The organism is Sphingobium sp. B2D3A (assembly GCF_025961795.1).
Classification (GTDB): Bacteria; Pseudomonadota; Alphaproteobacteria; order Sphingomonadales; family Sphingomonadaceae; genus Sphingobium.
Window position 1 is genome coordinate 1,308,491 of sequence record NZ_JAOQOI010000001.1, and the last position, 57,340, is coordinate 1,365,830.

At 61.1% G+C, this 57,340-nt stretch carries 48 protein-coding genes (2 of these 48 cut by a window edge); 19 read left to right on the forward strand and 29 right to left on the reverse strand.

Annotated features, from left to right (window positions below):
- The 6 genes from M2337_RS06085 to M2337_RS06110 form a co-directional block, all read right to left on the reverse strand.
- A protein-coding gene (locus tag M2337_RS06085) for an FRG domain-containing protein (protein ID WP_264572086.1) crosses the window boundary here: on the reverse strand, positions 1 to 129 show its beginning. The gene continues 600 nt to the left of window position 1, outside the view; 129 of the gene's 729 nt are visible here — the first part of the coding sequence; its start codon is at positions 127 to 129; the stop codon falls past the left edge of the window.
- A gap of 475 nt (positions 130 to 604) precedes the next feature.
- On the reverse strand, positions 605 to 1,165 hold the full coding sequence (locus M2337_RS06090; protein ID WP_181558481.1) for a fasciclin domain-containing protein: 561 nt from the start codon (positions 1,163 to 1,165) through the stop codon (positions 605 to 607).
- A gap of 86 nt (positions 1,166 to 1,251) precedes the next feature.
- The gene (locus M2337_RS06095; RefSeq protein WP_264572087.1) at positions 1,252 to 1,947 is read right to left on the reverse strand and encodes an anti-sigma factor domain-containing protein; all 696 of its coding nucleotides are present in this window, start codon (positions 1,945 to 1,947) and stop codon (positions 1,252 to 1,254) included.
- A gap of 28 nt (positions 1,948 to 1,975) precedes the next feature.
- Positions 1,976 to 2,536: a sigma-70 family RNA polymerase sigma factor gene (locus M2337_RS06100; protein ID WP_181558479.1), complete on the reverse strand. Its 561-nt coding sequence runs from the start codon at positions 2,534 to 2,536 to the stop codon at positions 1,976 to 1,978.
- 122 nt (positions 2,537 to 2,658) lie between these two features.
- Entirely contained in the window at positions 2,659 to 3,192 is a 534-nt protein-coding gene (locus M2337_RS06105; protein ID WP_264572088.1) for a PEPxxWA-CTERM sorting domain-containing protein, read from the reverse strand.
- Positions 3,193 to 3,443: 251 nt separating this feature from the next.
- On the reverse strand, positions 3,444 to 4,076 hold the full coding sequence (locus M2337_RS06110; RefSeq protein ID WP_181558477.1) for a tyrosine-type recombinase/integrase: 633 nt from the start codon (positions 4,074 to 4,076) through the stop codon (positions 3,444 to 3,446).
- Positions 4,077 to 4,203: 127 nt separating this feature from the next.
- On the opposite strand from M2337_RS06110, the gene M2337_RS06115 reads away from it, so the two are divergent.
- Together M2337_RS06115 and M2337_RS06120 are read left to right on the forward strand one after the other, a co-directional pair.
- Entirely contained in the window at positions 4,204 to 4,434 is a 231-nt protein-coding gene (locus M2337_RS06115) for a type II toxin-antitoxin system ParD family antitoxin (protein WP_413715102.1), read from the forward strand.
- Positions 4,431 to 4,757 (forward strand): type II toxin-antitoxin system RelE/ParE family toxin, encoded by a 327-nt coding sequence (locus M2337_RS06120; RefSeq protein ID WP_264572089.1) that lies wholly within the window; start codon positions 4,431 to 4,433, stop codon positions 4,755 to 4,757. The genes M2337_RS06115 and M2337_RS06120 overlap by 4 nt, the downstream gene beginning before the upstream one ends.
- Before the next feature lie 187 nt (positions 4,758 to 4,944).
- Here M2337_RS06120 and M2337_RS06125 read toward each other — a convergent pair whose 3' ends face one another.
- The 10 genes from M2337_RS06125 to M2337_RS06170 all read right to left on the reverse strand — a co-directional run bounded on the left by M2337_RS06125 (position 4,945) and on the right by M2337_RS06170 (position 18,427).
- Positions 4,945 to 6,702, reverse strand: a complete 1,758-nt coding sequence (locus tag M2337_RS06125) for an EAL domain-containing protein (RefSeq protein WP_264572090.1) — start codon at positions 6,700 to 6,702, stop codon at positions 4,945 to 4,947.
- A gap of 223 nt (positions 6,703 to 6,925) precedes the next feature.
- The gene (locus M2337_RS17300) at positions 6,926 to 7,246 is read right to left on the reverse strand and encodes a histidine kinase dimerization/phospho-acceptor domain-containing protein (RefSeq protein WP_181558473.1); all 321 of its coding nucleotides are present in this window, start codon (positions 7,244 to 7,246) and stop codon (positions 6,926 to 6,928) included.
- 147 nt (positions 7,247 to 7,393) lie between these two features.
- Positions 7,394 to 8,392 carry a GlxA family transcriptional regulator gene (locus M2337_RS06135; protein WP_264572092.1) on the reverse strand — a complete coding sequence of 333 codons (999 nt, stop codon included), beginning with the start codon at positions 8,390 to 8,392 and terminating at the stop codon, positions 7,394 to 7,396.
- 473 nt (positions 8,393 to 8,865) lie between these two features.
- On the reverse strand, positions 8,866 to 9,816 hold the full coding sequence (locus tag M2337_RS06140) for a TauD/TfdA dioxygenase family protein (protein WP_264572093.1): 951 nt from the start codon (positions 9,814 to 9,816) through the stop codon (positions 8,866 to 8,868).
- Between the two features lie 39 nt (positions 9,817 to 9,855).
- On the reverse strand, positions 9,856 to 10,734 hold the full coding sequence (locus M2337_RS06145) for a TauD/TfdA dioxygenase family protein (RefSeq protein WP_264572094.1): 879 nt from the start codon (positions 10,732 to 10,734) through the stop codon (positions 9,856 to 9,858).
- A 38-nt stretch (positions 10,735 to 10,772) separates the two neighbouring features.
- On the reverse strand, positions 10,773 to 12,173 hold the full coding sequence (locus tag M2337_RS06150) for an MFS transporter (protein WP_264572095.1): 1,401 nt from the start codon (positions 12,171 to 12,173) through the stop codon (positions 10,773 to 10,775).
- 8 nt (positions 12,174 to 12,181) lie between these two features.
- Entirely contained in the window at positions 12,182 to 14,632 is a 2,451-nt protein-coding gene (locus M2337_RS06155) for a TonB-dependent receptor (protein ID WP_264572096.1), read from the reverse strand.
- Entirely contained in the window at positions 14,632 to 14,817 is a 186-nt protein-coding gene (locus tag M2337_RS06160; protein ID WP_264588589.1) for a hypothetical protein, read from the reverse strand. Before M2337_RS06160 ends, M2337_RS06155 begins: the two co-directional genes overlap by 1 nt.
- 841 nt (positions 14,818 to 15,658) lie before the next feature.
- Positions 15,659 to 16,126, reverse strand: coding sequence for a hypothetical protein (locus tag M2337_RS06165; protein ID WP_264572097.1), 468 nt, complete (start codon positions 16,124 to 16,126; stop codon positions 15,659 to 15,661).
- A gap of 246 nt (positions 16,127 to 16,372) precedes the next feature.
- Complete coding sequence (locus M2337_RS06170; protein WP_264572098.1) at positions 16,373 to 18,427, reverse strand: DEAD/DEAH box helicase; 2,055 nt, start codon at positions 18,425 to 18,427, stop codon at positions 16,373 to 16,375.
- Positions 18,428 to 18,611: 184 nt separating this feature from the next.
- Here M2337_RS06170 and M2337_RS06175 point away from each other — a divergent pair, with 184 nt between their 5' ends.
- Positions 18,612 to 19,202: a ComF family protein gene (locus M2337_RS06175; RefSeq protein WP_264572099.1), complete on the forward strand. Its 591-nt coding sequence runs from the start codon at positions 18,612 to 18,614 to the stop codon at positions 19,200 to 19,202.
- 4 nt (positions 19,203 to 19,206) lie between these two features.
- Positions 19,207 to 20,076 (forward strand): helix-turn-helix domain-containing protein, encoded by an 870-nt coding sequence (locus M2337_RS06180; protein WP_264572100.1) that lies wholly within the window; start codon positions 19,207 to 19,209, stop codon positions 20,074 to 20,076.
- Between the two features lie 122 nt (positions 20,077 to 20,198).
- On the opposite strand, the gene M2337_RS06185 is transcribed toward M2337_RS06180, so the two are convergent.
- Both M2337_RS06185 and M2337_RS06190 read right to left on the reverse strand, forming a co-directional pair.
- Positions 20,199 to 22,745 carry a DEAD/DEAH box helicase gene (locus M2337_RS06185; protein WP_264572101.1) on the reverse strand — a complete coding sequence of 849 codons (2,547 nt, stop codon included), beginning with the start codon at positions 22,743 to 22,745 and terminating at the stop codon, positions 20,199 to 20,201.
- Complete coding sequence (locus tag M2337_RS06190; protein WP_264572102.1) at positions 22,742 to 23,734, reverse strand: DUF1837 domain-containing protein; 993 nt, start codon at positions 23,732 to 23,734, stop codon at positions 22,742 to 22,744. Before M2337_RS06190 ends, M2337_RS06185 begins: the two co-directional genes overlap by 4 nt.
- Before the next feature lie 394 nt (positions 23,735 to 24,128).
- On the opposite strand from M2337_RS06190, the gene M2337_RS06195 reads away from it, so the two are divergent.
- The 7 genes from M2337_RS06195 to M2337_RS06225 all read left to right on the forward strand — a co-directional run bounded on the left by M2337_RS06195 (position 24,129) and on the right by M2337_RS06225 (position 34,223).
- Positions 24,129 to 25,340, forward strand: coding sequence for an HNH endonuclease (locus tag M2337_RS06195; protein ID WP_264572103.1), 1,212 nt, complete (start codon positions 24,129 to 24,131; stop codon positions 25,338 to 25,340).
- A 731-nt stretch (positions 25,341 to 26,071) separates the two neighbouring features.
- Positions 26,072 to 28,060, forward strand: a complete 1,989-nt coding sequence (locus M2337_RS06200; protein ID WP_413716245.1) for a BCCT family transporter — start codon at positions 26,072 to 26,074, stop codon at positions 28,058 to 28,060.
- A 477-nt stretch (positions 28,061 to 28,537) separates the two neighbouring features.
- Positions 28,538 to 30,679 (forward strand): putative bifunctional diguanylate cyclase/phosphodiesterase, encoded by a 2,142-nt coding sequence (locus M2337_RS06205; protein ID WP_264572105.1) that lies wholly within the window; start codon positions 28,538 to 28,540, stop codon positions 30,677 to 30,679.
- Positions 30,680 to 30,970: 291 nt separating this feature from the next.
- On the forward strand, positions 30,971 to 31,729 hold the full coding sequence (locus tag M2337_RS06210) for a histidine phosphatase family protein (protein WP_264572106.1): 759 nt from the start codon (positions 30,971 to 30,973) through the stop codon (positions 31,727 to 31,729).
- The gene (locus M2337_RS06215) at positions 31,726 to 32,619 is read left to right on the forward strand and encodes an NAD(P)H-hydrate dehydratase (RefSeq protein WP_264572107.1); all 894 of its coding nucleotides are present in this window, start codon (positions 31,726 to 31,728) and stop codon (positions 32,617 to 32,619) included. The genes M2337_RS06210 and M2337_RS06215 overlap by 4 nt, the downstream gene beginning before the upstream one ends.
- Before the next feature lie 117 nt (positions 32,620 to 32,736).
- Positions 32,737 to 33,279: a hemerythrin domain-containing protein gene (locus M2337_RS06220; protein ID WP_264572108.1), complete on the forward strand. Its 543-nt coding sequence runs from the start codon at positions 32,737 to 32,739 to the stop codon at positions 33,277 to 33,279.
- A 2-nt stretch (positions 33,280 to 33,281) separates the two neighbouring features.
- The gene (locus tag M2337_RS06225) at positions 33,282 to 34,223 is read left to right on the forward strand and encodes an NAD(P)/FAD-dependent oxidoreductase (protein ID WP_264572109.1); all 942 of its coding nucleotides are present in this window, start codon (positions 33,282 to 33,284) and stop codon (positions 34,221 to 34,223) included.
- A gap of 23 nt (positions 34,224 to 34,246) precedes the next feature.
- Here M2337_RS06225 and M2337_RS06230 read toward each other — a convergent pair whose 3' ends face one another.
- Genes M2337_RS06230 through M2337_RS06250 form a run of 5 tightly spaced genes read right to left on the reverse strand, consistent with a single transcriptional unit; the run spans position 34,247 to position 40,458 of the window.
- Positions 34,247 to 34,561, reverse strand: a complete 315-nt coding sequence (locus M2337_RS06230) for a cytochrome o ubiquinol/quinol oxidase subunit IV (protein WP_264572110.1) — start codon at positions 34,559 to 34,561, stop codon at positions 34,247 to 34,249.
- Positions 34,558 to 35,184 (reverse strand): cytochrome c oxidase subunit 3, encoded by a 627-nt coding sequence (locus M2337_RS06235; protein ID WP_264572111.1) that lies wholly within the window; start codon positions 35,182 to 35,184, stop codon positions 34,558 to 34,560. Before M2337_RS06235 ends, M2337_RS06230 begins: the two co-directional genes overlap by 4 nt.
- Positions 35,181 to 37,250, reverse strand: coding sequence for a cbb3-type cytochrome c oxidase subunit I (locus tag M2337_RS06240; protein ID WP_413716246.1), 2,070 nt, complete (start codon positions 37,248 to 37,250; stop codon positions 35,181 to 35,183). Before M2337_RS06240 ends, M2337_RS06235 begins: the two co-directional genes overlap by 4 nt.
- A gap of 11 nt (positions 37,251 to 37,261) precedes the next feature.
- Positions 37,262 to 38,134, reverse strand: a complete 873-nt coding sequence (locus M2337_RS06245; RefSeq protein WP_264572113.1) for a cytochrome ubiquinol oxidase subunit II — start codon at positions 38,132 to 38,134, stop codon at positions 37,262 to 37,264.
- Positions 38,131 to 40,458, reverse strand: coding sequence for an FdhF/YdeP family oxidoreductase (locus tag M2337_RS06250; RefSeq protein ID WP_264572114.1), 2,328 nt, complete (start codon positions 40,456 to 40,458; stop codon positions 38,131 to 38,133). The genes M2337_RS06245 and M2337_RS06250 overlap by 4 nt, the downstream gene beginning before the upstream one ends.
- Here M2337_RS06250 and M2337_RS06255 point away from each other — a divergent pair.
- The 3 genes from M2337_RS06255 (at position 40,411) to M2337_RS06265 (ending at position 44,207) form a co-directional block, all read left to right on the forward strand.
- A complete protein-coding gene (locus tag M2337_RS06255; RefSeq protein WP_264572115.1) occupies positions 40,411 to 41,778 on the forward strand; it encodes an alpha/beta hydrolase in 1,368 nt (455 codons plus the stop codon). The two genes, M2337_RS06250 and M2337_RS06255, sit on opposite strands and share 48 nt — an antisense overlap.
- A 90-nt stretch (positions 41,779 to 41,868) precedes the next feature.
- The gene (locus tag M2337_RS06260; protein WP_264572116.1) at positions 41,869 to 43,218 is read left to right on the forward strand and encodes an MFS transporter; all 1,350 of its coding nucleotides are present in this window, start codon (positions 41,869 to 41,871) and stop codon (positions 43,216 to 43,218) included.
- Positions 43,215 to 44,207 carry an amidohydrolase family protein gene (locus M2337_RS06265; RefSeq protein WP_264572117.1) on the forward strand — a complete coding sequence of 331 codons (993 nt, stop codon included), beginning with the start codon at positions 43,215 to 43,217 and terminating at the stop codon, positions 44,205 to 44,207. The genes M2337_RS06260 and M2337_RS06265 overlap by 4 nt, the downstream gene beginning before the upstream one ends.
- A 94-nt stretch (positions 44,208 to 44,301) precedes the next feature.
- Here M2337_RS06265 and M2337_RS06270 read toward each other — a convergent pair whose 3' ends face one another.
- The 3 genes from M2337_RS06270 to M2337_RS06280 form a co-directional block, all read right to left on the reverse strand.
- A complete protein-coding gene (locus tag M2337_RS06270) occupies positions 44,302 to 45,030 on the reverse strand; it encodes an SDR family oxidoreductase (protein ID WP_264572118.1) in 729 nt (242 codons plus the stop codon).
- Between the two features lie 27 nt (positions 45,031 to 45,057).
- The gene (locus tag M2337_RS06275; RefSeq protein ID WP_264572119.1) at positions 45,058 to 46,062 is read right to left on the reverse strand and encodes a Rieske 2Fe-2S domain-containing protein; all 1,005 of its coding nucleotides are present in this window, start codon (positions 46,060 to 46,062) and stop codon (positions 45,058 to 45,060) included.
- 184 nt (positions 46,063 to 46,246) lie between these two features.
- Positions 46,247 to 47,095, reverse strand: coding sequence for a TetR/AcrR family transcriptional regulator (locus M2337_RS06280; RefSeq protein ID WP_264572120.1), 849 nt, complete (start codon positions 47,093 to 47,095; stop codon positions 46,247 to 46,249).
- Positions 47,096 to 47,151: 56 nt separating this feature from the next.
- Between M2337_RS06280 and M2337_RS06285 the strand changes: the two genes are divergently transcribed.
- From M2337_RS06285 to M2337_RS06295, 3 genes are read left to right on the forward strand one after another with little or no spacing between them, the layout of a single operon-like run.
- On the forward strand, positions 47,152 to 48,918 hold the full coding sequence (locus M2337_RS06285; protein WP_264572121.1) for a CocE/NonD family hydrolase: 1,767 nt from the start codon (positions 47,152 to 47,154) through the stop codon (positions 48,916 to 48,918).
- On the forward strand, positions 48,911 to 49,579 hold the full coding sequence (gene ribB / locus M2337_RS06290; RefSeq protein ID WP_181558782.1) for a 3,4-dihydroxy-2-butanone-4-phosphate synthase: 669 nt from the start codon (positions 48,911 to 48,913) through the stop codon (positions 49,577 to 49,579). Before M2337_RS06285 ends, ribB begins: the two co-directional genes overlap by 8 nt.
- 13 nt (positions 49,580 to 49,592) lie before the next feature.
- Positions 49,593 to 50,099, forward strand: coding sequence for a flavin reductase family protein (locus M2337_RS06295; RefSeq protein WP_264572122.1), 507 nt, complete (start codon positions 49,593 to 49,595; stop codon positions 50,097 to 50,099).
- A 177-nt stretch (positions 50,100 to 50,276) separates the two neighbouring features.
- Here M2337_RS06295 and M2337_RS06300 read toward each other — a convergent pair whose 3' ends face one another.
- Positions 50,277 to 53,129, reverse strand: a complete 2,853-nt coding sequence (locus M2337_RS06300) for a TonB-dependent receptor domain-containing protein (RefSeq protein WP_264572123.1) — start codon at positions 53,127 to 53,129, stop codon at positions 50,277 to 50,279.
- A 412-nt stretch (positions 53,130 to 53,541) separates the two neighbouring features.
- Here M2337_RS06300 and M2337_RS06305 point away from each other — a divergent pair, with 412 nt between their 5' ends.
- A complete protein-coding gene (locus M2337_RS06305; RefSeq protein WP_181558785.1) occupies positions 53,542 to 54,678 on the forward strand; it encodes an LLM class flavin-dependent oxidoreductase in 1,137 nt (378 codons plus the stop codon).
- Between the two features lie 164 nt (positions 54,679 to 54,842).
- Here M2337_RS06305 and M2337_RS06310 read toward each other — a convergent pair whose 3' ends face one another.
- Positions 54,843 to 55,553, reverse strand: a complete 711-nt coding sequence (locus M2337_RS06310; protein ID WP_264572124.1) for an anti-sigma factor family protein — start codon at positions 55,551 to 55,553, stop codon at positions 54,843 to 54,845.
- Positions 55,554 to 55,581: 28 nt separating this feature from the next.
- Positions 55,582 to 56,040, reverse strand: a complete 459-nt coding sequence (locus tag M2337_RS06315; RefSeq protein ID WP_264572366.1) for an RNA polymerase sigma factor — start codon at positions 56,038 to 56,040, stop codon at positions 55,582 to 55,584.
- 115 nt (positions 56,041 to 56,155) lie between these two features.
- Between M2337_RS06315 and M2337_RS06320 the strand changes: the two genes are divergently transcribed.
- On the forward strand, positions 56,156 to 57,340 hold the 5' portion of the coding sequence (locus tag M2337_RS06320; RefSeq protein WP_264572125.1) for a S8 family serine peptidase. It continues 144 nt past the right edge of the window; only the first 1,185 of its 1,329 coding nucleotides appear in the window; the start codon lies at positions 56,156 to 56,158; its stop codon lies off the right edge, out of view.

Consider the following 57,340-nt stretch of genomic DNA (forward strand, 5'->3'; position numbering starts at 1 on the left):
TTGCGCATTCGCATGTCCCCGGAATGCACGCGTTAGCACCTGTGCCTCGGCCAGCGCTGCCATATAGTCCGAGATGATGTGGAGACCTATCTTCTCAGGCTCTTTGAATTGATTCAGCGCCACCATCATTCGCCCCCTCAGTTACTGTGCTCAGGTTATCGGGTGTGAGCTGATAGCAGTTATTGCCTGATCCAGGCTTCTGCTGAAGACGATAATTTAGCTGCAATAGTTCATTTCCGCCAACAAAGCGGTCATTCAGCGCGACTTCTATTCTGTCTGAAAACCGACATTCGTTCATGTGCTGGAGTCTGGACCATATCGATGCGGGCTCGGTCCATTTGCCGAGCCCGCACTGAGACCTGGGTATGTTAGCCCAATTAGATGCTTTCGGAACCGGTGTAGCGCCAGTCGCGCCGCATTTTACGCGGTAAGGCACGTGTGAGTTGGCATTTTGACCAATCCAGCAGTTGCTTTTTGCGCGCCCTGAAATCCGGCTCGGATACTAGATGCGCATCACGATCACGGAACAGCTGACGAAGTTCTTCACCCACGGTGATGGGCCGAAAGACACGTAGTAAGAAAGGCAAATCCGTGCGGAGCGGCCTCACGGCATTAGAACCTTATCGACGACGTGGATGACGCCATTGGACTGGTTGACGTCTGCAATGGTGATGCGGGCCTTGCCGCTTTTCGTATCGGTCACCCACCAGGCACCCTTAGGATCCTGCGAGAGGGTGATGTCCTGGCCTTCGACAGTTTTGAACATCGCTTTGCCGCCGTGCATCTTCGCCATGGAAGCAATTTCCTTAGCGTTATGCTTGCCGGGCACGACATGATAGGTCAGCACCTTGACCAGCATGGCTTTGTTCTCGGGCTTCAGTAGATTGTCGACAGTGCCGGCAGGCAGCATGGCGAACGCCGAATTGGTTGGCGCAAAGACCGTAAAGGGCCCTTTGCCGTTAAGCGTGTCGACGAGGCCTGCGGCCTTCACGGCAGCGACGAGTGTCGTGTGATCCTTCGAGTTGACGGCATTTTCGACGATGGTCTTGGTCGGATACATGGCTGCGCCGCCGACCATCGGATTGGCTGCTGCGACGGCAAGCGTACCGATCGACGTCAAGGCAAGGATGCTTGCGATCCGCAGGGCTGTGCTAGATTTAGGCATGAAGACATGTCCTCTCTCAAACTCTCGCCCCCGGTGATGGAGACGAAACAGTTACGAGAGGGTAGCGGCCACGGATGCAGTCGGGCTCAGATTATGTTGATCGAGCCGGCGGCCACAGGCGCAGAGCTTGGCGCCTTGTGCGGGGCGCCCTCGCTCTTTTCGAGCGTGATGGCGAGTGTGGCGCCGTCTTTCAACAGGGGACGCAACTGCGGTGCGACTATGATGCGCTTTGAACCCGTCGCTGAGACAAGGCCGAGCGACCGTGGTACATTGTCCGCCGGGATAATCCAGAGTTCGGGCGAAAGCGGGCTTGACGGCATCTTAAGCGCTCGAATGCTGAGCTCGCCGCTGCTCATGTCGTAATTGACGGCGAATTGGTGCGCGCCCTCCCCCGTGCCCAGTTGCGCGACGGCGGGCTGGCCGGCGCGAGTAACCTGGATTGGCGTCTGGGCCGGTGGCGGCGCAGGACGGAACATCACGAAGAGCGCGAGGCAAGCCGCAATGGTGCCCATTGCCAATGTGCCTAGTCGCCAAGCGGCCAATTTGCGCCGGATTGCGTCGGGCTGGCTCAAACTTGGCGCGCCGCTGGTCTGTAGCCGCTGCTCGATCGCGTGCCAGAGATTTGGCGCGTCGGTGTCGTCATAGCCATCGAGAAGCGGCTCGAAGCGGGCCTCCCAAGCGAGCACCTCGGACCGGAACGCTGGATCGGACACTTGCAGTCGAAGCGCGATGGCGTGATCCGCCCCGTCCAGGATGCCGAGTGCCAGTTCTGCTGCGAGCATGTCGCGCTCTTCCCGAGTGAGTGCTGCGTCAGCCATCGCCGATGCACTCCTTGAGCTGCGCGAGACCGCGACGGATCCAGCTCTTCATTGTGCCGAGCGGGACATTCATACGATGAGAGAGCTGCACATAGGTGAGGCCGCCAAAGAAGGCCGCGCGGATAGCGTCGGCAGGGTTACCGCCGAGTTCCTCCAGGCAATGGACGATGCGCGCCTGGCTCTGCGCCTCTTCGATCTGTTGCGGGGCGCTGGCGCGCGTGTCGGCAATCGAGCCAGCATCATCGATGACGATGATCGTCTGACGATTGGCACGACACCAGTCGATCGCTCCGTTGCGCGCAATGGCGCACAGCCATGTGATCGGACTTGCCTTGGCCGGATCGAAACGTCCGGCGCGCTGCCATATTTTGAGATAGGTTTCCTGCACGATATCCGCCGCCACGTCCCGATCCTGACAGATACGCAGGCAGACGCCGAATAGCTTCGCGCTGGTCATATCATAGACCTGCCGCAGCGCGGCTGGATCGGCTCGCGCGACCTGGGCCAGTGCTGCCACCAGCTTTTCGCGGTCACGATCGGCAGCCTCGGTCATATCGTTCAGCGGCTCTCCCAGAGCGCGAGAGCATAGCGACGTGTCACGTAATGCATAGGGAATTCAGATCGCAGCTGGCCGGACGCACCAGGAAGGGAGTGGCCGGCCAACCGCAGTAATAATCAGGCCGCGAGCGGCGCGAGGTGTGGGCGGCGCGTACGTAGTGCTGTGCCCACAAGGGCAAAGCCGATGATGAACAGCGCCCAGCTGACCGGTTCAGGGACGGCTGCCACTGCGCTGGAACTAGCTGTCACGAAGGACGAGCTGCCAGGCGAGAAGGTGTTCACGCGGTAGATGCCGTTGCTGCTCTGGTTGAAGAATGTAACCGTGTTATGATTGCTGCTGCCCGTGGTCTTAAATGTGACGCCCGTGCCATCAAGAAAACTTGGGCCAGTGGTGAAGTAATTGCCGTAACTGCCAGTTGGAGCGACGATGTCGAAGCCGTTCACCTGGCCGGTAATGCTGGTAATGACGTAGGCGGTCTGACCACCCACCATCATTGGGGTGTCAGACGTTGTGAAAACCCCGCTGCCGTTCACCGAGCCACCGAACAGGGGAGTGCTTGTCGCGAAGTTGAACATATACTGCGCGGCGTGAGCCGGCAGGCTACATGACAGGGCCGCAATCGCGACGAGCCCGCTTGCCTTTTTTAACATCAGTCGTCTCCCACATCTGTCGTCATGCAGGCGACAGAAATGTGCCCGCGTGATAGATACGGGCGTGGAGTTCGGGCGGACGCAGACGTGGTAAAATAAATGCTAATGGCGCTCGTTGCTTCTGGCATCCACCTCGAAGCGTCGCAAATCGCCAACTAGCCGTCGTTCGCGCGGCTGCGGGCAATCGCTGACATCTGCTGTCATTCATATGAATGAACCGGCTTCCCAAGGAGGTCAGGAAGCCGGAATTTTCAGATTTCGGTCCGTTCGGACAGCGTCAGAGCATCATCGATATCTACGCCGAGATATCTGACGGTATTCTCGATGTTGGTGTGGCCGAGTAGGATTTGCACTGCCCGAAGGTTGCCTGTGGCTTTGTAGATCAGTGCCGCCTTCGTCCGCCGCATCGAGTGCGTGCCATACTCTCGTTTGTCGAGGCCAATCGTTGACACCCATTCGTCGACGAGGCGCGCATATTGCCGTGTGCTCAAATGACCGAGGTAATCGATCCTGCTTGGGAATACGAAGTCGCGGATCGTCCCGCCGCGCCGATCAAGCCATGCCTTCAGGCTCTTGCGTGCCTCGGACATGATCTCGAATTGTACCGGACGACCAGTCTTTTGCTGGATGACAGTCGCGCGATCACGAAATGATCCTGCACTCATCAGGTCGCCGATCCTGATCTTGACCAGATCACAGCCACGCAGCTTGCTATCGATTGCCAGGTCGAAGAGCGCCCGGTCGCGTAGACGCTTATTTTCGTCGAGATAGAAACGGATGGCCCAGATATCGCGCGGCTTCAATGGGCGCTTTGGCCCAACATTCTGCCCTGCATTCCAAGGGCGCCGGTCATGTATGGCGGGATCAAGGTCTGAATGTCCCATGATAGTTCTCCGATGGCCAAAATTGGCCGGCCGGAAGATATCGGAACGTCACTATGTGCGGCGATTTGAGCCTCGCGACATCTTGCCAAATTTTGCCAAACCCGCTATATCATAGGCCATGTCAACGATGAACATCTCGCTTCCGGACGCGCTCAAAGCGTTTGTGGACCAGCAGGTAAACGTGCGTGGTTACGGCACGAGCAGCGAGTATGTGCGGGAGTTGATCCGCAAGGATCAGGACATTCAGCGCCTTCGCGAAATGCTTTTGGACGGCGCCAGTTCTGCAGCCACCGCGCCAGTCGACGCCGGATATTTCCAAGGCCTTCGTAACCGTGTGACGCAACGCGCGGGGGCGTGACTGCCAAACTTGTCATACCGCGCGCCAAAGCGCGGGAGGATGTGGACCTTGCGGTCGAGCATTACACGCACGAAGCTGGCGCGGAGGTGGTCTTCGGCTTCATTGATGCTCTTGAACAGGCCTATACATTCATCGGGGAAATGCCAGCGGCAGGATCCCCGAGGTGGTCTCATGAGCTGAACTTACCGGGGTTGAGGACCATAGGGCTGAAAGGATTCCCGTGGATCGTTTTCTATCTCGAATTCGAGACCTATGTAGATGTCTGGCGCGTGCTTCACGCCAAACGGGACATGCCGGTTTGGTTGGCCGATGTAGATGATTAACGCCAACAAAGCGGTCGTTGGAAGCAAGGTTTCGGTGACCCAATAGCTGCCGCTCATTCAGGTGAGCATTACTCACCAAATGTGAAACGGTCAGGTGGCAAAGAAGCCATCGTCATATTTGTTCACAAATGGGCTGCGTCTTGTTCGCCTGCGAGGTGCACGATGGCATTGGGGGCGCACATTCGCTTTAACTCTTAGACAGACGGTCCTCGCGCATTACAATTCCTTGATTGAGTAGGATTTCGAAGCGCTGTTCGTCGAGCGGCGGCGCGAAGAGGTAGCCTTGTCCCACCGAACAGCCCAGTGTCCGCATCATCACTCGATCGGCCTCAGTCTCAATGCCTTCCGCGACGACGCGCGCGTCGAGCGCCACTCCGAGCTTCACGATGCTTTCAACGATGACGTGCTTGACATGGTTGTGCGCCACTTCCCGCACGAAACTACGATCAATCTTTATCTCGCTGAGTGGAAACCGTTCGAGATAGCGTAGGTTGGAATAGCCCGTGCCGAAATCGTCGATCGAAATGCCGACCCCCAGGCGCCGCATATGTTCGAAGGATCGGCGTATATCGTCCGACTCAGGGGCCATCAGCTCTTCGGTAAGCTCCAGCGTCAGCCATTCGGCCTTGCACCCGGTTTCGTTGAGCACCTGTTCGACAAAGGCGACGACGTCCCTTCGCGTGAACTCCATCACCGACATGTTGAAAGCGAACCGGAGCGGTATCCGACGGTTTTGATTGACCCGCGCTGCATACGTCGCGAGCGTACGCAGGCCCCACGCTCCGATCTCCATCATGGCGCCGGTCTCTTCAGCAACGGCGATGAACCGGCCGGGTAGCTGGAGGCCGAATGCGCCGTGGTCCCAACGGAGCAGAGCTTCAGCGCCGATCAGGTCACCGGATTGCAGATCGACCTGGGGCTGATAATGAAACAGCAGCTCGTCATTGGAAACGGCGGATTGCAGTTCGTTCGCGAGCCGAATGCGATTACGCGCGTCTCGGTCATCTGCTTCCTCAAACGGATGGGGGCCGTGGTCGGGCGTCGCTTTGGATCGTTGCATCGCCGCACCTGCATGCCGGACCAGTAGAAGAGGATCGGTTCCGGCGAGCCCGACAGCGAAGCCAGCGGCAAACTGCACTGTAAGCGATGCGCCAGGCAGGACAAATCGGGGTCTCAGCAAGTCGAGGACCTCATTGACGATCTTGCCCGCACGGCTGGCATCATCGAGCGCGAAGGCCAGGATGAAGTTATTGCTGCCGACGCGAGCGATAGCCAGGGCTGGCACAACAGCCAGACGCGCTGTCGCCGAACGAAGCAGCGCATCACCGACATCGTAACCGAAACCGTTGTTGACGTCACGGAACCGCAGGACGTCGAGCTTGATGACCAGCAAGGCGGAGTTCGCCGACATTTCGATCTGTGCCAGCCGGTCGAGCAACCCATAACGATCCAGCAGTCCGGTAAGCCGATCGACACCCGGTGCGTGCGTGACATCCCGGATCAGGCCCACGAAATGCGTGAGGCGCCCTAGGTAGTCCCGAAACGGCTCCAGACGCAAAGCATTGCGAAACATCGTTCCGTCCCGCTTGTAGTTGCGCAGTGTCACCGAGCAGGCGCGCGCCTCCGCAAGCGCAGCCCGTATTTCCGTAAGTTCCGGCTGCAACCGATCGCTTCCCTGGAGATAGCGGCAGTTCTTGCCGATGACTTCGTCAACAGAATAGCCAGTAATTTTTTCGAATGCTGGGTTTACCAGGACTATGGGCTGCCCCCGGAGGCGCATGTCCGCGACGAGCAGGCCATCGCTGACATGATCGAGCGCAAGTTTGGAAAAGAGCTCTGTTACACACTGGCCTCTGCGCCCACCGAGGAGGCGAGGCCATCGCAGCAACGGGGAACCAGTTCTACCGGGCTCCACGATCGTGCCGTCGGCCGCATCGGGAGTCATCTCGCAAACAGGCTTTCGAGTTTCATCGCGATGAGCGCGTAAAGATCAGATCTCATCCCATGCCTCCGTGCTAGAGGATGATGCCGTGGTGCCGACGTTTCAATTTCAGCGGCGCGGCGTTTCGAGACAAATCGACGCCAGTTTCGTCGGGGTACGGCAAACGTCTCGTGGCCTGGTCGAGCGGGTCACCAAGCTGCGATATCCGGTAAAGATATTTTTGGATTTACGTGTCGCTCTGAGGTGCGGGCGAAGACGCGTCGTCAGCAAGCGGAGGCATCTGACATGCAGCCTGAAGGCTACTTTCTATGAGGCGAAGATGCGCCAGGACCGTATTTTGCAGCTCGCTGCATGCCGACACGATTGCAGAGGCATATTCCTGCTGGGTTGCCCCAAGGTTTCCATCGAGCTTGAGAAGCTCAGCAAATCCCGTGATGTGGGTGAGCGGTGTCCTGAGATCATGCGACAAAGTGTGGAAGTAGGTATCGAAAAGAGAGTCCTTGCGGAGCGGAACATTTTGCCATTGCTCAACAGCGTTTTGTATCATTTGCTGAAATCTCCACGCTGGGGTGGCGAGACTGCCGCGCTTTATGTCTTTTCACTTATCGTGAGCCTGCGGGAACGAGTTGCCATCGCCTCTTGGCACCACGATGTCGTCCCGCAGCGCTGTTTTCAACTTCGCTGATGCGACCATTCAGGACAGAATAGCGGCTCTTTCGACGTTGATCGGCTCTCCGCCTCCGCTGCTGTGAAAGCGCATGCGATACTCCAGGGGCGTGACGCCCATCCTGCGCAGGAATGCCCGTCTGAGCGTAGTCGTCGAGCCGAACCCGGCAGTGTAGGCAATCGCTTTTATCGGAGCGGAACTTTCTTCCAGCAGTCGTCGCGCAATATCGATCCGGGTCAATTCGACATATGCGATTGGGTTCATGCCGAGTTCGGCGCGGAACAGCCTGGAGAGATGGCGCGAGCTTACGCCAGCAATCTTTGCAAGGGTTTCAAGGGTCAGCTTCGCGCGGGGATGTTCGAGGATGTGAAGTCTTATCTTGTCGATCGGGCTGTTGGAAACAGTTTGTGCGGTCAACAGTGCGCTGAATTGCGACTGACCGCCGGGTCGCTTCAAGAAGACGACCAGCCGCCGTGCCACCCAAAGCGCCAGTGCCCGCCCGTGATCCTCCTCGATCAACGAAAATGCGAGGTCTATCGCTGCGCTTACCCCTGCGGAGCTGAACACTGGTCCGTCGCGCACGAAGATGAGGTCGGGTTCCACCAGAATGTCCGGAAAGTCGGCGGCAAGGCGTGCAGCATACTCCCAGTGGGTTGTCGCACGACGACCCGCCAGCAATCCGGCATGAGCCAGCAGGAAGGCCCCGGTGCACGTCGATCCGTGACGCCGGGACTGCCGTGACTGCTCCCGCAACCAATCATTGACTGCTTCGCTTTGGGGCGACGGGACGCCATATGGCCCTGTTACAATCAAGGTGTCGCACGGCTCTGTCTCGTCGTGGATGCTGGCGTCAGGCAGATAAACGATGCCGGAGGCGCTTTCCTCCGGCATGCCCCGTTCTGTCACCAGCTTGACGCGATAGCGATTACTGGACCCCATTTTGCAGTTCGCTTCAAACAGCGCGTCTCGTACACCGGCTATTTCCAGCAGATGTACGTTGCTTGGGGCAAAGATTGTGACGAGCATGGCCTGAAGCGCTCCGCGGCGACGCAAGATCACCGATCAGAAACACGATACGCCTCGGGTGCTCAATTACCTACAACAATGGGGTCTGTCAGAGCAAATGCAGCTGCGGATGTCCGAGCGGCGCAGCTCGACATAGCATGTCAGCTTCTGCTGCCGTTACCCATGGCAGAGCATAGCTCTTTTAATCCCTTGAACTCAGCCAGCGCGCACAGATACGACCGACTTCGCCAACAAACCCGACGTGCAATCTTTCGAACCGGTTCCCGAAACCTGCCTTTCATTCATCTAATGACAGGACATTCGTTGACGGTAATCATCCATCTCAACCAGAGCTTGAGATGCGAAATGCCCCGCAATTCCTCTTCGTCAAAGCGGCCGATTGGCACTGCTGATCGAGGACATGTACAATCGATTATCCAACGTCACCCGCGCCACAGTTTCTCCCTGAGCGGTAGCGCGGGCAACGGTTCTGCTCAGGCTGCTTCGTATTCCACCGCCTTTTCCTGCCGGACGATGCGACTGGTGCGGCCATCGATGCTCACTGGCGCTTCGCCATGAATGGTGGCGCGGCGCAGGGTGCGGCGCTGCAGGCCGAAGTCGGCGACGGCGCGATGCTGCGTTGCCTGATTGTCCCAGAAGGCGACATCGCCGGGCTGCCAGCGCCACCGCACCAGATTCTCCGGCCGGGTGATATGGTCTTGGAGAATGCTGAACAACCGCTGGGAATCCGCCTGATTTAGACCGACGAAGCTCTTGACGAAATGTCCGAGCAGCAGGCTGCGCTGGCCCGAAACGGGGTGAACGCGAACCACCGGATGCTCGGTCTCGTACACCGTGGAGGCGAACACATTGCGATGCCGCTTGATCTGCTCCTGCGCGGTGGTGTTGTCCTTGGGTGCATTGCCCAGGATCGCAGCATAATCGTAGAGATTGGTGTGCACGGCCCAGAGATTGTTGACGAGCTGGCGCAGGGATTCCGGCAACGCCTCATAGGCGGTCTCGCCATTGGCCCATAGCGTATCGCCGCCCGCCTCCGGGATGGTGATGCCACGCAGGATCGAGCCCTTCGGATAGGCATCGACGAAGGTGACGTCAGTATGCCAGCTCGAGGCGGCGTATCCCTCGCGGCTGTCCAACTCCAGCAGGTAGCGCGATCCTTCTGCGACCGGCACGGTGGGATGCGCCACGGGATCGCCGAAGAGTGCCGTAAAATTCTCATGCTCTGCGTCATCGAGATGATGCTGGCCACGGAAGAAGATGACCTTGTGGCGAACCAGCGCGTCTTGGATCGCCTGGACGGTCACGGCGTCAAGATCGCCGGAGAGCACGACGCCCCGGATTTCGGCACCGATCGTGCCGGTCACTGGCTTGATGTCGAGCGGGCTATTGGGGTCTGCGGCATTGGCATAGGTGGTGATGGACATGATGAGGCTCCTTCTTGCCTTGGGCGTGCTGGGGGAATTTCAGTTGGGTGATTGGGGGCCGCGCGGGCGCTCGCCGACGATGGTCACGCGCTCCATCTCGCGATTGCCGCGATAGTCGGGCACCGCGTAGTGCTGGGTCGCGCGATTATCCCAGAAAGCGATCGAGCCGGGCTGCCAGCTCCAACGCACCTGGAATTCCGGCCGCTTCACCTGGTCGAAGAGGCGAGCGAGCAGCGCTTCACTCTCGCCTGGTGCAAGTCCGACGATCTCGCGGGTGAAAACGGAATTGACGTAGAGGACTTTCTCGCCAGTTTCGGGATGGATGCGCACCACCGGATGCTCGACCGGCGGATATTGCGCCTGCAAGGCGGCCCGCTTTTCGGGCGTCTCGACGAACTGCAGGAAGACGCGCGTGTCGTGGATGGCGCTCAGCCCGTCGATCCGGGCTTTGGTCTCCTCGTCGAGCGTTTCATAGGCTGCGACTGCGTTGGCAAAGACTGTATCGCCGCCCAGACCCGGCGAGACGCGCTGGATGAGGATGGACGCCGCAGACGGTTCAGCGCGGAAGGTCGTGTCCGCGTGCCAGTTGCTGTCCGTGGTGCTGCGATACTTGCCGGCGAACTCCTTGGAGCGCAGCGGCAGAATTTCCGGATGATCGGGGTGCGCGAAGACCGGGTGGGTCTCCAGATCACCAAACGCTGCGCCCAGGGCGATATGCTGGTCATGCGTCAGATGCTGATCGCGGAAGAACAGCACCTTGTACCGCAACAGGGCGGCGTGAAGCGCGGCGTGTAACGGCCGGGTCAACGGTTGGGAGAGATCGATCCCGCTGATCTGCGCTCCCAAACTGGGCTGAAGCGGCTTGATTTCGAACAGGTCGGTATCGGAAGCAGTGAGGGTCTTTTCGAGGACGGTCATGACGTGCATCTCCTTTCAGGGATTTCATTCAGTGCGGGTCACTCGGCCGGGGCGAGAGCGAGGGGCTGGTCGTCCAGTTGGCGGCGGATTTCGGAATGGGCGGCTTCGTCGAGCGGGAAGCGGGCGAGGAGCAGTGCGGAAAAGGCGTGGCCCAGCGCAGGACCAAGCGCGAAGACATAGGCAAGGCCAAGCAGCGCTTGCGGGCTGTTGCTGCCCCGGGGATCGAAGCCCAGCCAGGCGACGAGCGGCAGGGCCACACCGATAGCGATGGCCGAGGCGCCTTTGCCCGCGAGGCTGAACACGGAATAATAAAGCCCGGTGCGCTCCTCACCGGTTTCGAGGCGGTGCTTGTCGGCGATATCGGCGACGATGGCGCGCAGCATGAGGTTGCCGGAGCCTTGCGCGAGCCCCTGCACCAATGTCAGCGCCAGCAGCAGACCGAAGGTGTCCGGCGTGACCAGCAGCAGGCTGAGATTGACCGCGACCTGCACCAGCTCGCCCAAGACCGCCGTTCGGTGCTTGCCGAGCTTGAGGCCGATGCGCAGCCAGATGGGGCCCGCGAAGATACCGAAGATGAACTGGAAGAGGAACAGCGCCGCTGCCCAGTCCGGCCGGCCCATATAGAAGCTGACGTAGAAGACGATGAGCGCAGCGCGAATGCTCTGGGCAAGCGTCACGGCGAAGTCCGAGGCGAGCACGCGCAGAAGCAGGGTATTGGCGAACACCGCGCGCAGAGTCTGCTTGATCGACAGCGTCTCCGCTGGCCCGGCCGGAGCCGGAACTTCCGGAAATGCCGTGAGCGACAGAAAGACGCCGGGGATGACCGTGGCAAGAACCAGCGCGCCCATCAGTGACATTTGCAGGTGCCCGTCGCCCGGCCGCAGTTGATCGGCGAGCGCGGGAAGCAGCAGCGTGACGAATAGCGCCGCCGAACCCACGACCGTCTGGTAGGTCGCGATGCGGGTCCGCTCGTGATAATGCCCGGAGATCTCGCCGGACCAGGCCAGGAAGGGGATCTGGATCGCCGTCCAGCCTAGGTAAAAAACGAAAAGGACGCCGCCGAGGTAGTGCGGCGTTACCGTCGCGACCGGAAAAAACAGGAAGATGGAGGACAGGGTGAACAGCACGGCCCCCGCCGCCATCCATGGCTTGCGGCGTCCGAAGCGGCTGCGGGTACGGTCGCTGAAGGAGCCGATCAGCGGATCGGAAATGGCATCCCACAGGCGGCCGATCAGAAAGATGAAGCCGATCATGCCAAGCGACAGGCCGAAGTCCCGTGCAAAAATGGCGGGGAGGTAGACGCCGATGGGCATGGTCGCGGCGGCGATCGGCACGGCAACCGCCGAGAAGCGGATGAGCCGCAGGGCGCCGGAACGCTCGTCGCTCTTGCTCTGCAGCGGCGACAATGAGGACGAGGGGATTGCAGTGAGTGCGGTCATGGCGTGCCTCACAATTTTGCGCGGAGTGTGATGCCGTAGGTGCGCGGGTCGCCGATCAGCCCCGTCACCAGTCCGGTGTTTCCGGCCGACAGCGTCTGGAAATAATTCTCGTCGAGCAGGTTCTTGCCCCAGATCGAGAGGTCGTAGCGGCCGTCGTCGAACCGTACGCCGATCCGCCCGTTCAGCAGTCCATAGCCGTCCACGATGGCGAGCCGCGAGTTAGAGGCGGAGGTGTTGAAGCTCGATCGATGCGACCAGTCGGCATGGCCGTACATCTCGGTCGTACTGCCCAATGCGGGAACCGGTGTCGAGACATCTGCGCCCAAAGTGTAGGTGAACTTCGGCACGCCCGGGAGCTGCTGGCCGGTGAGGTCTTGTACGGCAGAAATGTTCAGGCGCTCGACGGCCTGCGGCGCGTTCCTGTAATCGCGATAGCTGGTGTCGGCATAAGCCAGCGACGCATTGAGGCTGAAGTGCCGCAAGGGAGCGTAAACCGCGTCCAGCTCGAAGCCGCGCGAGCGGACTTTCGGAATGTTCGCGATATATTGCCGGTAGGTGACCGTGTTCGCGACCTGCTCGGTAATCGCCGTCTGATAATTGGCGGTGTCGATCCAGTAGAGTGCGCCGTTGAAGGTCAACGCCCGATCGAACAGCTGCGACTTGAAGCCGACCTCATAGGCATCGACTCGCTCCGGCGCGACCTCTGGCGCAATACCCGCCGGCAAAGCAGTCAGATTGAGCCCGCCTGACTTGTTGCCGCGCGAATAGGTGCCATAAATGATCGCGTCGCGCGTCGGTTGCCAGCGAAGGGTAACGAGGCCGGAGAGGCTGTCATCCGAGAAAGCGGTCGCGAAGGTCTGCACCGGGTTGAACTGGGCGCGGATGGCGTTCGCTGTCGCCTGCTGTGCGGGCGTGAGGCCGGAGAGATCATTGCCCGCCACCCAATATTGGCGGAACGCGCCTTCCTTCTTCTCGTGGGTGTAGCGCAGGCCGGCGGTAAGCGTCAGCGCATCGCTGATCGACCAGTCCGCCTGCCCGAACAGGGCGAGGCTATGCGTCTGCGGCGTGGAGGTGGAGTTCGCCTCGAACCCGTCAAGCGCTGCGTTGCCGACGACGGGATCGACCGCCGGCAAGTTCCAGGCCGCCGCCGCCGAGCCGTAGCGGCTCGCGCCATAACCGCGAATGATCTGCCAGAAATAATAGCCGCCGATCACATAATCGATTGGGCCATCATCCTTGGACGCAAGGCGGATTTCCTGACTGAACTGGCGTTGGCGGTTGGCCTGCTGCGCCTTGGTGACGACAGGCAGCGCGGTGGAATCGCCATCATTGGCCGGGTTCCAGTCCCACCAGCGATAGGCGGTGATGGAGGTGAGCTCTGCGCCGCCCAGATCCCAGTCGACCTGACCGGACACCCCATAGCCATCCATGTTGGACTGGTAATGGCTGTCGGACTCGCCCCGACGCGCGAACGGATGGATGGCCGGCAGTGAAAGGCCGAACCGCGCCAGACGCGCCGCAAAATTGTTCGGGATTGTCGCGCCGTTTTCGTAGGTGCCGACATAGTTCGCAAACACGTTAAGGGCGTAATTCTGCTTCTGGCTGGCATAGTCGCCGATCAGCCGGATCGAGACATCGTCCGTCGGTGTGAAGAGCAATTGGCCCCGCACGCTCGCATTCTCATAGTCTTGCGCGTCCTTTCCGGTGGTGGTGTTGAAGAGCAGGCCATCGCGCTTGGTGTAGGCACCGCTCAGGCGTACAGCGAGACGATCGGTGACGATCGGGCCGGATACCGAGCCGCGAACTTGCCGATAGCCATAATTGCCGATGCTCACCTCGCCGGAAGCGTCCGGCTCGAAACTTGGCTTGCGGGTGCTGATGTTGATGACGCCCGAGGTCGTGTTCTTGCCGAACAACGTGCCCTGCGGGCCGCGCAGCACCTCGATCTGCTCGAGATCGACCAGATCGAACTGCGAAAGGCCGACGCGGCCATAGTAGACATTGTCGATATAGAAGCCGACGCCGTTCTCCAGCCCATCATTGGTCAATGCGACATTGCTGCCGAGGCCGCGAATGTTGATGTTGGTATTGCGCGGGTTGAAACTGAACACCTGCAGCGCCGGCACTTGTTGCTGGATCTGGCCGAGGGTGAAGTCGCCGCGACGATCAAGCGTCGCCGCGTCGATCACACTGATGGCGATCGGCACGTCCTGCACGGCTTCCTCGCGGCGGCGGGAGGCTGTGACGATGATCGGCGAGCCTGCGTCCTCCTCCGCTGCGGTCGGCTCGGTCTGCCATGGCTCTTCGGCCGCATGGGCGCTGATCGGCACTGCGAGCGACAGGGCTGCAGCTGTTGCCCGCAGCATCGTCCGGCGCGCGCCGATAGGCGAGAAACGCACGCCGGTAGGCGGGAAGCGCTCGCCTGTATAGAGCCCGATAATATACTGATTAAGTGTCATTATTTTGGTTGCCCCTGAACGTGACTGTATTTGGTCGACCGTCGGTTTTCGCCGTCACGGTCTTCGGGGCGGACAGAGCGCAGGCTTCCCCCCGGCAGCTGAGACCAGATGGCCAGCGCCGATTGCTGAAGAAACAGGGGGTAGCGCGCCAGGTCCGCCAAATCGGAACTGGTGAGCCTGATCATGATGATCCTCGCAGAGCGAAAGGCGCGGCCACCGGATGGTGGGCGCGACATCATCACGCGCCGGTCCCGAGTGCGTCCGGAGGGCATAAGCCGTTTCGGGCGCTGGCTCGCGATAACCGGCACGCGACTGCGTGCGGACTAGGTCAACAGAGCTGGTGGGTCATGCGCATCGGATCACCTCATCGTTAGAGAGGGGAACACGACGCCTGGCGCGGTCGCCTGAGCATCGTGCGCTTTAGCGGTTGGTCACGCGGAGCAAGCTGCATCCCTATCAAAAGCCGCGGGTCAGACACTCGTGATGATGCGGGAGGGGCCTGACCAGCCATCCCGCTCGAGGTATTTCAACCTAATCGATAGAATATGATTTCGTCAAGGCAAGTTTTGCTTTTGCTACGGCAAAGTTTGGGTGCGGGCGAAGGGCCGGCTCCAATCCCTAAGATAAGTGCGGGGGGCTCAGCCATTAGGAAGATTGCCGTCTACGCCCTCAAAAACGACATTCGCTGGGCCAAAGCTGCTCGTCGAAACCCGTCCTGCTTTCATCCACCTGTCGGGGTCCGCGACCGACAATACCTGGGTCCGATGCCAACCAAACTCCGTCGTTCAGAGCGAGCGAAGCTAGCGTCTGATCCGAACAATAGCAGCCACTCCATCCTCTTCAGCCCATCCGGCGGAACGCGCCTTAATAGCGGTCGTTCCGAGGGTCGGATCGTGCCATCGAAACTTGCCGTTCGTTCATAGGTAACTCGGTGCGGCGATCGCCCTTCGTTGGGACATTGCGCTCAGTCTGCTTTGGAGCGCCGGAGTAGCGAAAGCGGACGAAAGCACAGAGCAACCTTACCGTTTATGAAAGGCCGCGACGTCTTACTGCCGCGATTACCTTCCGATTTATGGAGTGCCTGGTCGCCAACTGCCGCTCAGACAGATTGCGCTTCCGCAATGTGCTCTGCTGGAACTGGTATTCCCAATCGGTGATCACTCGGCGTTCGTGGAAGAACGCGGTAGCATCCGGACCAATCGCCCTGTCCAGATCGGCTCGAACCCGCTTCAGCGACTGAAAAATCAAATCGGAGCGGAAACCGAGGAACCGCTTCACACAGACGTTGCCGACGTCCACCGATTTCCCGGTCGTAGCATTGGAGATGGAGCACAACTCGATGATCGGAAAATGGCCACACAGACAGGTCTCAGGCTCATCGGCCTCGGAAATCTCGATGAGGCGCCACTCCTTCTTGGCCACTTCCCAATCGGTGGCCCGGCTCAGCGCTAAGATCGCCGCCTTGAGCTGCTGAAAGTTGTAACCGTCGCCCATACTTCGGTCCTTTAGCTTCCCGGTGGTGACATCCCGAGCCCTTGGTAGATGGTCTGCAGCTTTGCCCAAGCCGCATCGAGCATGGGTTGCGCGGCCTCTCGGCTATAGCTGTAGTCGTCGTTGGTCGCGTTCGTCCGAACTACGAGACACCACTCCCCCTTTGCGATGACATGGGAGCTATTCCTCCGGCATTTACGCTGGCGCTGAGCCTGCTCGATCTTCACGTCGATCAGAATGTCCCTAACTTTAGCCATTGCTTCCCCCCTTCAGGGCATCGCGCACGTTGTCTCCCAGCATGTCGAGTGCAGCCAGTGCGTCCTCATTGTCGCCAGCGTCTGGCGCCTTGCGGCTCCCGGACTTGATCCCGAGATGTTCGTTGATCGCCTTGTTCAGCAGCGACGTGACGGCCGTCCGGTTGTCACGCCCAGCGACCGTTTTGTCCCGCTGGCCAACCTCGCGGCCGGCGGGCGAGAATTTCAGATCCTTTAGAATACGGGCGACAACGGAGCCTGTGCGTTCGGACAGCCGCTTGCGCGCGTTAACCCGCCGCGCCTGCGGCTGCACCGGAAGGTCACCAGCACTGCTGACCTGGGAAAGCTCCGCCTGCTTTCGGCGCAGCGTCTCCCTGAGCTTGTCCTTCGCGATGACGTCGCGCAGGCGCAGGCCCGCTCCGATCTCGTGGTCTAGCATCTCTTCCAGGACGCGATCGTCTTCCGGATCAAGGAACGACCGATTGATGAACGAGCCGACGATCTCGTTATCGACCAGCATCCCGATGTCGAAGCGACGAGGCTCTCCTGAGCCGTCGCCATCGCCAATCTCGTCACCGGCCTCCAGCCACTTCTTCACCATCGCCTGATCATCGAAATCGAGTTCGCGGAAGTCGTCCCAATGGGCGTCGGTGTTCAAGCCCACATGGGAAACCACAAAGGCGTGGTTGTCCGGGTGGTCTGGCTTCGCCTCATGGACGACGCGCATCACGCGCCCGACGAACTGGATGTAAGGCGACAAGCTTGCGAACGGCCGGAAGATGGCCGCGACGCTGAGGGGCGGATGATCGAAGCCTTCGCCGAGCATCTGCACCTGCACGATGCAGTCGAGCTTGCCGCTGCGGAGATCGGCAAGAACGGCGCCCTGTTTGTCTCGATCCATTTCACCGTATATTTCGGCCGCCTTCAGGCCGCGTTCCTCATACAGACCGCGCACCTGTCGGGCATGGTCGACGGAACACGCGACGGCGATGATTTGGTGGCGGAAACCACTGCGCTCTCGCAGCTCCTGCAGGTACTTGATGCTGGCATCGACGATGTGCCGATTGCACTCGGGCGCCAACGCGACACCCCGCCGGAACCATGCATGTTCCCGCAGCGCCATTACCTCTTCCAGGGTGTGCCGTTTCGTGTCGTCGCGGTAGGTGAATGACAGCTCTGACGGCGCGACGTTCCGGGAGTGGATTTGCTTGATGTATCCCTTCACCATCGCCCGGGTGAACGGGTAGCGATAGATCACCTTGCCGACCGGCCGGGTTCCGTCACCCCGGAACGGCGTCGCCGTCAGGCTGACGACCTTAGCATTCGGAAAGCGATCGAAGACCTTCGCCCAGCTCGGGGCCACGTTGTGGTGACCCTCGTCGATCATGATCATGTCGAAATAGTTCGGCGGAAACTGCGGGAGCCAGCGATCGGCCGAGCTGGCCAATTGGTGGATGTTGGTCACTACAAACTGGCTCGCGTTGCAGTCGTGAAGGTTGGCGTCGACGCCGTCCAAAACGGCGCGAAACGGCCCTGCGGAAAAATCGTGGAGCGCGCCCGTACGCCGCCAAAAATTCTTCGGGTTGCTGATGTCGAGCGATTCCGCGACGCCCGATCGGATCGTCAAATTCGGTGTGATGACGAGCGCGCGCCCTTTCGCGACGCCAAAGGGCAATGTCGCAATGACGCCGGTCTTTCCGCAGCCGACAGGAATCTGCAAGATCACCGGCTCGTTTGAGGCTTCGAAGTGGGTCCGCACCGCCCGGTGGGCGCCCTGCTGCGGCTCGCGGATCTTGGGGTTCACCTCAATGTCCGCGGTCAGGGTTTGAAACATATGGTCGGGCTCGTCGGCCGCCTGTTCGGCGCGCCGATACTCGAGGCGAAAGGGCTCAAGGTCTGGCCGGCGATAAAAGCGATAGCCGCTTCCCGGCCGGCGCACCGGTTTGAGCTTGTCGGAAGAATCCCACCGTCGAAGCGTATCCTTCGAGACGCCGACATACTCGGCGGCCTCGGCAAGGGTTAGGAAATCAGGGGCATCATTCTGTGACATACTGCAACCTTATGCAACTCTATGCATTGAGTCAATTCCGGGGTGGCAACCCCGATGCAGAAGGCGTCCCAGATGCTATTGATGACGCCTCTAGAGACCCTTGCGGATCATACAAAATTTTGTATATATCTCGGGTGGCCCCTTTGGACGGCGTTCCGAGGGCCTGCAAGGAACACTCTTCGTCATGCAGGTTCAAATCCGAAAGCTCGAAGGCAGTTGGGATCTCGGTTACGCGCTCCACAAGCATACGCTGTCGAGCGTCTATCTGGGCGACGACGAATACGGCCACCCTCGATTTGACACGACGCGCTCGGAGCCTGGCGAGGCTCTATACCAGCTTAAATATCGAGCCGACTGGAATCAGGTTCAGCCGCTCGCGGGCCAAGTGCAGCAAACCTTGCTGCCGCTGTTCGGCAAGATCGGCCTGATTATCCCAATGCCAGCCTCCACGGTGCGGGCGCGCCAGCCGGTCAACGAGATCGCCAACGAACTCGGCAAACTGACGAACACGCCGGTGTTCGACGACATCATCGTCAAGGCGCCCGCGCCCGAAGGCAGCCCGCAGCTCAAGAACCTGCATGGCCGCGAGGCGAAGGACGCCGCATTGGAGGGACGGTTCAGCATCAACCCGTCCATCACCAACGAAGGGTGTTGGAACGCGCTTGTCCTTGACGATCTTTTCGACACGGGCGCCACGATGGACGCCGTCTGCAAATCGCTGCGCACGTACAAGAAAATCAAGCACATCTACGCCGTTTCTATCACATGGAAGTAATGCCATGACCACTGTCTTCATTGCCGGATCAATCTCAATAAGCCGTCTGCATGAGAAGGTGGCGGATAGGATCAACAAGATCGTATCTTCAGATTTCAACGTCGTGGTCGGAGATGCCGATGGCGCCGATACCTCAATTCAAGAATGCCTTCAACGATACCAAGCCGGAAAGGTGACCGTGTATTGCACCGGCGATACGCCCCGAAACAATGTCGCAGAATGGCCGGTGCACAGGGTCGTTTCAAAGGCGAAGACTGGCACGCGCGCCTATTTTACCGCCAAAGACCTTGAGATGGCGCGTAACAGCGATTTTGGCCTCATGGTCTGGGATTGCAAAAGCACAGGCACGCTAAGCAATGTCATCGAGCTTCTTCGAGAAAAAAAGAAGTCCGTGGTCTTTGTGAATAAGAACAAAGATTTTGTAACCGTGTCGGACAATGGGGGCTTGGAGCGCCTTCTCGATTTTATGTCGGATCATGCTCGCGCAAAGGCGGAAGAGAAGATCGGCCTTACCGCGAAGATCGCTAGTATCGCCCACGAACAGTTCTCGCTGGACATGAGTGCGAATACCGAATCCTCGGCAGAGCCGGTGAGGAACGCAGATAGTGCAGGCTCGACCGAAGCGAGTTCGGCGATAAGCGAGAGTGCAAAGCTACGCTCTGAGCTAATTTCGGCGCTCAAGGATCATATTTCTCGCGCTCATCTGAGCCAGACTCAGGCGGCTAAAGTCTTTGGCGTGACCCAACCTCGGATTTCCGATCTCACCCGCGGCAAAGTCGATCTGTTCGGACTCGATGCGTTGGTCAACATGGCTGCAGCCGCTGGCTTGCGCGTCGAGATGCAGGTCCGTGGGACTGACATCGCTGCGGGCTAGGCGGTTCACTACACGTGCGATCGTGGAGATATGGCGGCGGTATGTGCCCCCAGGAATTGGCAGGCATCCCAGCTGCAGACAGAGATTGGCCGACATTACAGCGCCTCGATAGAGCTGACCGCTCAGTTCGGTGACGAGGTAGTCATAATCGCCCGTAATTCGGCGAGCAAGAGAGGGGAAAGCCCCAGTGTTTCCAAAGGTCGCGTACGCAGCCATTGAAGCGCGCTAGCGTTGTCTAGATCCTTACGCGCCGACATTTCGTTCAGCTTCATGGCGGTGACGCGCGACAAGCCCAGCGAGATAAAGCTGATCATCGTTTTGTCGGATGCGCCGATCTCTAGGTAAAGGGGCAAAGACGGAATGCTCGAGACCATGTCCACCAACCCCGCGCCGTCGAGGGCGTAGACAAGAAGGGCGCTATAGCAACCAAACAGCCGAACTGCTTGGAAACGGATGTCGCCCTCTATCAAATCCAGAGTGTTTCTGATCGTCGTCCGAACAGGCTTCGACGTATTTCGCGAAATTTGCTCGTCGATGATCTGCGGAAGCGGCAGGCCGAGCATCCAGCGTCGCGCGATCAGAGCGTGGAACCGATGCAGATTTTTAGAGGTATCGATGCCGAGAATGATCTCGTGGCAAAGCTCTAGGACATCCGCATAGGACTGGAAAGCTTCACTCTCGCGGGGGTGCAGGGGGATGAGGGTCCGAGCGACGTCGGGGCCTTGAGCCACTTTCGCGCTTATCCGGTCGTAGAGCCGCTGTTGTTTGTGTGCGGATATGTTTGGAGTACGACGGATGACCGCTGCTGGGAGGGTGAGTTTTTCACTGGCAGCGGCGAGCGCGGCTTCTAGCAGGCCCGACTGAGCATCGCCTGCGGCGACGCCTGCTCGTTCGAATGTCTGGCTGAGGTCTCCGCCTTTAAAATCGGTATAAAGGCGGACGAAGGTGGTTTCGAGATCGGTTTCATCGCTGCGGCCGGCGCTCGGCGTGCCGGCGACGACGGCCATGAGCTGATCGTGATGGTCGTTCAGGCTGGTTTCGATCGCCGGAGTGATGACCGAGTCTTTTGGCCCTTCTAGTGGCTTCTTCTTCCATTTGTCGTAGTCGATGAGGAAGATATTGCCTTGAAATTCTCGTTTTAGTCTGCCGGCGCGACCGGCGAGGTTCCAGAAGTCGGTCGACTCCAGGGCCTTAGTACGACCTTTTTCCGGAGCGAACATGAAGATGTTTTTGGCAGGCAGATTGACGCCCTGCAGTAGCGTGCTCGTGCATACGAGGAAGTCGACCTCACCGGACGATACCGCCGCTTCAATTGCACGTCGAAGCTGGGTGGGAATGTTGGAATAGTGAAACGCGACGCCGTATTTGATGCACTCAACCAACGCGTAGTTGGCGTGGACTGCTTCCTTAGCCAGGTCCGACAGAGCCAGGCGCGCGACGGTCGGCTCGCGATCAGACTTCAACTCGGCCAGTTGGAGCGCAACGCTCTCGGCCTCCGCCGCGCCGTTTGCATAGATGATATTCGAATGTCCGCGCCCGAGTTCCGCCGGGATATGGACGAGTTTCTCTACCCGGCTCGCGACCGTTCGATCCAGCTGCAGCGTTGCGACTGACCGTAGCGCCTTTGATCCGTCCCCGGCGGTCTTGATCGAAAGCTTGCCCTTGGTCGCTGACTCGATGGTGGTAACCAAGAAGTTCTGGGCAACAGTCGGCTCTACAGACGAGAACTCGATCACGTCGTCTAAACCGAACAGCCGGCCGAAGATATCCAGATTCCGGATTGCCGGACTGGCGAAGAGGATCTGGGATGTCGGATTGCGGACGAGCAGATCGTCGACGACCCATTGAAGGAGAACACCTCGCGATCCGTCGGCGATCGAATGCGCTTCATCGACGATGATGACGCTAGCGCTGAAGGCGGGATGGGCACCGAGAGCGAGTTGCACCCTCTCTTGCGTCATCACATAGATGGCGCGCTCGGCAAGCGTGGTGTCCGCGTCGACCGGCACCGTGACAACGTCGGGAACATCGCGTGTCATTCCCTCGAACTGAACCTTCAGATCCTCTGCCACTTGGGCGATCAAGGCACGGGTCGGGACGATGTAGACAACCGATTTTGCCCGATCGTTGTCGAAAAGTGCCGAAAGATACCCCTGCAGTACAAAGGATTTCCCCGCCGATGTGGGCGCGGCCAATGCGATACGGCGGCTCTGAGTAAGACTAAGCCACAGCTTCTGCTGGAAGTCTGTCAGCAGCACCGTGTGCCCGTTTATCGTCACCTCATGCGTATCGGCCGACGCGATTTCTTCAGCGACAAGCGCGAAGGGAAGGCTGGGCTGGGCGGACTCTACGTCTGCTCGCGTGCCGATGGATGGGAAGTTGCCCAGGCGCATGAGTACGACGCGCAGGGCCTGATCCAAGGGCACCTGCTCTGTGCCAAACAGATCGTACGCACAAGTCGCCACCCTAAAGGCAGCGCGTCGATGATCTGCTGTCTCCGAGCAGGCCAGAATGGCCGCTGAACGCATCAACCGCGTGGCATCTGTAATGTCCGCAGGGCCGTCATCGACGCCGCCGATCTCTTTAGTGAGCCATGCGAGCTCGATGCGGTGCGCCGCGTCGTGAAATCCGGGATTCCCCCAAACTTTGTCAGCCAATTCCTGCATCATGGCAACCAGCCAATCCGAGCCTGAAAGAGATCGCGAAACTCCTGCACGGCTGGGAGCGGGAAGAAGAAAAATTCCGCATCCTGAGAATCCAGCCCAGCTGCCTTGAGCGCAGCGGCGACCTTGGGAGCGACTGCTTCAAGATGCTCCTTTGCCAGAGCTCTGAAGGCTTCCTCAGCGCCTTGGTCGCCAGCGGCGCTGGCCTTTTGGAAGCCGTCAAAATCGAAGCCAATCAGGCATGTGATGACGTCTTTGCGCTCGTTATATTCTTCCTCATGAGGGTCCAGATATCGCAGAAGGGCTTCCTTGCCGTCGGGGTCCAACCCCGTGAAATCGATATTTCGCTGAACAAGCTGCAGTTCGTGACCTAGCTCGTCCGGCTTCAAGGATTTTGCGATCGATTTCGCGGCGGCCGTGATGGCTGCGCCGACGTCGCCATACATTTTCGACTCTCCCCAGTAGAGAAAGAGCCGCGCGGTCTCAGGGCAGTAGCGAACATGGACCCCGTCCGCGCCGTGAACGGGCATCTGCGGATTGGTTTTCAAGGTCATCTTCGCAATGACCTGGGGCGCGCCTAGAATCCATTCTGTCAGCAGGTACAGCAGTAGCTCGCCGGCCTCGCCATTCCGGTTCGTCGCCTTGTGCGCCTTTATGAAAAGCTTGGCGGCTGCATCATTGAGCTGAGTGGTTTTGACCAGGAAATCGTCGAACGGCAGGGTGGACTGCAGCGCTCTCACCGCATCGATTTCCTTTCGCGTCAGCGCGAAAGGCGTCAAGTGAAGCCATGCCAGCTCCACCAGTTCGTGAACCGTGGTTTTGCCCTGTCGGAATGCCGGGAAATGCAGCCGAAGGGTGACGCCCGAGCACTCGCACAGCACTTCGTGCTGTAGCTCCCGTATCCTCGGGCCCAATTTTGAATAGTCTCGGCAAAGAGCTGAAAGAACCGCATCCAGGTCTAGGCCGTCTGCTTTTTCTGCGTTCTGCTGGCTCAACTTACCCCCTCGATTGAACTTACCCCACCAACGAGCCTAACGCTAGGAGGTGCTAATGTATGTAGCAATGTGCCCTAGTCGGGACGGCCGGCGGAGGGGCAAACACCCAGGTAAGTTATCTTCAGCTACTCGGCGGCGAGTGTGAACAGACGCCTCCTTCCGAATAGCGCTACTGCCCTTCTTTCATTCTGAGTCCAGACATTCGGAAAGGTCCAACTTTCCCGACCTTGGGCGATCCAAGCGCGTGCCGGCATGTATGCCCGCTTCCGGGAATTCAGAAAACGGCGCTGAACGCCTTCGATGGGTCGACCTCGATGGGCGGCAGCTGGACCATACCTGAAGGTCGCGAGTGTCCGACTTGCACTTCCTGGGGCGACCACCGATGATACCGGCCATGAGCGAAACGATCGATGTCGAAGAACAGACCCCCGTGCCCTTAGTAACGTGCTTTTACTGTGGCTTTGACCTCCCGCGGTCGGAGTTTTCAGACGAACATATATGGCCCGACGCGCTTGGGGGCGATTATCTGCCCCGGTTTTGGCGGACAGACGACGTCTGCGCGCGCTGCAATTCAATGTCCGGTGTCTACGTCGACGGCGCATTCATTCGCGGATGGGCCGGTTCGCGGGAACGCGGTCACGATGCCCGCATGTATCTCTCGCTCACCGAGCCGCTGAAGACCGTCCTACCGCTCGACTATCTAGGCAAACTGACCGACCCTGCAATCCCGTCGGGCGATGTCGCGGATTGGTGGGCTGGGCCTTGCGGCGCAACGATCGTGCATTTTCGTCCGGAGGAAACGAGCGATCTTTGGAAGAGATATCTCGGCGGCGATCCGCGAGCGAACAAGGCGGCTGCCGGTCGTGCCTATATGGCACTCGCGTCGAACACCGAATACTGGCTTCTCGGGGCATTTGGGTCCTTCAAAAAGCATTTCAAGCGGGCCAAGCGGTATATTGTCACGCCTGGCGTGCCACCGAACTGGACTGCATTTGAACAGATAAACCGAGAGGATCCAGCGCAAGCTGCGGACCTCGAAATAATCGATGCCATACTCAGGCGGGCAAGGGCCAGCCAATCGACCCGTGCGCGCTTGGAAATAGACCTCACTGACGTTGGACAGCGTTGGCTTTGCAAGCTTGGGCTAGCGATTGGCTGCCAGATTTTCGGCGCAGGCTTTGGGAAGCATGCAGATGGCGAGCTGCTCCGCCGCGCTTTCCGGGAGGCGAACCCGGAAAAGCGCAAGCAGTACAAGGTCAGGGGTTCGGGCTATTTCACTGGTGGCAGCGGACTTGCATTCCTCGCTTGGCCGGCCGGATGGGTGCTACAACTCCAGGTGCTGGATGGAACCTTGAGCCTAGCGATTGTGACGCCTTCTGGTCAAACCATGACTATTGCGATCACCGACGATCACAATCTGATTTCTCAAGTGCCTGCCGACATTAATATGGGCCAGGCCTGGATTGTCGTTCCATCTGCCGCCCGAGCCGTGGGGCCGATTGGGATCGCCGACTATGTGGCGCACATCACGCGAACAGTGCCCCATGCCGATCTCAAAGCGCTTGAGGCGCATCGTATTGATCCGTCGTCGCTTCCCACCTGTTGAATATGGGCTTCGTCCGCGAATGATGCGAAGCTGGCCGACTGCGAACAGTTCGATCCGCAACTCGGCCACCTGGTGGCTACTTCAAGCATGGGAATCGAAATGCGGCCGGTCCGCATCTGGTCGACAAAAATCTCGAATTCAATGGCGGAAAAGGGTCGGACCCGGAAGCCGACACGACGCATCCGAGTGTCCGCTATTCCATTTGTACGGCTGTACCCTGCCATTCCGGACTGTCCGACAAGCGGCCTTCACTAGCGCCAATCACATAGAGCGGAGCACGACGCATTTCGGATATGTGACCGACCGTCATCGCCCTCAGAGCGGCAGAATCATTTTGCTGTTATCCTCTAAGCTATTGAGTTTAAGAGGGGCGAAACAACGCTGTTTTGCCCGAAGGTCCGCAGGAAAGTTCGAACAACGCTAGCCTTCCAAGCTTGTGATGCGGGTTCGATCCCCGCTACCCGCTCCGGCCTTTTCCGGCCTTTTTGCGCTTTGTCTCGGGATTGTTTTGAACCCTGTTCGCAGGCGCGCGGGTGCTTCGATTGGACGACCACCCACATTGGGGCGGCATCTCCGTGGGTCAGTTCTTCCGTCAGCGGACAGGTGCAGAGATGCCGCGCTATAAGGGTACGCCGCTGACGTGGATCGAGGCCCCTTGTGAGCCATATGCAACCGACGGCGCCTCACCTCGTTCCCATTCTGAACAGAGTTCTCGCTGCAGGGGGGGAGAAGTGAGCGAGCCATCGTTTAATGAGGCGCCGGAAGGCACCACAAAGCGCCGGATTGAGATCAATCCTACCGTGTTCTTCGTCTCGGCCGGCCTCATTCTCGCCTTTGTGTTGTTTGGAGCAATCGTTCCTGATGTTGCCGGTCGGCTATTCGCCGCTGCGCAGGCGCTCATCGTGGCGGACTTCGGCTGGTTCTACATTGCATCGGTGGCCGGCTTTCTCGTGTTCGCCCTGTTTTTGATGTTCAGCCGTTATGGCGACGTCAAACTTGGGGCCGACGACAGTGAACCGGACTACAGCTATCCTTCATGGTTCGCGATGCTGTTCAGCGCCGGGATGGGGATCGGGCTGATCTTCTTCGGCGTCGCCGAGCCCATCCAGCATTACGCCTTGCCGCCGGTCGGCGAAGGTCGCACGATCGAATCCGCCCGGCAGGCGATGGTCCTTACCTTCTTTCACTGGGGGCTCCACGCTTGGGCGATCTATATCGTCGTCGGCCTGGCGCTTGCCTATTTCGCCTTTCGCCGCGGTCTGCCGCTCACCATCCGCTCGGCGCTCTATCCGCTGATCGGGGAGCGGATCTATGGTCCCATCGGCCACGCTGTCGACATCTTCGCCGTGCTGGGCACCATGTTCGGGGTCGCGACTTCGCTCGGTCTGGGCGTGCTGCAGGTGAATGCCGGCTTCAGCTATCTGTTCGGTCTGCCGAGCAACACGGTCATCCAGCTCGTCTTGATTGCCGCCATCACGGGGTTGGCGACGCTGTCGGTTGTCATGGGGCTGGACCGAGGCGTGAAGCGCCTGTCGGAACTGAACATCATTCTGGCCGCGCTATTGCTGGTCTTCGTGCTCGTCACCGGGTCGACGGTGTTTCTGCTGCAGGCCTTCGTCCAGAATGTGGGGACTTATCTCAGCGAGGTCGTGCAGCGCACCTTCCGTCTGTACGCCTATGAGCCCAATCCGTGGTTGGGTAGCTGGACGCTGTTCTACTGGGGCTGGTGGATCGCATGGTCGCCATTTGTCGGCATGTTCATCGCGCGCATCTCGCGCGGGCGCACAATCCGTCAGTTTGTTGGCGGCGTTCTGCTCGTCCCGGCATTGTTCACCTTCCTCTGGATGACCGTATTCGGAAACACAGCGATCGCGCTCGATCTGAGCGGCGCAGCCCACATCGCCGATACGGTCGCTAACAACCTCCCGGTCGCCTTGTTCGAGACGCTTGAGCAGCTCCCGCTTTCCACCATTGTTTCAGGCATCGCGACGCTTCTCATCATCACGTTCTTCGTAACGTCAGCGGATTCCGGTGCGTTGGTCATGGATATGATCACGTCCGGCGCAGCGAAAGATCCTCCGGTCTGGCAGCGCGTCTTCTGGGCGGTCTGCGCCGGCGGTGTCGCGGCGGTTCTGCTGGTCGCCGGTGGGCTTCAGGCGCTTCAAACCGCGGCGATCGCCAGCGCGTTGCCCTTCGCTGTGGTCATGGTGTTCATTTGCTACGGCCTGTTGCGAGCGCTTCAAACCGAGAGCCAGGAAGCGATGGACCTGTCTGCTGCGGGCGCCGCCACGGGCGCAGAAACCGCCTTCACATGGCAGCAGCGCCTTGCAACCATCACCCGGTTTCACGATCGAGATGAAGTGCTCGCATTTCTCGCCGACACTGCCCAGCCGGCCCTCGCGGCCGTGGCGGCGCAGATGCGAGACAGCGGTATTTCCGCGCGCCTCATGCAGGATGCCGATCATGTGGGACTCACCATCCCGCATGGCGAGCGCGGCGACTTCGATTATACCGTCCGTGCGCGCGGGTTTCGTGTGGCGAGTTTTGTCTGGGCCGAACCGCGAAAGACCCAGGAGCGAGAGCGCCTTCATTACCGCGCCGTGGCGCACTCTTCCGACGGAGGGCAGCCTCATGACGTGACCGGCTATACCGACGAGCAACTGATCAACGATCTGCTCAATCGCTATTCCCGCTTCCGTCACAGCCGGCGGATGTCGTGATGCGATGAGCGGCAGTCAGTACGAAGGCAACGGGTAGACCTCGTCTGAAATGTAGTCGTCATAAGACGCAAAAGGCATTTCGCCTCGATCTTCTCGTCAGAGGCTTCCGCGCAGAGAAGCCCGTCTTGCGCGACATTCCGCTAGCCACATTAACCCGTGGGACCGCGTTTGATCGGAGGTTCCCCATCGGGTGTGCGAAAGACGCGGTTGTGTCAGCGGCTCCCTGGCACCGAGAACAATTCCATCCGATTTGCAAGCTCGCATGAGGGAGACTTTAAGGGAGCGTGTTCGTTCGTCCGCACGCTTTCTCCGACGGAAATTTGTCAGCGAGGTTCTGCTCAGACACGGGCTCATTCTGAGCGAAAAAGCCGTCAGCTATCCCTCCATCCGAAATGCGGTGAATGGAGAATCTCTATTAACGTCTTGGTACGACCTGCGGCCCAAAGGTGCTGAAAACAGTCACATCAGCAAAGGCCTATGTCACTCATTCAACGCGTGCCTGCTCGCTATCTCTGGCCTGTGCTATTGCTTCTCGGGTTGTGCTTCGGAAGCATTCTAGGGCTCATTTTAGTCACGACCTCCGCGCAGGATCGGCTTGAGGCAGTACGCGAGACGCGGACGCTGGAAGCTGCCCTCGCGACAAGCGTCTCCATGGTGGAGCATGATCTTCAGGACTACGCGAAATGGGACGACGCAGTGCGCCACATTTCGTACGACTTCAGCGCGGCGTGGATCGACGACAACATCACGGCTTACCTCGGTAAAACCCAGAATTATGACCATGTCTTCGTCATCGGTCCTGACGGGGGGACCCGCTACGCCTTTAGCAACGGAAACCGATCCTCATCTAAACTTGCCGAGATACTGGGTCCGTCAATTCAGACGGCGATGGCGAAAGTGCGTGCTATGGATGATCGTGGCACGCCAATCGTCAGCGGCTTTGCCCGCGAGAAACGTCAGGTTTTCGTCTACTCGGTTGCTGCCGTTGTTCCCTTGACCAACAAAGTGTCGGCGCCTGCGGGTGAGAGGCACCTGCTCGTCATAGCCGAGCGTTTTGATGCGAGCCATCTCGCCAGTATCCGTGCCAAGCACCATCTCCCCGCCCTAGCGCTAAACCTGGCACGGCCAGCCCCGTCGAGCGCCGCGCTAGTCCTGCGAGATATGGATGGTAACCAGATCGCATCCGTTGAGATCGCGTTCGAGACCCCTGGCACACAATTTCGTCGCGAGGTCATCCCTGGGTTTGCCGCCATCATGGTCGTCGCGGTTATCGCTGCGCTTTTTATCCTGCGGCAGGGGGGGCAGTCCATTGCAGCATTGACAGCCAGCCAAGCCAAAACTCAGCATTTGGCGAACCACGATCCTTTAACGGAGCTTCCTAATCGCCGCGTCCTCCTCGGTCGGCTCAACGAGGCGATTGCGACCGGTAATCATTTCGTTCTGCTTTACATGGACCTGGATGGCTTCAAAGGCGTGAACGATCTGTATGGCCATGGCGCAGGAGACGCCCTGCTGCGGGAGGTGGCATCCCGGCTCGCGGCGGCCGCGCCGGCGCATTCGCTGATTGCTCGCACGGGCGGCGACGAGTTTGCAATATTGTGCCAGCTTGATGTCGATGGCCCGGGATGTTCTCTCGCCGAACGCATCATCGCCTCCTTTCAGACGACGGTTCCGGTCGCCGGCGCCAATATTCTCATCGGAATATCCGTTGGCGTCGTGACGTCTTCTTCAGATGCTCTCGTCGATATCGACGAACTGATGCGCCGTGCGGACGTTGCAATGTACAATGCCAAAGCCAGGGGGAAGAACCGCTGGAGCGACTTCACCCTCGAACTGGACGAAGAACATCTCGTGCGGAAGCGTCTTGAACAGGACCTGCGCATTGCAATCGCGGAAAATCGAATTGAACTGGCCTATCAGCCGATTGTTCTAGCGGAATCCGGCGCCATTGTTGGGCTTGAAGCCCTAGCGCGATGGACCCATCCCACCGAAGGTCCAATTCCCCCAGATGTCTTCATTCCGCTTGCCGAAATGACTGGCCTAATCGGCTCCTTGGGAGGGCAGGTGCTCCGCAGGGCCTGCATCGACATCAAGCCTCTCGGCATCGACCTCTCGGTCAACCTCTCGCCCGCGCAGTTTTGGGATGCACATCTTGCTGACCAGATCAGCGCAATCCTTGCCGACACAGGCTTTCCAGCTGACCGGCTCGAACTCGAGATCACTGAAAGCTATTTGCTGGGTCGGCCACAGGCCGCTGCGGCAATCATGGCCGATCTGCGGACCTTGGGCATCCGGCTCGCTTTGGACGACTTTGGAACTGGCTTCGCAAGTATTGGTTACCTCCAATCCTTCAAATTCGACCGGCTGAAAATAGATAAGCTCTTCGTGAAAGAAGCCATGGGCTGTGCATCAGGTCGCGATTTGTTGGTAGCCATTGTAGCGCTGGCCCAAGCGCTGGGTCTTAGGATCACGGCAGAAGGCGTGGAGACAGAAGATCAAGCGGCCCTCGCCCGGGCCGCAGGATGCCACTGGCTGCAAGGCTGGCTGTTCGGCCGCCCGATGCCGCTCTCCCAGCTACTCCAAGAAAGCAGTCTAAGGCGCGGGACTCAGAAAAGATGATTCTCGATTGCAGCCGCTGAACGAGAATGAAGTGGGTGGCGTGGCCGGTCCTGCCGACCGAGCGATAGTGTAAACCCCAATCTTTTGGCCTTCGGAGCCGTTATTGGTTCGGCTTCAACAACCGACCGGTGTGTTGAGTGCAGCACCCAGCTTAGACAGCAAGGGGGCGCAAGCGAACAACTGGAGCGCTTTGAATCGCGGCCGCCGCCGGGGTGCTCGCTGTCCGCGCCTCACCCTCATGGGGATCGAATTAAGCGTCAGGAACGTTCCGCGATGATCAGCGGAGGCAGTATGCATTGGCCAGAACAGTTGATTATCGTGCGCCACGGGCAGAGCGCGGGGAATGTCGCTCGCGACGCTGCGCACGAGGCAGCGCATGACCGGATCGCGCTGACCTCGCGGGATGCCGACGTGCCGCTGAGCGACCTCGGTACGGCGCAGGCGCGCGCGCTGGGCCTGTGGTTCTACGAGCAGCCGGCCGAGCATCGGCCACAGATTCTCTTATCTTCTCCCTATCTCCGTGCCTTTCAGACCGCGGAGCTTTTCCGCGAGGCGGGCGGGACCGACCGGCAGGAGCCAATCTGCTTTGACGAGCGCCTGCGCGAGAAGGAGTTCGGCATTCTCGATGGCCTCACCACGCCCGGCGTCGCGAATATCTTCCCTGATCAGGCCGAATTTCGGCGCCTGCTGGGGAAATTCTATCACCGCCCGCCCGGGGGCGAGAGCTGGTGCGATGTCATCCTGCGGTTGCGGTCGGTCCTCGATACCATCTCGCTTCATTATGCCGGAAAGCGGGTGATGATCTTTACGCATCAGGTGGTGGTCCTCTGCATGCGCTACATCATCGAGAGCCTCGATGAGCGAGGCATCTTGGCCATCGACCGGGAAGGGGACGTGGCCAATTGCGCCATCACCGACTATCTGTTCGATCCGTCGGCGGGCCGGGATGGCGGGCTCAAGCTCCAGCGCTACAATGTGACAGCGCCGATGCAGAACCACGCGACCCCGGTCACCAGCGAACCTGACGCGATCACGGGGCGGCGCGGATGATGCCGACCCTCGACCGCGCCTGGCTCGAAGCCCATCCACTGCCGCCGATCGCGGCGCTGGGCGATAAGGACGCGCGGGGCCGGGTTCTCCTGGTCGGCGGCGCGGAGTTCGTGCCGGGCGCGCTCAGGCTCACCGGCGAGGCGGCACTGCGCGCGGGAGCCGGCAAGCTCCAGATGGCGACCGTGCGATCCGCCGCAATGGCGCTCGCCGTCCTGGTGCCCGAGGCGGCGATGATCGCCCTGCCCGCAGATGAGGATGGCGAGATCGCGCTCGAGGCGGTCGCGTTGCTGCAGGACCGCCTCGCGCGCTGTGACACGCTCATTCTTGGCCCGGGGATGTCCGCGGGGGATCGCACCGAGCAGTTTGTCGCCGCGCTGCTCGGCACGCCAAGTCCGGGTCAGACGATCATCCTCGATGCCGCTGCCCTCACTTGTGCCCGGAAGCTCGAGAAGCTGGTGGCGGCGCATGAGGGGCGGGTCATCCTGACGCCGCACCATCGGGAAATGAGCTTTCTGACGGGGCAGGACATCGACGTGATCCGCAAAGACCCGCGCGCCGCAGCCCTGCATGTCGCGCGGGCCTTCAACGCGGTCGTCGTCCTGAAGAGCGCCCAAACCCTGATCGCGTCGCCGCGAGAAGATGAGCCCTTGCTGTTCGAGGGCGGCAGCATCGGTCTTGCCACGGGTGGTTCGGGCGATGTGTTGGCCGGTCTCATCGGCGGTCTTGCCGCACGCGGCGCCGATCCGTTGCGAGCGGCGGCCTGGGGCGTTTTCGTCCATGGTGCGGCGGGCGCCCGCGTTGCCAGCGAGATTGCTGAAGTCGGATTTCTCGCGCGTGATCTCCTGCCGGTCGTTCCCGGGCTGATCGCCAGCCTGGAGCCGGAGCGATGAAAGACGGCAATCGTATTGCCAAAGGTTAATATGGGCGGCGCGACGGGGTCTGCGGCGGCGTTCGGTGGTTGTTCTGCGAAGGGGCGCGCGCATGCGTCCCCATGATGGAGATACGACATGGCCACGACCAAGACTGCCGCAAAGCCCAAAGCCAAGCCCGCATCGAAGAAGCCTGCATCGAAGACGGCGCGCAAGACCCAGCGGGCGGCGGCAAAGCCCGCCGACGCGATCAAGCTGCTCAAGGACGACCACAAGGAGGTGAAGGGCTTTTTCGACCAATATGCTGATCTCGAAGACGATGCCGAGAAGCAGGCGCTGGCTGACAAGATCTGCCTCGCTCTGACGGTTCATGCGCAGATCGAAGAAGAAATCTTCTATCCCGCCGCGCGCGAGGCCATCGACGATGATGACCTGCTCGACGAGGCCGAAGTGGAACATGCCAGCGCCAAGCAACTCATCGCTGAGATCCAGGCCATGAAGGCGGGTGACCGCCTGTTCGACGCCAAAGTGACGTTGCTTGGCGAATATGTTGAGCACCATGTCGAGGAAGAGGAGCAGGAGATGTTTGCTGAAAGCCGCGAGAGCGAACTCGATCTCAAGGCCCTGGGCGCCGAGCTCGCGGCCCGCAAGGCCGAGTTGATGGCGCAGGCCAGCAAATAAGCATGGCCGTCCAGGAGCCGGCCGACCCCTCGGCCGAACGGCTGGACTGCCTGATCGTCGGCGGCGGCCCTGCGGGGCTGACCGCCGCGATCTATCTCGCACGCTTTCATCTGACGGTCTGCGTCATAGACGGCGGACATAGCCGAGCCGCCTTGATCCCGCTCACCCGCAATCATGCCGGGTTTCCGGAAGGCATCTCCGGGGTCGATCTGCTTGCGCGGATGCGCGGACAGGCGACCCTCTATGGCGCGCGCCTGCAGGACGGGATCGTCGAGAGCCTCGCGCATGATGGCAGCCAGTTCATCGCGCACGCGGGCGGCCGAAGCCTCGCTGCGCGGACCATCCTGCTCGCCACCGGCGTGGTCAATCGCCGCCCCATGATGATGGACGATCTATGCCATGATCGCGCGCTTGCGACCGGTCGGCTCCGCTATTGTCCGATCTGCGATGGCTATGAAGTCACGGACAAGGCCATCGCGGTGCTCGGAACGGGCGAGCGCGGCTATAATGAAGCCACGTTCCTTCGCGGCTATTCCGCCGATATCACGCTGGTCGCGCCTGAAGGGGGACATAGTCTGGAACCGGCGCAATGCGCTGGGCTGAAAGCGGCGGGCATCGATATTGCCGGACAATGTACGTCCATCAGCTTGGTGGAAGATCAGATCGCGCTCGGCATCGAGAGCGAGACGCGCCGCTTCGACACGCTGTATCCGGCGCTGGGTTCGGACATCCGCTCGGAGCTGGCCGGGATGCTCGGCGCAAGCCGCACATCCGAGGGGTGTCTGATGGTCGACGCCCACCAGCGCACAGACATCCCCGGGCTTTATGCCGCCGGCGATGTCGTCCTCGGCCTCGACCAGATCAGCCACGCGATGGGGGAGGGCGGCGTCGCCGCGACCACGATCCGGAACGATCTGGCCAAGGTGGCGCCCCTCCGTCGCTAGTCAACGCTGCGACGACCGCCCACTCACATCATCCGCATCCGCAGGTTGAACAGGATCACCAGCGTGCCGCCGACCATGAGCGCGATGATCAGGCTGGAGAAGAGGATGAGCTGGAGGTCGTCACGCGTCGAGCGCTTGAGGCCGATGTGGAGGAAGCAGCGAAACTGCACGACAATCTGGATGAGCGCCAAGGCCAGCACGAGCGCATAGGTGGCGGTGCTGCCGAGCACCGGCCAGCGCACGAGCGCAAAGGCGACGCTGGTCAGCAAGAGTGCGGCGGCATAGCCCAGCACATAGCCGCGTGTCTCGCGGCGAGGGTCGTCTCGGCGTTCGCTCATGGGATCAGCCCCGGTAGATAGACGGTCGAGAAGATCGCGATCCAGATGATGTCGAGGAAGTGCCAGAACAGGCCGAGGCGCAGAAGGTTGATCTTCACGCGCGCATCAAGGCCGATGATCCGCAACTGCGCCATCATCACGACCATCCACAGGCTGCCGGCGAGCACATGCAGGCCGTGCAGCGGCACCAGCGCGAAAAAGGCCGAGAGGAAGCCGCTGCGCATGGGCGTGGCGCCATGGGCGATCATGCCGGCAAAATCGTGCAGTTCCAGCCCCAGGAAGAGCAGCCCCAAGGCAAGTGTCAGCCCCAGCCAGGTCTGGATGCTCGCCTGCGCCGCCCCATGCTTCATCGCGATCGAGGCCAGGCCGTAGGTGATGCTGCTGGTGAGCAGGACCAGCGTTTCCAGAAAGGTCGGGCCGATCTTATATTCGCTCGCGGGGGTCGGGCCGCCGGCGGTCGCGGGGAGCATGACGCCATAAGTGGCGAAGAGCAGCGCGAAGATCACCGCGTCGCTCATCAGGAACGCCCAGAAGCCGAACAGGGCCGAGCCCGCCGCCTCATGGGCTTGCGCGTCGGTGCTGCCTAGATTGAGGCCGGGGTGTTTTGTCTCACCGGCTGTCATGGGTGCACCTCGGCCAGGCCCGCATTCGCGGGGGCCGTCTCCATCTCGCGGGGGATGGGCCGCGCCCGCGCCACCGCGTCGAGCCAGGCCCGCTCCGTCCGTTCGACCGCGCTGGCCGGGATCAGCCGGTGCGTGTCGCGGGCGAAGCTGCGCGCGATCACCGTCGCTATGACCGCAAGCAGGCCAAGGATCGCCAGCCACCACATATGCCAAACGAGAGCAAAGCCGGCTGCCGTGCTGGCAATCCCGATGATCGGCGCGACGGCGCTGTTTTTCGGCATCTCGATGTCTTCATAACGGGCCGGCGGGGCATAAGGCGCACCCTTGCGCTTGGCGTCGAAGAACCAATGACGCTGGTCGACCTGCGGCAGCCGGGCAAAATTATACTCCGGCGGCGGCGCCGCGATCGACCATTCGAGCGCCCGCCCATCCCAGGGATCGCCTGCGAAGACGCGGGTGGCGGCGCGCTTGCGCAGGCTCACCCAGAGCTGGACGAAGAGCGCCACGAAGCCGCAGAACAGCACGAGCGCGCCGACTTCCGCCGCATAGAGCCAGGGCCGGTAGGCGGTCTCCATCACCGCCGGGGTGCGGCGCGCCATGCCTGCAGCGCCCAGCACGTAGAGCGGCATGAAGGCGAGATAGAAGCCGATCACCCAGCAGGCGCAGGATATCTTGCCCCACCGCTCATCGAGCCGAAAGCCGAACGCCTTGGGGAACCAGAAGGTATAGGCGGCGAGCAGGCCGTAGAGCGTACCCGGGATCAGCATATTGTGGAAATGCGCCACGAGGAACAGCGTGTTGTGCACGATGTAATCGAGCGGCGGGAAGGCGAGGATGATGCCGGTGAGCCCTCCGAGCACGAAGGTCATCATGAAGGCGAGCGCATAGCACATGGGCGTGGTGAAGCGCACTTCGCCGCGGAACATCGTCCAGATCCAGTTGTAGATCTTGACCCCCGTCGGCACGCCGATCGCCATCGTCGCGATGCCGAACACGGCGTTCAGGCTCGGGCTCTGCCCCATGGTGAAGAAATGATGCAGCCAGACGGTGAAGGAGAGCACCGCGATCGCCATCGTGGCGATCACCAGCGAGTTGTAGCCGTAGAGCTCCTTCGAGGAGAAGGTGGAGACCACTTCGGAATAGATGCCGAAGGCTGGCAGGATGACGATGTAGACCTCTGGATGGCCGAACATCCAGAACAGGTTGGCATAATGCATCATGTTGCCGCCAAGGGCGTTGGTGAAGAAGTGGAAGTCCAGATAACGGTCGAGCGCCAGCAGCGCCGTCGCGACCGTCAGCGGCGGCATCGCGAAGATCATCAATATGGCGGTGCACAGGCTGGTCCAGGCGAATAGCGGCATCCGCATCAATGTCATGCCCGGGCAGCGCATCTTATAGATGGTGACGGCGATGTTGATGCCGGCCAGGGTAGAGGCAATCGAGCTCAACGTGATCGCCCAGATCCAATAATCCGGCCCGACGCCCGGATTGAAGCCGATCTCCGTGAACGGCGGATAGCCGCTCCAGCCGCCGGTGGAGAAGCGGCCGATCACGAGCGAGGCCATCATCAGCCCCGCGCCGGCCGCAGTGAGCCAGAGGCCGATGGCGTTGAGCAGCGGATAAGCGACATCGCGCGCGCCGATCTGCAGCGGCACCACATAGTTGATCAGCCCGGTGAGGAAGGGCATCGCCATGAAGAAGATCATGATCGAGCCATGGGTGCTGAACAGCTCGGCAAAATGCTCGGGCGCAACCAGGCCGGGATCGCCGATTGCGACTGCCTGTTGCAGCCGCATGAGATTGGCCTCGATCAGCGCGCGCGCCAGCATGATCAAGGCGATTACGATGTACATGATCCCGATCTTCTTGTGATCGAGGCTGGTGAGCCATTCCGTCCAGAGCCAGCGCCAGCGGCCGAGGCGGGTGATCAGCACGACCATGAAGAGCGCGCCGGCCACCACCAAGGCTCCGGCTCCGGCGGCGATCAGTTCATTGGCGTTGGGGTTTTCCCAGGCACGCACGAAGGGCAGCGCATCCCAGCGGAACCGCCCCAGCAGCGCCGGCATAAGCGGCGCGCTCAATGGGCCTGCCCCTGTGTGCTCGCCATCATCATATGCTCGAACAGGCCTGGCGGGACGGATGAGAACAGGGCGGGTTGCGGGGCGATGGAGCGGGCGGTGATCGCCGCCAGCGCCTTGTCGTCGAGCGGCCTGCGGACGGCGCGCACCTGCCCCAGCCAGCGGCGATAGTCGGCCGGCGGCAGAGCCAGCACGTCGAACTTCTGGTTCTGAAAGCCCTTGCCATTAAACTGCGTGTTCTGGCCGCGGAAGACGCCGGCCCGACTGGCGGCCAGGTGCAACTGCGTGCGCATGCCGGCCATGGCATAGATTTGCCCGGCAAGCTGCGGGATCAGTAGCGATTGCATGACCGTCCCGCTGGTCAGGCTGAGATGGACGGGCCGGCCCACAGGGATGGCCAGACGATTGATAGTCGCAATGCCCTCCTTGGGGTAGATGAAGAGCCATTTCCAGTCGAGCGCCACCACCTGCACCTCCAGGGGCGGCTGGTTGGAGGCGAGCGGGCGGTAGGGATCGAGCCGGTGGGTCGCATTCCACAGGAGGACGCCGAGCCCGATGACGATGGCGGTTGGCGGGATCCAGATGAGCAGCTCGAGCGGCCAGGAAAATCCCCAATTGGGCCGATAGGCGTCATCCCGGTTGGAGAGGCGATAGTGCCAGGCGAACAGGGGAACGAGGATGAAAACCGGCCCTGCTACGAAGATGAGCACGAGGGCGAGCTGGAGGAAAAGATGCCACTGGTCCGCCGCCACAGGGCCGGCATGTTTGACCACGCCGAGCTTCAGCGCCTCGCATCCGCCGAGCAGCAGCGGCAGGCCAAGCAGCGCGGCGCCCAGGCGAACCGCCCGAGCGCCTTCGCCACTGCGCTTCATCTCGCCTGTCCCCCTCCGGTGGCCGACTGCGCCACGATCCGCACCGGCACGCCCTTAGCGGCCGGCGTCTTGGAGGCTTTGTCATGATACCAGAGCGGGATGAGCGGGTTCATCTCCGGATAATAAGCGCCGACGCAGCCCTCCGGCAGGTCGAAGGGGGTGACGGTGAGCCCGCCCACCTGCCGGTCCACGCCATCGTCCGCATCGCTGGCGAGGCCCACGACCTGCCCTGGCTCAAGGCCGGCTGCCTCAATGTCGCGTGGGCTCATCAGCAGCACGTCGCGCGTGCCCTCGATCCCGCGCAGGCGATCCGAAAAGCCATAGATCGTTGTGTTGAACTGATCGTTCGAACGCATGGTGATGAGGCGGTAGCGGCCCGCCTTATCGGGTACGCCCATGGCGGTGAGGCTCGTCGGCGTCGTGAACTCGGCCTTGCCGCTTTCGGTCTGCCAGATGCGCTCGCGGGCCTTGTTGCCCTTGAAGAAGCCGCCCGGCGTGAACAGGCGCTGGTTGAAGTCCGCGAATTTGTCCGGATAGGTCGCCTCGATGAGGTCGCGCACCTGGCCGTAATGGCCGACCCAGTCATCCCATTTGACGGCTGGCCGGGCAGGCAGCGTCGCCTTGGCCATGCCGGCGACGATGGCGAGTTCGGAAAGAAGATGCTCGCTCGCCGGCTTGCGCTTGCCGACCGAGCCGTGGATCATCGAGAGGGAATCCTCCATCGTCACGGTCTGCGGTCCGCCGGCCTGCATGTCCTCCTCCGATCGGCCGAGGCAGGGCAGGAGATAGGCGACCTCGCCGTTGATCAGATGACTGCGATTGAGCTTGGTGGCGATCTGGACGGTGAGCCGCATGTTGGTCCACGCGGCCTCCATCTTCTCCCGCTCCGGGATGGCGCGGACGAAATTGCCGCCCAGGCCGATGAAGGCGCGAATGCTGCCATCGATGATGCCCTCGCAGGCCTCGACGGTGTTCACGCCCTTCTCGGTCGGCGGATCGAAGTCGAACAGCTCTTTCAGCCGGTCCAGCGGCACGAGTTCGGGCTTCTCCGAAATGCCGACGGTCCGCTGGCCCTGGACGTTCGAATGGCCGCGAACCGGCGAGATGCCTGCGCCTTCGACGCCGATATGCCCGCGCAGCAGCAGCAGGTTGACCAGCATGCCGATGGTCTGCGAACCATGGACATGCTGGGTCACGCCCATGCCATAAATGCCGATGACTTTCTTGGCGTCGCAATAGATCTGCCCGGCCGTCTCGAGATGAGAGCGGCTGAGGCCGGACTCCTGTTCGATCTCAGCCCATGAGGTCGCGCGCACCTTCTCAACCATGGCTTCGAAGCCATGCGTGTGCTGCGCGATGAAGTCCGTATCCAGCAAATGCTGCTTTTGCTCGGCCCATTGGCGGTCTTCTTCCGCGATGACATGCTTGATCATCCCCATGATCGCGGCGATGTCTCCGCCCGGCTTCACCTGATAATAGAGGCAGGAAATCTCGGTCCGCTTCTGCGTCACCATCTGAACGGGGTTCTGCGGATCGACGAACTCGATCAACCCCTTCTCGCGGACGGGGTTGAAGGTCACGATCTTGCAGCCGCGCTCCACCGCAGACTTGAGCGTATGGAGAAAACGCGGGCTGTTGGTGCCGGTATTCTGGCCGAAGAAGAAGATCGCGTCGCAATGGTCGAAATCCTCGAGCTGACAGGTGCCGACCGGCGATCCGGTGACCTTCTTCAGGCCGACCGAGGTCGTCTCATGGCACATGTTGGAGCTGTCGGGCAGATTGTTGTGGCCATAGAGCCGCGCGAACAGGGCATAGAGATAAGAGGTCTCCAGGCTGGCGCGGCCTGAGGCGTAGAAGACGGTGGACTTGGGATCGAGCGCCTTGAGTTCAGCGCCGATGCCCGCGAAGGCCTCGTCCCAGCTGACCGGCACATAGCGAACGCTAGCCCGGTTGTAGCGCATAGGGTGGGTGAGCCGGCCGGTCTGCTCGAGGTCATAGTCCTGCCACGCCTGCAATTCGGTTACTGTGTGCTTGGCGAAGAAGTCCGGTGTGCAGCTGCGCGTGGTCAGCTCCCACAGCGTCGCCTTGGCGCCATTTTCGCAGAATTCGGCAGGGTGGGGATGCTCCGGCTTGGTCCAGGCGCAGGAGACGCACATGAAGCCGCCGGGCTTGTTCTGGCGCCGCAATGTCTCCAGCGCCATGGGCGTTGCCCACTCCTTGCCGAAGATGCGCGCGACGCCGCTCAGCGAACCAAAGCCGCCGGAGGGGCCGCCGTAATGGACCGTGTCCTCATCCTGCGTCGTGGGGTCATCTTCATGCGCCATCGTGCCCGCTCCCGTGCCATTTCCAGCATAACGCTTCGGACCGGCGAGCGATCCGACCTGATCGGGGAAAGTCGGGAGGGCGCCGTATTCAGCGATGTGTGGGGCACGGCTGCTGCGCTGAAAGCGCACAAGCAGGTTTGCTTGCCATTATTTATAGAGTATTATAATATAAAGGTTGAGAGAGTGGCGTCTGTGCTGGAGCATGAAGCTCACCTTTCAGGTGTCAATTCTTTGGAGAGGTTGATGACTCGCAATCACATGTTTCCCGGTCAGGTCGCGCGGTGCCTCCTCGTCGCGGTGCTCGTCATTACGGGACCATCCGCGTCGCTCGCGAGGGACGCGGGGCCGCCGCCGCTGATGATCGAGCGACAAGGCTTCTTCGCAGCCGGAGGAACACGGGTTGGGGACCCAGTCGTCAAGTCCACTGTCTGTGATCACGGCTATGTGGAGTACCAAATCCCGGCGAATGCGGGCCCTACTGGCCTCTTCTTTTGGCATAGCTCCAGCGTCGCCGCCTGGAAAAACCGGTGGGACGGCGGTGAAGGTTTCGACAGCATCTTTCTGCGACGACATTTCCCGGTCTATCTCTGGGATGGCCCCCGCGTCGGCCGCGCGAATCTGCCCTGTGAAACCGTGGAGTCAGCCCCGCGCTTGGGATCTGACCAGGAGACCTTCACGGCCTGGCGGTTCGGCCCAAGCTATATGAAGTGGCACCCCGGGGTGCAGTTTCCGACCGCGGACGCCCGCGCGTGGGAGCAGGCTAGCCGGGCCCGTTATGCCGAATATGACACGATGGAGAACGTCGCCTTGCAGGCGCATGCCGCAGCCGCCGCACTGGAGCGGACCGGTCCGGTGGTCATGGTCACGAATTCGGCGGGCGGCCTCCGGTCTCTCCTCACGGCGATTGAGAGCGACCGCGTGAAGGCGATTGTCGCCTATGAAAATGTCGGCTTCGTTCTACCGGAGAGCGAGAATGACGGTTCGCCCCCAGGCCCCTACGGCCCGGTCTACGTGCCGCTCGAGACATTCAAGAAACTGGCAAAGCTCCCCATGCAATTTGTCTGGGGAGACAATCTGTCGCAACCGCGCGGTCCGCAACTCGCGCTGCCGCTGAACCGGCGGTTCGTAAAGCTCATCAATCAATATGGGGGCAAGGCGGAAATTCTCGAGCTTGCCAATGCGGGCCTCAAGGGCAACACGCACCTCCCCTTTGCCGATCTCAATAATGTCGCCGTGGCAGATTTGCTTCAAAATTTCCTGGCGAAGCACAAGCTCGCGGCGCCAGCGGGCGAAGTGCCGTACAAACGACCAAATAATTAAATTTATATAGAATATATTGCCCGTGTCGATTTGTAATGTTAGCTGATTGGCGAGCGCTCTGCGATATGTGGAGCGCCGGAGGGGATCTGCATGGCTGTTCAGTCGATTGATACCATTCTCGAGCGCCCAACGATGGGTCGCTACCGCTGGACCATCTATCTCCTGTGCGGCATCCTCATGGCCCTGGAAGGATATGACGCCTATATCGTTGCGAACCTCGCGGCCGTCATCGCCCGCGACCTCGATATACCCATTCCGTCCATGGCCTATGTGTTCTCGGCGCAGGCAGCCGGTATGGCCTTGGGCTTCTACACCATCCCTGTCCTGGCCGATCGCATCGGCCGCCGGAATATCATCCTGGTCGGTGCCACTTTCTTCGGGCTGCTGACGCTCCTGTCGACCGCTGTCCAGACGCTTGAAATGTTCACCCTTGTGCGCTTTCTCGCCTTCGCAGCCATGGGCGGAACGATGCCGAATATTGTCGCGCTGGCGACCGAGTTCATGCCGGAGAACCGGCGCGGCAAGTTGCTCACCTGGCTTTACATCGGCCACGGCCTGGGCGCGTCTGTGGCCGGGCTTGTCGGCCCAAGTTTCGTTCATTTTCACTCATGGCAGTCCGCCTTATGGGGCGGGGGTATCGCACTTCTCTTGCTGGTGCCCTACCTTTACGTTCGTTTGCCGGAGAGCTGCCGGTATTTGATGACGCGCAATCCCCGGGATCCGCGCGTTGCCCAGATCCTCGAAAAAATCGCCCCCGACCTGCAACTCGCGCCTGACACCATCTTCGTGTCCAACGAGGAGCGTAATGAGGGCTCGCCGGTGATCGGCCTGTTCAGAAGCGGTCGCACACCCATGACGTTGCTCCTCTGGGTAGCCATGGGGAGCACGCTGTGCGTGGTGGCAACACTGACCTCTTGGCTCCCGAGCTTCCTTCATCTTCTTGGAGGCGTTGATACAGGGGCCGCCGCGCGGATGTCGTCGGTGTCTGCGTTCGGCGCTATCGCTGGGCCGATTCTGCTGACCCTGCTCATGCAGCGCCTTGGTCTTGCTCCGTCACTGGCGCTCATGTCGCTGCTGGGATTTGCCGCAATGACCTGCTTCTACTTCGTGAGCAGCTTTCATGCGCTGGGCTGGTTCCTGGGTTTCGCTTATGGCTTCTTCGTCATCGCCGTCCAGGCGGGCCTGAATTCCCTTGTTGCCTCAAGCTATCCCACCTCCATGCGGTCGACGGGTATCGGGTGGGCCGGGGGGATCGGGCGGGTAACCTCCATGATCGGTCCGGCCGTTGGCGGCGTGATGCTTGCTGCACAGGTCCCAGGCTTGTGGATCTATATGATCGTCGCCTCGCCGCTTCTGCTCACGGCCATTGCCATGATCCTTTTCCACGTCATCGTGTCGGGGCCGGCGTTGTCGGCTCGTACTGCAAAGGGCGTGCGATGAGCGCCCCCGGTCGCTCCGCCGTCCTCTCGCGCAGGGCGCTGCTGGGAGCCGTTCCGCCGCTCCTCGTCGCAGGGCCGGCGCTGGCACGAACGCGGCTGCAGCCATCGCAGCCCGATGCAACGGCGGGCATGATCGATGCCCATATCCACTTTTTCTCCGCTGACTTTGCGCACTATCCGGTCGACATGCGCAACGCCCGTGAGCCGGAAGAGGTGATGCGCGCACGCGTCCTCAATGCGCCTGTCACGCCGGAGAAGATGCTCCCCCTCTGGGAAAAGATGGGCATCAGGGCCGGCATCGGGGTGCAGTATAGCGGCGCCTACAAGACCGATAACACCTATCTTCTCGACGTCGCGCAGGCCCATTGGGACCGCATCCGCACGGAGATCATCCTCAATCCTGCGCAGGTGCAAAGTCGCAGCGTGCTTCAGGCGCTCCTGCCGACGAAGCGCGTTTCGGCTATTCGCCTGACCGGCTTTGTCGATGGGGACGGGGATCTGCCCTGGCTGAAGTCACCGGGCGCGCAGGCATTGTGGCAGATGGCACAGGCTGAAAAGCTCCCGCTCTGCATCACCTACCTGCGGATGGACCCACGGTCGGCGGCCCTCCGGACGGTGCGCGAGCTGGCCGACCGCTACCCGGATTGTCAGGTCGTCCTCGAACATTTGGGTTGGACTGGAGGCACAGGCAGCCAGGACGGTCTGCTTCCTGCCCACATGGCCCTGAAGGATCACGAGACGATTGCCTTCAAGTGGACCAGTCTGAATGTCGACGCGCTTGCGGGCGCAGGCATCGACACGGCGAATTTCCTTCGTACCGCAGTAGACGTGTTCGGGGCATCGCGCCTCATGTGGGGGTCCGATTACGGAAACACCACGAGGCCTTATGCCGGCATTGTTGCGGATGGGATCGATGCGACGCGCCTTCTCAACGCGGCGGAGCGAGCGGCAGTGCTTGGCGAAACCGCGCGGCGCGTCTTCCGGATTTAGGCCTCACTGCCATTCTTATGCGCGATGCGACCCGGCGTACTGAGGGTCAACGGGTGCAGCACTTCGCGTCTTCGCGGAGAGGGGAAGCGCGCCATTACCATGGCACTGGACCACCCTCACCAAAAAGACCGCCGGTCGGCCCGTCTGCGGCCAGGAGAGCAAGCGAGATGGCGACTTTCGCCCCCGCCACCGGCGATTGGCCTTTGCCGCCAGAAAGCTCTGTGGCGCAAAGGCCCGGATTGGCCGCGTTGATCTTGATCGGCGTCCCGGCAAGTTCGTTCGCGAATTGCACGGTCACGGCATTGAGCGCCGTCTTGGAGCTGTTGTAGGCGAGGAGGCGACTGAACGCCATTGGCCCATCCGGCCCACGGGTCAGCGCCAAGGAACCGAGGCCCGTCGACATGTTGACGATGCGGCCACGATCCGATTGGCGAAGAAGCGGAAGCATCGCCTGGATGACCGCCACCACGCCGAAGACGTTGGTTTCGTAGACCTTGCGCATTTCGTCGAGATCTGCGGTGCTCGGCAGACTCTGCTTGTCCAGGGAAATGCCGGCATTGTTGACCAGGACATCGAGCCGGCCAAAGCGCTCTGTTAGCGCAGCGGCTGCAGCCTCAACCGATGCGCGATCTGTCACGTCGATAATGACATAATCGGCATCCAGGCCCTGATCGCCCAGAGCCTTAGCAGCCGTCTGCCCACTGGCAGGGTCGCGGGCGCCGATCACCACCCGCATGCCGTGCTCTGCCAGGCCTCTGGCAATCTCGAACCCGATGCCCCGGGTTGCCCCGGTCACAAGCGCAACCCGTCCAGCCTCAGTCATTCCTCATCCCTTTTTACGGATCGGTCCTCAGACGTCGAAGGGTGCGGAGCGGGGATATTTCTCGAGATACTGGAGAAACTGGCCGAAATATTTGTCGGCCCTCAGGAGCGCGCTTTTGCCATAGCCCCGGAAACGGAGCTTGAAGAGGATCGGCTCATCCTCCGCATATAGCTTGTGCATATAGGCGATGCGGTTATCCAACTCTTCCTGCGCGGCCTGGTCGCCCATCTTCTCCGCATCGGACCGACGCATGGCGACGACGAAGAAGGCGTCGGACCAGCCGGGCGCAACCTGCGAACTCCCTGCCATGAACAAGCGCTCGCTGCCATTGGGAAACTGCATATGCGCGGTAAGCCAGGTTGCGCCCCATAGCTGCGTGTCGGCGATGCGCGTCACGGATTCCTGCCGGACGGTAATGAGATAGTCCTCGAACACCACGCTCACCGGGTTTGGGTCGGGGATGCCGTGCACGGTGGACAGATGCTGGAAGTCCACCAGATTCGAAGAGCCAATCCACCCTTCGATCTCTCGCTGCCCTCGGTGAAACGCGCGGTAGACCAGTTCGTCTTCCTTAAGGTTCGGCATCTCGGGAAGGGGATAGAGCGGCTCTTCTCCGTTGAATGCCCAGATCATGCCCCAGCGCTCGGCAGCGGGATAATTGTAGATTCTCGCGGCGCCGGGAATAATCGTCTCGCCTGGAATTTCAGCGCAGCGGCCATCGGCAGCGAACTTCCAGTGATGATAGGGGCAGCGCACCTTGCCATCGACAATTTCGCCGCCGGACAGGTCGGCGCCGACATGGGGGCAGTAGGCGCTCTGCACCACAGGCTCACCCTGCTCGTTGCGGTAAACGATGATGCGCGTCCCGAGAAAATCCTTCCCGACGATCTTTCCCTGCACCAGCTCCGAGGCCAGCATGATCGGATTCCAGTTCTTGAGATAGGTGCCGTCAGGGACCCGGCCATATTCCTGGCCGGCAAAAGGGCGCTGGCGTGAGGCGTTCACTTGCTCATCGACCGTCGTAACAGACATCACAATTCTCCTGGTTTTGGGCTCCCTATCACGCGCAAAATGAGAAGAAAAGTTTTTTATAGGATGCTATAAATATGTACCGCCCCGGTCGTCGCGCGGATGTTCATGTTCAGGACGAGCGGCATCGCTCGCTCCCACTGGTGGAACGTCGTCGAACACCGATGAAGTAATGCTGCCGTGAGGCTCAGCCCGTGCGGGCGGGCTCGAGCGCAATTCCACTCAGCATGAGCTGATAGACGAAGGCCTTATATTCTGCCGCCACGTCGGAATGAGGGGCGCCGCCTGCTGCCAAATTGCCTTGCTCGACGAAGCGGGATGCGTGCTGATATTGCTCGCACAGCCCCATGATCGCGAAAAATGTGAAGTAGGGATCGACCTTCCGCAACGACCCTTCCGCCACGCCCTTGTCGATAATGTCGCGATAGATATCGAGCGTCTTCCCCACCCACAAAGCGATCAGCTCAGCCGCGAGCGGATCGGTCTCGTCGGCGATAATCTCGGTCATGAGCCGGTGATAGAAAGGATTGACGAAAAAGAAGTCGACCATCGTGTCGATTCTGATTTTTATCCGCTCGACGGCCGGCAGGGATCCCGCTTCGGTTTGGGCGAGGCCGTCGCCCAAAGAGACGGCCAGGGTTCGCGCGACGTCGACCAGCAGGCGGGTTCGGTCTGTGAAATAATATTTGAAGAGGGTGAGGTGCACCCCCGCATTGCGGGCCGCCATGGACAGGGACAGCTTTTCGGGCGGCACATGGCGCAGGAGTTCGACAGTCTTGTCGATCAACAGCTTCTTGCCGATACCACGCTGCCCGGATGGACGGCCGATCGAGCGCTTTTTGGCCGGTCGCGCGCCCTTCGCTTCGGCACCCTCGCTGCTGTTTTGGCTCTCCGCCTTCTTCCGGCCCATCTTAACCACCCTGGAAAGGGCATCGGATTTATCCGACACCTTGAAAACTCTGCCTGCGCATGATCCGCTTACACACCAACCAGTGAGTCCGGCAGACATCCCGCGATACGGGGCGTTCATAGCCATAGCCGGTCCCCTTGTCATTTTCTACGGACGCGCAGTTTACGCGAAAGGCCGGCAGGATGGGAACGGCGGCCTACATCACGTTCGGAATAAATTCTAATCGTATTGAAATTAATCCCAGCCCCGGTTATGAGGCGCATGCCAATTGGTCAGTGGAGAGCGAGAGGATGGGCGATTATCGGGAAAGACTGAGGCGGCCGCCCAATACACCGCAATTTCGTGGAGGGCGCCCCCGCCAGCACGAGCTTTCCTTCCGCGATCGCATCCGCATCGAGCGGGACATTGCGGTGCCGACCCGGGAAGGCAAGCCGCTCTGGATCGACCTCTTTCTGCCAGCGGACCTGACGGGCCCGATCCCTGTTCTGGTCGCCTGGACCCCCTATGGCAAGCACGACCCGGCGCCGCTTGCGACGCTCTATCCGACATCCGGCGTGAAGGCGAAGTGGCAGTCGGACCTCACCATTTTCGAGGCCCCGGATCCCGTCTACTGGACCGGCCAGGGCTATGCGGTGATTACGGCCGACATCCCCGGAACTTGGTATGCGGAAACCACAGCAAGCTATTTCTCGCGCAAGGAAGGCGAAGCTCATTATGATCTCATCGAATGGGCCGGCACGCAGCCATGGAGCAACGGGCGCGTAGGCCTGTCAGGCGTATCCTACCTCTCCTCGTCGCAGTGGAACGTGGCCGCACTTAACCCGCCCCATCTGGCGGCGATCAATCCTTGGGAGGGCTGGTCGGACACCTTCAACGAGATCGCGCGCCACGGAGGCATCCCAGAGACGCATTTCTGGCCGCACATCCAGGTGCGTTGGGGCGCGTCGGATACCATGGTGGAGGATCTCTGGGCGTTGACCGCCGAGCATCCGTTCTTCGACGAGTACTGGCAATCGAAGGTGCCCGATTTTAGCCGGATCGACGTCCCGGCCTATGTGGTCGCGAGCTGGAGCGACCACGGCGTGCATACGCGTGGCACCCTCGAAGGCTTCAAGAAAATTGCCTCTTCGCGCAAGTGGCTCGAGGTTCATGGTAGCAAGAAATGGGGCTATTATTACGAACCCGCGTCCATCGCGCGCCAAACAGCGTTCTTCGACCATGTCCTGAAGGGCGTATCGAACGACATGGGCACCTGGCCGCCGGTCAGACTCCACGTGCGGGACAGGGCTGGCTCGGCAATCATGAAGCAGTCAGAGCAATGGCCCGTGGAGAACACCCAATATCGTCGCTTGTATCTCGACGCAGCGACCGGAGAGATGAGCGACCAGCCGGCGCCGGCCGAAGCGATCCAGAGCTATGATCCGCTCGATGACGGGGCGGAGGCCAGCTTCGACTATCGGTTCGAGGAGGATTGCACGCTCGTCGGGCATATGAAGCTCAAGCTCATGGTCTCCACCGAAGACGCCGATGACATGGACGTATTTGTCGCGGTCGAAAAGGTCGAAGATGGAGAGAAGGTGGGCTTCATCCATTGGGCTGTATTTGAGGACGGCGCTGCCGCCTATGGCTGGTTGCGCCTCTCGCGGCGTGAATTGGACGCCGAACGCTCGACCGAATTTCAACCCGTGCTCACCAACACCTCCGAGTGGAAGGTCACGCCGGGAGAGATTGTCGAAGCGCAGATCGAGATCCTGCCCTCCGGCACGCTCTTCAGGGCCGGCGACGTGCTGCGGATCAGGATCAAGGGGCGGGACATTTACCAGTATCCCAAGCCGATGCTCTACATGCGGCACGAAGACACGGTCAATCGAGGCATGCACCACATCCACACCGGGGGCGAGCATGACTCCCACCTGCTGATCCCGGTCGTGGCCCTGCGCGATGCTTGAGGCAGAATATCCACGTCCGGTCGTGGACGGACCGCTGTCCCCGCTCTCGCCCATCCATGAGTTGGTTGGCGCGCTTCGTGCGGGCAGGCCTATCATCCTCGTGGATTCGGAAGACCGAGAGAATGAAGGTGATCTCGTTATTGCAGCCGAATTTGCAACGGCCGCGGAAATCAACTTCATGGCCCGTTATGGCCGCGGTTTGATTTGCCTCGCCCTCACTGCGGCTCGCGCGGAGGATCTGGATCTGCAGCCAATGGTCGCAACAAACAACGCGCCGCACGGCACGGCTTTCACGGTATCGATCGAAGCTGCCGAGGGCGTGACGACCGGGATCTCGGCCCATGACCGCGCGCGGACCATCGCCGTGGCGATCGACGACAAGTGCGGGCCGCCCGACCTCGTCTCGCCAGGCCATATCTTTCCGCTCGTCGCGCAGCCCGGTGGCGTCCTCACGCGGCCTGGTCACACAGAGGCAGCGGTCGACATGGCAAGGCTGGCCGGGCTGAAGCCCGCAGGCGTGATCTGCGAGATCCTCAACGATGATGGCACAATGGCGCGTCTGCCCGACCTCATCCGCTTCGCCGATCGGCACGGGCTCTGCATTGGCTCAATCGAAGACCTTATCATCCACCGCCGCCAGACAGAGCGTCAGGCAGCGTGACGGAGCAAATGACATGACCGAACTCTCCCCCGTGGCCATCAGCTTGCGCGAGGGGCTGCGGCGTCTGGCCAAAGCCGTCGTCGTGATCACCTGTCGCCATAATGGCGCGCGCTACGCGATGGCCGCGACCGCGGTGAGCGAGCTCAGCATGGATCCCCCATCGCTGCTCATCTGCGTCAATCGCTCGGCGAGCTTGTACCTGCCGCTCTCTGAAGGCGCCGACTTCTGCGTGAATATTCTGCACAGCGACCATGCCGACATATCGGCAGCTTGCGCCGGCAAAGCGCGGGGGGAAGAGAGGTTCGCCACGGGCAAGTGGGGCACGGCTGCAGATGGCTGCCCCCGGTTGGAAGATGCGCAGGCGAGCTTTTTCTGTCGCTACGAGCAGGCTCTGGACTATGGGACGCATCACATTGTGATCGGCCGTGTCGAGGAAGTGTTCCTCACTGATGAGGTCAGCCCGCTGGTGTACGCGAACGGTTCCTACGTCAGCCTGGGCGCCCCTATCACTGCCGGATGATCGTTTTTACCGCGTGAGAGCAGGAGGTCTGGAAAGGCGGGTCCATGCACCGCTGAACCGGCCAACGGAACGGGTCGCCATGGCGGTGGCCAGCGGTTTGCCTCGTCAGGGCATTTGAAGCAGCAGAGACTTCCGTGGAACGGGCCAGCGCGCTCGCCGCACTGGCCCGCCCAATCATCAGAAGCGAACCTTCGCGCCCACCTCGAACACGCGTCCGATTTTGTCGTAGAGCTGGCCATTCACCGGCTGGCTCTGCGTTGCATAGGGGCTGGATGGAGGATCCTTGTCGAGGAGATTGGAGACGCTGGCGGACAGCTCGAAATTGCCCGCCACGCGGATCGTTGAGAACAGATTGACGTAAGCGGCGGCCGGGATGTCGTTCTCATTGATGGTCAACGCAGGGATCGTGTCGAACTGGTTATCGTTCTTGCCTTTGCTGATGTACAAGAGCTGCGCTGACAGCGAGACCGCATCGGTGCTGAATGTCTGCGTGAGATTTCCCCGGAAGCGTGGCTGTGAGCCGAGGCTGCCCATCCCGTTTTCGCCCGACCGGTCGATGCCATTGATGTAGGACCGCAAGGCGTAGGTTCCGGTGAACCGCGTACTCATGGACACGCCGCCGCCAAGACTGGCCTGGTAAGAGAGCGCCATGTCCAGTCCGCTCGTCTTGAACTGCGAAATATTCTGGACAGGCGCGACAAGGCGCGTCGGCGTTGCGCCGCTGAAGGTGATGTAGCTGCACGCCTGGGCATCGCCCGCCGAGCAGGCATTGCCAATATTGGCGGCCGTGATCGAGTCGATCGCATCCTTGAGGTCGATGAGATAATAGTCGAGCGACATGCGCAGCCCGGGCAGGCTCGAGGGTTGCACGACGACGCCTAGGGTGAGCGTGTCGGCTTTCTCAGGCCTCAGATCGGGATTGCCCACCGTGCGGTTCTGCGGAATGACGGCCGTCACCCCGTTCACCGTCAAAGGCACGTTCACGAAAGAACCGGGCGAGAACAGTTCGTAGATCGCCGCTGCACGGATGTCCTTCGAGCGTGTCACGCGAAAACGCAGCCCCTGGATGGGCTCGTATACGCCACCCACCTTCCAGGTCGTCTGGCCCCCGGCCGTGCTGTAATCGGCGTAGCGAATGGCGCCATTGAGATCGAGATTGCGCGCGAAAGAAAGGTCCCTGGCGAGCGGCACGATTGCCTCGACATAGCCTTCCTTGACATTGAACTTGCCGGAGAAGGGCGCGACATTGCCGATCGCAAACCGACCGGCTGTCGCGAGCGGACCGGCCGTCAGAACCTGCGACTCCTGGCGATACTCACCACCAAAGGCGACCGCGACGGGCGCAGCCCAGGTGGAAAACGGCTCGCCACGCATGTTGATGCTCGCGGCGTGCTGCTTGTAGATCACCTCGTGATAATCGGAGCGGTTCACATAAGCGAGCGCGGCCGGCGTTTGGGTGCTGACGGCATTCGGCCCGAAGATGTTGACTGGAACACAGCCAGCGGCGAGGGGATTGGCAGGCTGCCCGGCGAGGGTCGACCGGCAGACGATCCCGCCGCCTGGAGCCGTGACAGCATCCACCGCCAGATTCCAGAAGGCGGGTGAGAAATTATTGCTGAAGTCGCTGCGGAACTGGTTTTCGCCATAGGAATAATGGGCATCATAGTGCCACGAGTTGCCGAGGTCGCCCTCGACGCCAATCGTGCCGTGCGGCGTCTTGTTCTTTACCCGGAAATTGATGTTCCCGACATCATAGACACCCTTGGCGACGGTTATGCTGGTCAGCCCCTGCGCAGCCATGGCATTCTTGACCGCCTGCGGCAGGAAGGCATTGTCGTTGCGGATCGTAAAGGACGCAAAGTTCGGGAGGCCCCCGGTGAACAGGCCTAGCGTCTCTGAATAGCCCCCGGACAGGGTGATATTAAGAGCAGGCGAGACTTCGAAACTGGTTAGGGCGTGAACGACAAAGCGCTCGATGCCGGGGATCAGGCTCGACCCCTTGGACCGGCTAAGACCCTCGCCGCCAATCTGATTGGTGCCATCATCGACACTGCCGACCTGATAGGGCCGGATGGTGCCATCATCATTGAAGGTATAGTTGCGCAGGCTGAAGTTGGCAGGGCCGATGATGCGGCCGCCGATGCTGTTGGAATTGCGCACGCCGTCGGCCACGATATTGGCGGGCAAGCCATTGGTCAGATAGGCTCTGTTGGTGACGATCATCTCCTCGCGGCGTCCCCAATCGCGGCGATAAATGTCCTGAATCTCGTCACTGCGGGCTTTCTCGACCGCCACGACGATGTTCCCCCGGCCGTCCCCGAACGACAAGCCTCCCACGGCGCCGAGCTTGTAGCGGAAATTGTCGCCTTGCTGCGAAATGCCGGTCTGGGCGGACAGCTCGATGCCGGTCATCTTCTTCTTGAGAAGAATGTTGACCACGCCTGCAACAGCATCCGATCCATATTGTGCGGACGCGCCGCCCGTGACGACTTCGACCCTTTCAATCATGTTCGTTGGAATGACGTTGAGGTCCGTCGCGACGGGTGATCCGGTCGTGACCGAAGATGCCTGGGGCACAACCCGTGACCCATCGACGAGCACGAGGGTCCGCTGCCCGCCAAGCCCCCGAAGATCCGCCGTCGCCTGCCCCGGGCTCGCAAAGTTGTTCGCGTTTCCGCCGACCGAGCGCGTGGCCTTGAAAGCCGGCTCCTGCTGCAGCACTTCAGCAATGCTGATCGGCGACTGCTGATCGACGATATCGGCGCCGATGACTGACACGGCCGATGGTGCAGAAAAGCCGGCCGCGGCGGCGCGAGATCCGGTTACGATGATGTCGGTGCTATTGGCGCTTTCCGGCGCGCTGGCTTGTGTGCTGGCCTGAGGAAGAGCCGCCATGCTATCGGGCTGGCCACCTTCCGACGCATTCGCAGCGCTCGGTAGGCTCAGGAAAATGCTGGTCACGAGTGCGGTGGTTGCCTTCCATGTTCCGCGCGGTGGCGTGAAAGCGGCAACTTTCCCGAGTGTCTTCATAATCCTCCCTCCAGTCAGCTTCGGCCGCATATGGCGCGCCGAGTTTTTTGGTCTCTTGACGTCGTCCAGCCCTGGTTGGGCTTGGCGAGAAACGCCATCCTCCTAACCGATCATTGGGGCCGAAACAACTTATTTATAGATATATATAAAAACCGATGTGAAGCTATGAGCGCTGGAGAAGGGTGCCGTTTTTGCGTCATCTGCCAACTTCCCTTCACTCGGGATATGACACGGAAAAGACGGTATATTAAGGCCTGTATTCCACGTGCGATGAGCCGTTTTTCCCGCGCTCGGTTCGCTCGCTGTCTGAGCGATCACCATTCGCGAGTCTCGCGAAATAATAATTTCTATTGTGTTTTAATTATTGCGTTGATAGTCGGGCCGTGACGATAAGATTTGCGGGAGAAAACCCATGTATGAGAGGCGCAACGTTCGTGCAGGCGTATTCCTGCCCCCACATCACGGCAACGATGAGGACGTAGCGCTCTGCATGCGTCGGGATTTCGAGCTTGTGGACTGGCTGGAGCATCTCGGTTTCGCCGAATTGTGGATGGGCGAGCATCATTCCGGTGGCATGCAAATATATGGCTCCCCGGAGCTGTTCATCGCGGCTGCGGCGGAACGGACCTCGAGGATCAAGCTCGGCGCCGGGGTGATCTCGGTGCCCTATCATCACCCCTACATGATTGCGGATCGCATCCTGCAGCTCGATCATCAGACACGCGGTCGGGCCATGTTCGGCTTTGGTCCCGGCATGCTGGTGTCCGATGCGCACATGTTGAACATCAAGCCGGAGCAGCAGCGCGAGAGGCTGGTCGAAGGCTTGGATGTGATCGTCCGGTTGCTGGATGGCGAAGTCGTCGATCACGATAGCGACTGGTTCTCGCTGCGGGAGGCGAGCCTCCAAATGGCGCCGTATAGCTTCCGTCGTCCCGAAATGGCGGTCGTGACCTCCAAGACGCCGATCGGATCGCGCCTGGCAGGCAAATACGGTCTGGGCATCCTCACTCATGGCGGCGGCGATGTTGCCGCGGCATGGAAGCTGGCGGAAGAAGCCGGCAGCGCCCACGGCAATCAACTCAATCGCGATAATCTGCGTGTCGTGGTTTCCTTCCACTTGGCCGAGAGCCGCGCGGATGCCGCTGCGGCCATGCGTTTCGGGCTCGAGCCGTGGCTGGCTTATCTCGAAGCGCTCAATCCGAAAAGCTATGCGGATACGCGCGCCAAAGCCGGATCCGATCCGGAGCGCATCATCGCGGCGCGCGGCGGGTTGATCGGCACACCAGACGATGCCGTCGAATATCTCGAGGCCCTGTGGGAAAAGACGGGTGGCTTCGGTTATATTACGATGACCGGGACCAACTGGATGGATTTCGAAGCGACCAAGCGGTCCTATGAGCTCATGATGCGCTACGTCATGCCGCGGTTTAACCGGGCCAATGCCCAACGGGAACGGTCCTTCAACTGGGTCCACGAGCGACGCGATGAATTCAGCGGTGCCAATCAGGCCGCTATTGCCAAGGCTGTTTCGGAGGGCGGGAAAAGCTGAGCCGGCAATATGGGGCAACTCGCGGGGTGGGCCGGTCGGTGAGAGGTGTGCGTCCCAGGTAAACTGGGACGGCGCCGCCCCAGAGTCGGGCTATCAAGGGTGGCAACTCGGGCCGATTGGCGCAGCAAGACCACCTTTTTTATCCACCGGCCTGCGCTGCAGCATTACTTCTTCCACCCTTTCGCCATGGCCTGCTTTTCGGCCGTCGCATCCAGCGGATCGCCGCTGATCTGGGCGTCCACATAGGCCATGATGGCGGCATCGCCACTGGTCGCCATGCGATAGCTTCCCTCGGTCTGGCGGGGATGGCTGACCAGCGCGCGGACGGCCCAGCCGTCCTGCTCCCGGCAGGCGACGCCGGCGGTACTGGCGGTATCGAAGCTGCGGCAAATGTCGCCTTTGCCATCCTTGAAGGTGAGGCGCACCCTGACCGGCGCGGCGGCGCCGTCGGCATCCCCGGCGCTGGCAAGCTGGGTGTCGAGCGCCTGCGTCAGCTCTGCGCTTGCGACCAGCCCGTCCTGAGCGGTGGCGCCGTCCTTTGGCAGCATCTGTGCCCCGACGAACCCCGCCACCAGCGCCGCCGCGACGGCCGCCCATTGCGGCAGGCCAAAGCCCGCACGGCTTGTGCGCCGGGCGCGCGCTTCGGCCAAGCCTTGCACGGCCCCATCGCTCGTTGCGATTGCGGCCATGCCGGCCGGCACCGGGGCAGCGGCGACTGGATCGAACGCTGCGCGCAGGCCCGCCTGCAACCGGCGCTGCGCTTCCAGCTTCTCGCCCAGCGCGGGATTGGCGGCGACGAGTGCGGCGACGCGCTTGGCCTCATCCTCGGGCAGTTCGCCATCGAGCCAGGCATAGAGCGTTTCGTCATCGATCATGGGGCCGATCCTTGGGTCCGTCATCTGCTCATCCTTCGCCCACAAGCGCCAGCAGCGCATTGCGTCCACGCACCAGCCGGCTCGACAGCGTGCCGACGGGTATCTCCAATATCTCCGCGGCCTCCCGATAGCCGCAGCCTTCGATCAGCACGAGCGCGACAGCCTCGCGCTGGTCGTCCGGCAGCCGGGTCATGGCTGCCATCATCCGGTCGAGGTCCAGCCGGGCTTCGAGGCCGGGCCGGGGGTCTTCGCCCACCTGCTCGCCGGCTTCTTCCGGCAGCAGGCGCGCGGCCTCCCGATTTCGTGCGCGCGCCGTATCGATCCAGGCGTTGCGCGTGATCCGGTAGAGCCAGGAATCGAGGCGTGTGCCGGCCTGCCACTGGCTACGGGACCGCAAGGCGCGCTCCACGGCGATCTGCGCAAGATCGTCCGCGTCGGCGGCGCTGTGCGACAGCCCATGTGCGAACCGGCGCAGGCGCGGCAACATGGCAGTGAGGCCTTCCTCGAACCCGTCCAAGCCAATTCCTTTCAGCTCTTGTGGATGAAACGACGCGGCACGAGCGTTTCATCCAAAGCTTGAGAAAAAATGATAAGGACCGACCATGGCGCGACAATCAACCGCAATTCTCCTGATCGCCGCTCTGCTCGGCGCAAGTGCGCAGGCGCAGCTTCTGCCGGGCAATCTTGGTCAGCTTCCCAGCCAACTTCCCAGTCAACTTCCTGGCCAGATTGCCGGCGGCGTGGTCGATCCGCTCTTGCGTGATGCGCCGGCGACCATCGGCGGCGCGGTGGATACGCTCAGCATCCGTGCGGCCGATACGCTGGACCGGGTGTCCTTGCGCGATTTGCGCCGCGCCCGGCTGGATGCGCTGATCCGCGCCAACCGCGATGTGCTGGAGGCGGATGCCGACGGCCAGCCGGTGCGGCGGGGAGAGATCATCGCGCTTGATGCGTCCCCGGATCTGCTCGCGCGCCTCAAGGCGGCGGGTTTCGAGACATTGCGGACGGAGGCGGTGGAGGAACTGGGTCTGCCGACCCATGTGCTCGGCGTGCCGCGCGGCGAGACGGCGCGCAAGGCGCTGGAGCGCGCCCGCAAGCTCGCGCCGGAGGGGGTGTTCGATCTCAACCATGTCTTCGAGCCAGCCGGCGGGGCGCTGGGCGGCGCGGACGGCGCAGCAGCGGCTGGCGAGAGCGGGGCCACCAGCGATGCGCCCATCGGCATGATCGACGGGGGCATTGCGACCCATCCGGCGCTGGCTAGGGCATCGATCCGCCAGCGCGGCTTCGCTGCTGGCGCGCCCAAGGGCAGCGGCCACGGCACGGCCATCGCCTCGCTGCTGATCGGGCGGGATGGTGCCTTCAAAGGGGCAGCCACGGGGCGGGTATTGCTGGCCGCGGATGTCTATGGCGGCAATCCCGCTGCCGGATCGGCTGAACTGATCGCGCAGGCGCTGGGCTGGCTGGTCAAGAGTGGCGCGCCGGTCATCACTGTTTCGCTGGTTGGCCCGCCCAATCAGTTGCTGGCCCGCGCCGTGGCGCTGGCGCAGCAGCGCGGCGTGATCGTCGTTGCGGCGGTGGGCAATGACGGGCCTGCCGCGCCGCCCATGTATCCGGCCTCCTATCCCGGCGTGATCGCCGTCACTGGGGTCGATGGCCGGGACCGTGCGCTGCTCGAGGCGGGGCGTGCCAAGCATCTGGATTTTGCCGCACCCGGCGCTGACATGGTCGCTGCGCTGCCCGGCAAGGGCTATGGCAAGGTGCGCGGCACATCCTTTGCCGCGCCGCTC

Excerpts from the sequence above, each read along its gene's own strand:
- M2337_RS06090 (WP_181558481.1), bottom strand. The coding sequence starts at position 1,165 with ATGCCTAAATCTAGCACAGCCCTGCGGATCGCAAGCATCCTTGCCTTG.
- M2337_RS06095 (WP_264572087.1), bottom strand. The coding sequence starts at position 1,947 with ATGCTCGCAGCAGAACTGGCACTCGGCATCCTGGACGGGGCGGATCAC.
- M2337_RS06100 (WP_181558479.1), bottom strand. The coding sequence starts at position 2,536 with ATGACCGAGGCTGCCGATCGTGACCGCGAAAAGCTGGTGGCAGCACTG.
- M2337_RS06105 (WP_264572088.1), bottom strand. The coding sequence starts at position 3,192 with ATGTTAAAAAAGGCAAGCGGGCTCGTCGCGATTGCGGCCCTGTCATGT.
- M2337_RS06110 (WP_181558477.1), bottom strand. The coding sequence starts at position 4,076 with ATGGGACATTCAGACCTTGATCCCGCCATACATGACCGGCGCCCTTGG.
- M2337_RS06115 (WP_413715102.1), top strand. The coding sequence starts at position 4,204 with ATGAACATCTCGCTTCCGGACGCGCTCAAAGCGTTTGTGGACCAGCAG.
- M2337_RS06125 (WP_264572090.1), bottom strand. The coding sequence starts at position 6,702 with ATGACTCCCGATGCGGCCGACGGCACGATCGTGGAGCCCGGTAGAACT.
- M2337_RS17300 (WP_181558473.1), bottom strand. The coding sequence starts at position 7,246 with ATGATACAAAACGCTGTTGAGCAATGGCAAAATGTTCCGCTCCGCAAG.
- M2337_RS06135 (WP_264572092.1), bottom strand. The coding sequence starts at position 8,392 with ATGCTCGTCACAATCTTTGCCCCAAGCAACGTACATCTGCTGGAAATA.
- M2337_RS06140 (WP_264572093.1), bottom strand. The coding sequence starts at position 9,816 with ATGTCCATCACCACCTATGCCAATGCCGCAGACCCCAATAGCCCGCTC.
- M2337_RS06145 (WP_264572094.1), bottom strand. The coding sequence starts at position 10,734 with ATGACCGTCCTCGAAAAGACCCTCACTGCTTCCGATACCGACCTGTTC.
- M2337_RS06150 (WP_264572095.1), bottom strand. The coding sequence starts at position 12,173 with ATGACCGCACTCACTGCAATCCCCTCGTCCTCATTGTCGCCGCTGCAG.
- M2337_RS06155 (WP_264572096.1), bottom strand. The coding sequence starts at position 14,632 with ATGACACTTAATCAGTATATTATCGGGCTCTATACAGGCGAGCGCTTC.
- M2337_RS06160 (WP_264588589.1), bottom strand. The coding sequence starts at position 14,817 with ATGATCAGGCTCACCAGTTCCGATTTGGCGGACCTGGCGCGCTACCCC.
- M2337_RS06165 (WP_264572097.1), bottom strand. The coding sequence starts at position 16,126 with ATGGGCGACGGTTACAACTTTCAGCAGCTCAAGGCGGCGATCTTAGCG.
- M2337_RS06170 (WP_264572098.1), bottom strand. The coding sequence starts at position 18,427 with ATGTCACAGAATGATGCCCCTGATTTCCTAACCCTTGCCGAGGCCGCC.
- M2337_RS06175 (WP_264572099.1), top strand. The coding sequence starts at position 18,612 with ATGCAGGTTCAAATCCGAAAGCTCGAAGGCAGTTGGGATCTCGGTTAC.
- M2337_RS06180 (WP_264572100.1), top strand. The coding sequence starts at position 19,207 with ATGACCACTGTCTTCATTGCCGGATCAATCTCAATAAGCCGTCTGCAT.
- M2337_RS06185 (WP_264572101.1), bottom strand. The coding sequence starts at position 22,745 with ATGATGCAGGAATTGGCTGACAAAGTTTGGGGGAATCCCGGATTTCAC.
- M2337_RS06195 (WP_264572103.1), top strand. The coding sequence starts at position 24,129 with ATGAGCGAAACGATCGATGTCGAAGAACAGACCCCCGTGCCCTTAGTA.
- M2337_RS06205 (WP_264572105.1), top strand. The coding sequence starts at position 28,538 with ATGTCACTCATTCAACGCGTGCCTGCTCGCTATCTCTGGCCTGTGCTA.
- M2337_RS06210 (WP_264572106.1), top strand. The coding sequence starts at position 30,971 with ATGCATTGGCCAGAACAGTTGATTATCGTGCGCCACGGGCAGAGCGCG.
- M2337_RS06215 (WP_264572107.1), top strand. The coding sequence starts at position 31,726 with ATGATGCCGACCCTCGACCGCGCCTGGCTCGAAGCCCATCCACTGCCG.
- M2337_RS06220 (WP_264572108.1), top strand. The coding sequence starts at position 32,737 with ATGGCCACGACCAAGACTGCCGCAAAGCCCAAAGCCAAGCCCGCATCG.
- M2337_RS06225 (WP_264572109.1), top strand. The coding sequence starts at position 33,282 with ATGGCCGTCCAGGAGCCGGCCGACCCCTCGGCCGAACGGCTGGACTGC.
- M2337_RS06230 (WP_264572110.1), bottom strand. The coding sequence starts at position 34,561 with ATGAGCGAACGCCGAGACGACCCTCGCCGCGAGACACGCGGCTATGTG.
- M2337_RS06235 (WP_264572111.1), bottom strand. The coding sequence starts at position 35,184 with ATGACAGCCGGTGAGACAAAACACCCCGGCCTCAATCTAGGCAGCACC.
- M2337_RS06240 (WP_413716246.1), bottom strand. The coding sequence starts at position 37,250 with ATGCCGGCGCTGCTGGGGCGGTTCCGCTGGGATGCGCTGCCCTTCGTG.
- M2337_RS06245 (WP_264572113.1), bottom strand. The coding sequence starts at position 38,134 with ATGAAGCGCAGTGGCGAAGGCGCTCGGGCGGTTCGCCTGGGCGCCGCG.
- M2337_RS06255 (WP_264572115.1), top strand. The coding sequence starts at position 40,411 with ATGGACCGTGTCCTCATCCTGCGTCGTGGGGTCATCTTCATGCGCCAT.
- M2337_RS06250 (WP_264572114.1), bottom strand. The coding sequence starts at position 40,458 with ATGGCGCATGAAGATGACCCCACGACGCAGGATGAGGACACGGTCCAT.
- M2337_RS06260 (WP_264572116.1), top strand. The coding sequence starts at position 41,869 with ATGGCTGTTCAGTCGATTGATACCATTCTCGAGCGCCCAACGATGGGT.
- M2337_RS06265 (WP_264572117.1), top strand. The coding sequence starts at position 43,215 with ATGAGCGCCCCCGGTCGCTCCGCCGTCCTCTCGCGCAGGGCGCTGCTG.
- M2337_RS06270 (WP_264572118.1), bottom strand. The coding sequence starts at position 45,030 with ATGACTGAGGCTGGACGGGTTGCGCTTGTGACCGGGGCAACCCGGGGC.
- M2337_RS06275 (WP_264572119.1), bottom strand. The coding sequence starts at position 46,062 with ATGTCTGTTACGACGGTCGATGAGCAAGTGAACGCCTCACGCCAGCGC.
- M2337_RS06280 (WP_264572120.1), bottom strand. The coding sequence starts at position 47,095 with ATGGCTATGAACGCCCCGTATCGCGGGATGTCTGCCGGACTCACTGGT.
- M2337_RS06285 (WP_264572121.1), top strand. The coding sequence starts at position 47,152 with ATGGGAACGGCGGCCTACATCACGTTCGGAATAAATTCTAATCGTATT.
- ribB (WP_181558782.1), top strand. The coding sequence starts at position 48,911 with ATGCTTGAGGCAGAATATCCACGTCCGGTCGTGGACGGACCGCTGTCC.
- M2337_RS06295 (WP_264572122.1), top strand. The coding sequence starts at position 49,593 with ATGACCGAACTCTCCCCCGTGGCCATCAGCTTGCGCGAGGGGCTGCGG.
- M2337_RS06300 (WP_264572123.1), bottom strand. The coding sequence starts at position 53,129 with ATGAAGACACTCGGGAAAGTTGCCGCTTTCACGCCACCGCGCGGAACA.
- M2337_RS06305 (WP_181558785.1), top strand. The coding sequence starts at position 53,542 with ATGTATGAGAGGCGCAACGTTCGTGCAGGCGTATTCCTGCCCCCACAT.
- M2337_RS06310 (WP_264572124.1), bottom strand. The coding sequence starts at position 55,553 with ATGATCGATGACGAAACGCTCTATGCCTGGCTCGATGGCGAACTGCCC.
- M2337_RS06315 (WP_264572366.1), bottom strand. The coding sequence starts at position 56,040 with ATGTTGCCGCGCCTGCGCCGGTTCGCACATGGGCTGTCGCACAGCGCC.